We start from the raw sequence: 57,033 nt of genomic DNA on the forward strand, positions 1-57,033 counted from the left end.
AAGCATGATTTGCCAAAAGGACATTACACGATGAACTCATTTACGACCCGTCCCGAAATCCTGGGAACCTTCGGCGTCGTCGCTTCCACTCACTGGATCGCTTCGGCGGTCGGCATGAGTATTCTCGAGAAGGGTGGCAACGCTTTCGATGCCGCCGTGGCAATGGGGTTCGTTCTGCAGGTCGTGGAACCACATCTCGTCGGGCCGGGCGGCGACATGCCAGCCGTGCTCTATTCGAAGAAGAACGACAAGGTTGAAGTCATCTGCGCACAAGGGCCCGCTCCTACCGGAGCTACCATCGAGCGCTATACCTCCGAGGGGCTGAAAATGATCCCCGGCGACGGCTTGCTTGCGACAGTCATCCCGGGATCGTTCGACGGCTGGATGCTGATGCTGCGCGACTACGGCTCCATGAGCGTGCGCGATGTTCTGGAGCCGGCAATCTACTATGCCGAGCGCGGACATCCGGTGCTGCCGCGCGTGGCCGCGACAATCGAGGGGCTGGTCGATTTCTTCAAGTCCGAGTGGCCGACCTCCGCCCGCACATGGTTGCCAGGCGGTTCGGCGCCAACTCCGCATTCGAATGTGACCAACCCTGACCTTGCCGCCACATGGAAGCGCATCGTCGTAGAGGCGGAGGCAAAAAGAGGGCGCGAAGAACAGGTCGAAGCCGCACGCGACGCCTTCTACCGGGGCTTCGTGGCGGAGGCGATCGGCAACTACTTCGCGACCGCCGAGGTGATGGACGCGAGCGGCAGCCGCCATAAGGGCGCGCTGAGCGCGGATGACATGGCAGGGTGGTCGGCTACGATCGAAGCGCCCCTCACCTACGACTACCACGGCTGGACCGTGGCCAAGACGGGGCCTTGGGGCCAGGGCCCGGTCCTTTTGCAGATGCTGTCGATCCTCAAGGACATTGACATCGCGGGAATGGACCCTGTCGGGGCCGACTTCGTCCATGTCGTCACCGAGGCGATGAAACTCGCCTTCGCGGACCGCGACGTCTACTACGGCGATCCGAAATTCTCGGATGTTCCGGTGGCCCATCTGTTGTCGGATACTTATGCCGCCGCGCGTCGCAAGCTCATCACTTCGCAATCGTCACTAGAACTTCGACCAGGTCTGGTGCCGGGTTTTGAAAACCAGTTCGACCTGACAATGGCCATGTTGGGCGAGGATTCACGAACGGGCGCAGTTTATGAGCCTACCATGGCGCACCTGTCCGAAAAGCGCGGCGATACCGTCCATATCGATGTCATCGACCGCGAAGGCAACATGGTTTCGGTGACACCCTCCGGCGGATGGTTGCAATCTTCGCCAACCGTTCCCGGGCTCGGCTTCTGCCTGAATACACGCGCCCAGATGTTCTGGCTCAAACCCGGTCTGCCGACCTCACTCGTTCCCGGCAAGCGACCGCGCACCACGCTTACGCCATCCATCGCTCTTTATGATGGCCGCCCGACCCTGTCGTTCGGTACGCCCGGCGGCGACCAACAGGAACAGTGGCAGCTTTCGTTCTTCCTGCGCCATGTCCATCATGGGCTGAACCTGCAGGCGGCAATAGACCAACCCCTGTTCCACACGGCCCATTTCCCAGCCTCGTTCTATCCACGCACGCGCGAACCGGGCAGCCTGATCGCCGAGGCTTCTTTCGGTAAGGGCGTCCTCGACGAACTGAGCAGAAAGGGGCATCGCCTGACCGTTGCCGATGAATGGACCGTCGGACGCCTTACGGCTGCGAAGCGCGATGCAGACGGGTTGTTGCGTGCAGCTGCAACGCCGCGCCTGATGCAGGCGTATGCTGTAGGGAGGTAGTCGTGACCTGGTCAATCGTCGCAAGAGACCCCGAGACCGGCCATCTCGGAATTGCCGTCGCCAGTAGATTTTTTGCCGTTGGCGGGGTGGTGCCGCACATTCGCGGCAACATCGGCGCGGTAGCGACGCAGGCGTTCGTCAACCCGCTTAACGGTGTCGACGGGCTGGTGTTGCTGGCGGAGGGAAAAGCTCCGCTTGATATTGTCGCTGAACTGGCTCAACGGGATGCAGGCCGCGACCAGCGGCAGTTCCACCTTGTCGACGGACAGGGGCGCAATGCCGCTTATACCGGGTCCAAATGTATCGACTGGGCCGGGCATATTGTTGACGACAATGTTTCGCTTGCCGGTAACATGCTCGCGGGTCCACAGGTGCTGCAGGCCACGCTCGAAACCTTTCGCAAGACTGCCGCAAAATCGCTCGCAGAACGTCTCCTCGAAGCCATGCAGGCCGGCGAGGACGTTGGCGGCGACAAGCGCGGCAAGCAATCCGCGGCTTTGGTCATCTACCGGGATCAGGACTACGCCTGGATAAGCCTGCGCGCCGACGATCATAGCGATCCCCTGGCGGAACTGCGGCGTCTCTACGCCGTGGCGCAGGAACGCTATCTCTACGTGGCCGAGACCATGGCGACCCGCCAAAACCCGTCCGGCATGATCGACAGGCGCGAAATCGACCAGAAGATCGCGGCGCTTGAGGCGGAGCGGATTGCGACTGGTCGCAAATCGGTCTCGCTCGCCACCACGGCCGCAACTTGAGCGAGGCGCACACCATGGCAAAGAAATCAGTCCGGAAGGATACGCCATGAAAAACTCGGTAGACCCGCTGCTTTCCAAGCCCGCCTCAGCCGACAGAACGCCAGTGCTCTCCGTGTCCAACCTGACCACATCCTTTCTCACCGATGGCATATGGAAACCGGTGGTGAGGAACGTCTCTTTCCATGTTGAGCCTGGAGAAACTGTTGCCATCGTCGGTGAAAGCGGCTCGGGCAAAAGCGTTACGTCTCTATCGATCATGCGCCTGTTGGCCAAAGGGTCCAGCCGGATCGAAGGGCGCATTATGCTCAACGGCAAGAACGTGCTTTCGCTCGCCGAGAACGAGATGCAGCAGGTGCGCGGCAATGATGCTGCGATGATTTTTCAGGAGCCGATGACCAGCCTCAACCCGATTTTCACGATCGGGCGACAGATTTCAGAAGCGTTGACATGTCACGGCGATATCAACAAGACAGAAGCCCGAGCCGAAACCATTCGCCTGCTGGAAAAGGTTCGCATTCCGAACGCGGCCTCACGCTTCGACGACTATCCGCACCAGTTCTCGGGCGGCATGCGCCAGCGCGTCATGATCGCCATGGCGCTCGCCAGCAGGCCTAAACTACTCATAGCCGACGAACCGACGACCGCGCTCGACGTTACAATCCAGGGGCAAATCCTCGACCTGATAAAGCTGCTGCAGGAAGAAGAGGCGATGTCGGTTCTGTTTATCACCCATGACATGGGCGTGGTGGCGGAAATCGCCGACCGCACGATCGTGATGTTGAAGGGCGAAGCGATCGAGACCGGAACGACCGATGACATATTCCACAAAGGCAAGCACCCCTATACGAGGGCGCTGCTATCGGCCGTGCCTCGCCTCGGCTCAATGAAGGGACACAAATGGCCTTTGCGATTTCCTATGGTCGATCCCGTGACCGGAGCGCGTAGCGAACCAGTTGAAGTTGCCGAGACCGTCGACAGCCGCACAAAGCCGATCCTGAAAGTCGAGAACCTCACCACGCGCTTCGATATCCTTGGCGGATTGTTCGGTCGCAAGATTGGTGCGGTTCATGCCGTGGAAAACGTCTCCTTCGATCTTTTCCAGGGGGAGACGCTGGCACTGGTCGGGGAATCAGGATGCGGCAAGTCGACGACGGGCCGCTCCATAACGCGCCTGGTCGAACCGAACGCAGGCAAGGTGGATCTCGACGGCCGCGATGTTCTCCATCTGGGCACATCCGAGCTTCGCGAAATGCGGCGTGGTATCCAGATGATTTTCCAGGACCCGTTCGCCAGTCTCAATCCACGCATGACGATCGGCGCGACAATTGCCGAACCGATTGTCGAACATGCAATTGGAACGCCGGCACAGGCCCGTCAAAAAGCTGCGGACCTGCTCGAACGCGTCGGCTTGAATGCCGACATGATGACGCGCTACCCGCATGAATTTTCAGGCGGCCAACGCCAGCGCATCTGCATCGCAAGGGCATTGGCGCTCGACCCGAAAGTCATCGTCGCCGACGAGAGCGTGTCGGCGCTCGACGTATCGATCAAGGCACAGGTCTGCAATTTGCTGATGGACCTGCAACAGAACCTGCAACTGGCATTCCTGTTCATTTCCCACGACATGGCCGTCGTCGAGCGCGTCAGCCATCGCGTCGCGGTCATGTATCTGGGCGAGATCGTGGAGATCGGACCACGGGAATTGGTATTCGGCAATCCGCAACATTCCTATACCAGAAAGCTGATGGCTGCGGTTCCCGTCCCCGATCCGGCGCGGCGTGGGATCAAGCGCAATCTTGCCGTGGACGAACTGAAGAGCCCGGTGCGTCCCGTCGGCTACGTGCCGCCAACCCAGAACTATCGTGACGTTGGGTCAGGACATATTGTGCGGGTCGAGGCATGAGCAAAGGAGGCTGGACGACCGGACGCGTGCAGCAGCAAAAGGCAGACAATTTGCGATAAGCGTTTCGATGACGAGCTCTCAACTTGTTGAGCAAAATTCAATGCAGGCCCGCTTGACTGAGTTACCTCGTCGGCTAGGCTGAGGTTCAAATACCGGCCTTGGATGCCGGACGGCAATAATGCCCCGTATGCCTCGCCTACTGCGCTGGCTGCGGGGCATTGTCATTTTGGAGTATTTTTTGAAACGGCGCGTTGAAATCGGCATCCTCTATTCGCGCTCCGGCAACTACCGGCTGGTGTCGGATGCCTGCCGCACCGGTGCGCTTTCCGCAATAGACGACGTCAACGCGGACCGGGAAAACCCGGTCGAGTTTGTCGCGGTCGAGCGTGATCCGGAAGGCAATGCCGATCGCTATGCGACGGGTTGCGCCGAAATCCTGCGTGAAAGCTCGGCACGCCACGTCATCGGTTGCGTGACCTCGCTGAGCCGAAAGGAGGTCATCCCCGTACTGGAAAAGGCTGGCGGCACGCTTTGGTATGCCTGTCCCTATGAGGGGTTCGAGACGAACGATCACGTCGTCTACATGCACTCCTGCCCGAACCAGCAGCTCGTACCGCTGTTCGGCTATGTCGTGCCCCGCTTCGGCCCGAATGGGTTCCTGTTGGGATCCAACTATATCTGGGGCTGGGAAACCAATCGCGTTGCACGCGACTTGATCGCCGACGCGGGAGGCGAGGTTCGCGGCGAGCGCTATCTGCCGCTCGGCGAGAGCGACGTTTCGCGTCTCATCGAGGAGATACGCGCCACTCGTCCCGACTTCGTTCTGAATAACCTGATCGGACCCTCTTCCTATGCGTTCCTCGCCGCCTATGCCGCGCTTGGAACCGAGGATTCCCATTTCCTGCCGCAGCGATGCCCGGTCATATCCTGCAATCTTACCGAATGCGAGTTGCCGGCCATCGGCGCTGCGGGCCAAGGCCACCTATCCGCCGGCCCCTATTTCCACGATGCAGGCAAGCCCGTCTCGACAAGAACGCATATCTCATCGTTCGAGGCGTCGGCCTATGCCAGCGTCCGCATCCTTGCCGACATTCTTTCTCGCAATCCCGAAACCGGCTGGGCGGATTTGCCCGCCGCATTCTCCGGCAGGAAATTTACGACCCCGTTTGGCCAGACCGAAATCGATCCCCAGACCCAACACGCAACAATGCCGGTGGTGATCGGCCAGATCGATGGAAGCGGCTTTCGCCAGATCAGCCGGCAAGAGGCGGTTGCACCTGACCCCTATCTGTCACGTTACGACCGCAACGTCGTTTTCGGCCGGCCACGGCTCAAGGCGGTGCCATGATGACCAGGGCGAGGATTCCGAACCTTGGCGGTGCGTCGGCTTTTGTGCTGCATCGCCCGCACCCAATGCTGCAAACAATTACCCGCCAACTTTCGGCAATCGGCTTAAATGTCACCGATTGCTGGCCGGAATTGCCGGCAGCAGCACTCTCGGCGGATTTCGTGTTCTTCGATGTCGATCTGGGTTTCGACGAACAGTTTCCGTGGAAGCCCGGCGAAGCGCCCATGCCCATTGTGGCGTTGATCGGGTCGGAAGCGCCCGGCCGCATCGAATGGGCGTTGTTTTCCCATAAGGCGGATGCGCACCTGATGAAGCCGGTTGGCAATTCAGGGGTCTACACCTCGCTTCTGATCGCCCGGCAGAGCTTCGAAGCCCGAAAGCATCTGGCCAGTGAAATCGCTTCGTTGCAGGCGCGGGTTGCCGAACGCCAGACCATCGTGCGCGCCGTGGCGGCGCTGGCTGCGGGCGCTGATCATGAGCGCGGCTATGCGCAACTGCGTTCGCTGGCGATGAGTTGGCAGGTTAATCTGGAGGAAGCGGCGCGCCGCATTGTGGCAATGGCGGAAAAGGAGGGCGACGATGAGCATTCCCGCCGCGCCTGATCTGCCGGCAAAACCCTCTTTTTCAGCAAAACCGCGGCAAGGGGTCCTGCAGAAACTCGCGCGACGCCCCTTGGCCCTCATCGGCCTCGCCATCGTAGCGGTCGTAGTGCTCGGCGCGATCCTGGCGCCGTGGCTGACAAACTTCGACCCCGATCAGCAGATGTTCGACGGCCTGACGCTCACAGGCGAGCCGCTGCCGCCAAATGCCACATTCTGGTTGGGAACCGACCTGCTCGGGCGCGACCTGCTGACGCGAATTCTCTACGGCGCGCGCACTTCACTCATCATCGGCATCGTCGCCAACGGCATTGCCCTGATCATTGGGACGCTTGTCGGCGTGACGGCCGGCTACTTTCGCGGCTGGGTGGGCAGCATACTGATGCGCTTCACCGACCTGATGATGGCCTTTCCCGCACTCCTGCTAGCCATCTGCCTCGCCGCTGTGTTCCAGCCAAGCCTGTGGATCGTGGCCCTCGTCATCGCGCTGGTGAACTGGGTGCAGACTGCGCGCGTGACCTACACGCAGACGAGCTCGCTTGCAGAGCGCGAATTCATCGATGCCGAGCGCACTATCGGTGCCAGCAGCGCCCGCATCCTGTTCCGGCATATCCTTCCGCATCTGGTGCCCACAATCATTGTGTGGGGCACGCTCGGCATTTCGACGACCGTCCTGCTCGAAGCCACGTTGTCTTATCTGGGCATAGGCGTGCAGCCGCCAACGCCGTCCTGGGGCAACATAATCTTCGAGAACCAGACCTATTTCCAGGCGGCGCCCTGGCTCGTCTTCTTTCCCGGCGCGGCAATCCTCGCCCTTGCGCTAGCCTTCAACCTGATCGGCGACGCACTTCGCGATATTCTCGATCCGACGCAGCGGGGGCGGACATGATTGCCTATCTCTGCCGTCGCTTGTTCCAGTCGCTGCTCATCCTGCTCGGCATATCCATCATCACCTTTGCGCTGCTTTACCTTTTGCCGGCTGACCCGGTGCGCCAGATCGCGGGCCGTAGCGCAACACCTGCCACGGTCGAGAACATCCGCCGCCAGCTCGGCCTCGACCAGCCCTTCCTGGTTCAATATGGGCGCTATTTGTGGAACCTCGTGCAGGGGGATCTCGGCCGTTCCTACATCCAGCGCTCGGAAGTGTCTGAACTCATCGTGGCGCGCCTGCCTGCAACACTTCTCCTGATGGTCGGAGCCATCGTCTGCGAATTGCTGATCGGCCTGACCATGGGTCTTCTCGCAGCGGTGCGGCGTGGGTCGGCAACCGACCAATCGCTGATGGTGGCATCCTTTGTCGGCGTTTCAGCCCCGCAATTCGTCGTCGGGTTGTTGCTTCTTTATGTCTTCGCGGTGCGGCTGAACTGGTTCCCGATCGGCGGCTACGGCACCTTCTCGCACCTGATCCTGCCTTCGCTGACGGTCGGCATTCTTGGCGCCGGCTGGTACGCGCGCATGATGCGGTCTTCGATGATCGACGTGTTGCGCCAGGACTATATCCGCACTGCGCGAGCGAAAGGCCTGGCGCGTGCCACAGTGCTGATCCGCCACGCGCTGCCGAACGCGATCCTGCCGATCGTCGCCATGATCGGCATCGATGTCGGCATATTGATGGGAGGCATCGTCGTGGTGGAAAGCGTGTTCGGCTGGCCGGGCATTGGCCAGCTCGTCTGGCAAGCCATCCAGCGCGTCGACATTCCGATCATCATGGGCGTCACGCTGGTGTCCGCCTTCGCAATCGTGCTCGGCAATCTGCTGGCCGACATCGTCGCCCCATTCATCGATCCACGCATCAAACTCAGATAACCAGAGGGAAAGGAAAAACGCGATGAAACGCTTTTTGACAACCACAGTTGCGGTATCGGCGCTTGCGCTGATGATCGGCATGGCCTCGACCAACGTCCAGGCCGAACAACTCGATCCGAACGCGAAGCCGGGCGGCGAGATCGTCATCACCTACAAGGACGACGTGGCCACGCTCGATCCGGCCATCGGCTACGATTGGCAGAACTGGTCGATGATCAAGAGCCTTTTCGACGGCCTGATGGACTATGAAGCCGGCACCACGACCTTGCGTCCCGATCTGGCCGAGAGCTACGAAATCTCGCCGGACGGCCAGACCTTCACCTTCAAGCTGCGCAAGGGCGTCAAGTTCCACAACGGCCGCGAGATGACGGCAGAGGACGTGAAGTATTCGATCGAGCGCGTGGTGAACCCGGCGACGCAGAGCCCCGGCCAAGGCTTCTTCGGTTCGATCAAAGGTTATGAAGAGGCCGCCGCTGGCAAGGCGGACGGGCTCTCCGGCATCACCGTCGTCGATCCTTTGACCGTGAAGTTCGAGTTGACGCGTCCTGACGCGACCTTCCTGCACGTCATGGCGATCAACTTCTCGCATGTGGTGCCCAAGGAAGAAGTCGAGAAATACGGCGCCGATTTCGGCAAGCACCCGGTTGGCACCGGTGCGTTCAAACTGGCGGAATGGACGCTCGGCCAACGCGTCGTGTTCGAAAAGAACGCTGATTACTGGAACACGGGCTTGCCTTACCTCAATAAAATCACCTTCGAGATCGGCCAGGAGCCCATCGTGGCGCTGTTGCGCCTGCAAAAGGGTGAGATCGACGTCCCCGGCGACGGCATCCCGCCGGCCAAGTTCCAGGAAGTGATGAGCGATCCAGCTCAAAAGGCACGCGTCGTCGAGGGCGGTCAGCTTCACACCGGCTACGTCACGATGAACGTCAACATCCCGCCGTTCGACAACGTCAAGGTGCGCCAGGCCGTCAACATGGCGATCAACAAGGACCGCATCGTGCAGTTGATCAACAACCGCGCCGTGCCGGCCAACCAGCCGCTGCCGCCGTCGATGCCGGGCTATGCCAAGGACTACAAGGGCTATCCTTACGATGCGGCCAAGGCAAAGGAACTGCTTGCAGAAGCAGGCCATGCCGACGGGTTCGAGACCGATCTTTATGTCATGAACACCGACCCGAACCCACGTATCGCGCAAGGCATCCAGCAGGATCTCGCAGCCATCGGCATCAAGGCCAACATCCAGGCGCTGGCTCAGGCAAACGTGATTGCCGCCGGCGGTGAGAAGGAAGGCGCGCCGATGATCTGGTCGGGCGGCATGGCGTGGATTGCAGACTTCCCCGATCCGTCGAATTTCTACGGCCCGATCCTCGGCTGCGGCGGCGCAGTTCCGGGCGGCTGGAACTGGTCGTGGTACTGCAATGAGGATCTCGACAAGAAGGCTGCCGAAGCCGACTCGATCGTCGATCCGGCCAAAGCGGACGAGCGCTACAAGATGTGGAGCGACATCTACGTCAAGATCATGGAAGACGCCCCGTGGGCACCCGTCTTCAACGAGCAACGCTTCACCATGAAGTCTCCGCGCATGGGTGGTGCCGACAACCTCTACGTCGACCCGGTCCACATTCCCGTCAACTATGACCATGTGTATGTGAACGATGTGCAATAACTGCAACTACACCATCCATGGACGCAACCACCATTTCGGCTGGGACAACTCGTTTGTCCCGGCTGAGAAGGTCGCGCCCGGCTCAACCATCTTCTTCGAATGTCTCGATTCCTCCGGCGGGCAAATCTCGCCGGAGAGCACCGTCGGCGACATTGCCAAGCTCGATTTCGCCAAGGTCAATCCGGTCACGGGCCCCATCTACGTGGACGGCGCGGAACCCGGCGATGCGCTCAAGATAACCATAGAAGAGTTCAAGCCGTCGGGCTTTGGTTGGACGGCGAACATTCCAGGCTTCGGCCTTTTGGCCGATGACTTTAACGAACCGGCACTCACGATCTGGCAGTATGACGCGGTCAAGATGGGACCCGCCTTGTTCGGCAAACATGGCCGCGTGCCGTTAAAGCCGTTTGCCGGCACGATTGGTGTCGCACCCGCCGAGAAAGGATTGCACTCGGTCGTGCCGCCGCGCCGTGTCGGTGGCAATCTCGATATTCGCGACCTCTCGGCAGGCACCATCCTTTACCTGCCCGTCGAAGTGGCCGGCGCGCTGTTTTCCGTGGGCGATACCCATGCTGCCCAGGGCGATGGCGAGGTTTGCGGGACGGCAATCGAAAGTCCCATGAACGTGGTGCTGACGCTTGACCTTGTGAAGAACACCAATCTCAAGACGCCGCGCTTCACCACCTCGGGACCGGTGACACGCCATCTCGACGCCAAGGGCTATGAGGTGACGACCGGGGTTGGGCCGGACCTGATGGAAGGGGCGAAGGCCGCCGTTGCCCAAATGGTCGACCTGCTTGCCGGTCGCTACAACCTGAACGCCGTCGATGCCTACATGCTGGCTTCCGTCTGCGGCGACCTCAGGATCAGCGAGATCGTCGACCAGCCGAACTGGGTCGTATCGTTCTACTTCCCGCGCTGCGTCTTTGAATGAGCAAGGCTGTGGCAAGGCCAACGGCCGGGACGCCTGCCCCGGCCGCATCTACGACTACCGAGGCAGTGCTTGAAATCAGCGGCCTGACTGTCGCCGTTCGCGGCGAAACAGGGGAACGAGAAGTCGTCTCCGACCTTTCCTTCAAACTCCAACGCGGCGAAACGCTCTGCATCGCCGGCGAATCCGGGTCCGGCAAATCGATGACGTCGCTGGCGATCATGCGGCTCCTGCCGGAACCTGCCGCCCGCATTGCAGCCGGTTCGATCATGTTGGGCGATCTTGACCTTGCCACGCTGGACGAGCGTCGGATGAGGACGGTTCGTGGCGACCGCATCGCCATGATTTTTCAGGAACCGATGACCTCGCTCAACCCGGTGCTTTCTATCGGCAGGCAATTGGTCGAGGCGATCGAAACGCATACCGGGCTTTCCGGTAGCGACGCGCGCCAGCGTGCGATTGAGGCATTGAAGGCGGTGCGCATTTCCGAGGCGGAAGGTCGGCTCAAGCAGTTTCCGCATGAATTGTCCGGCGGCATGCGCCAACGGGTGATGATAGCGATGGCGTTGGCGCTCGAACCCGACGTCCTGATCGCCGATGAGCCGACCACCGCGCTTGATGTAACCGTCCAAGGAGAAGTGCTCGAGCTCTTGCGCGACCTCCAGCGAGAGAGAGGCACAAGCCTGATCCTGATCACCCACGACATGGGCGTCGTCGCCGAAATGGCCGACCAGGTCATCATCATGCGTCATGGCCGAATGGTGGAACAGGGCAAGGCAACCGAGATATTCGCGACTCCGAAGGCAGACTACACGCGCCAGCTTCTCGCAGCAGTGCCCCGCATCGGTGATGGCGCAGCACGGGCCGACGGTGCGCCGATAACAGCCAATCCGGCACACATTGCGCAAGTGCGCGACTTGCAGGTCCGCTTCGACCTTCATGGCGGTTTTTTTGGCGGGGTCACGCGCCGCGTTCATGCCGTGGAGGGGGTCAGCTTTTCAATCGGCCCCAATGAGACGCTCGCCCTTGTCGGCGAGTCCGGTTGCGGCAAGTCCACCACGGCCAAGGCAATAGCCGGCCTCGTCCCTTTCAGCGGCGACATCATCGTCAACGGACGCAGCTTGCCCGGAAGCTCGAGCGCCGAGCGCAAAGCGGTTCGCCGCGACGTGCAGATGATCTTCCAGGATCCATTTGCTTCCCTCGATCCACGCATGCGGGTCGGCGACCTCGTCGCCGAGCCGATGCTCATACATGGCATCGGTTCAGGCCAGGAGCGTCGGGACCAGGTGGCCTCACTGTTCGAGCGCGTCGGCCTGTCGGCGGACCAAATGGATCTCTATCCGCACGAATTTTCGGGCGGGCAACGCCAGCGCATCTGCATTGCGCGCGCACTCGCGTTGAAGCCCAAGCTGATCATTGCCGACGAGAGCGTGTCCGCGCTCGACGTTTCAGTTCAGGCGCGGGTTCTGGAGCTTTTGAAGGAACTGCAACGGGAGTTCGGTATCGCCTATCTGTTCATCTCGCATGACATGGCAGTCGTCGAGAACATCTCCGATCGGATCGCGGTGATGTATCTCGGCCAGATCCTGGAGATGGGCACGCGAGATCAGGTGTTCTCGAACCCTTCCCACCCCTACACCAGACGCCTGATCGAAGCCGTTCCGGTACCGGACCCGGCAAGGCGGCGCATCCGCTTCGAGCGTCTCGACAAGGAAATCCCGAGTTCAACCTACAAGGTCGGGGACGCGCCCCACAAGGTGGCCCTGCAGGACATCGGCAACGGGCATCTCGTCGCCATCTAACCGCGAAAAACCCTAGCGGAAATCGACGAGGCTGCCGGTCAGGTTGCTCGCGTGCTTGCCGATCATCAGAACGCTGCTGTCGGGTGCCAGAAGGGCCGTCATCGGCAATGTCGCAGCCCCGATCGGCGACGCTTGTGAACCGAACTGGCCGCTCAGGATTTCCGGCGGCACGATGCCCAAGGCAGATATCCGGTTGAACTGCGTCTGGACCTGATTCAACAACTCCAGATGAATCGGCCTCGGCAGGATGCTGTCCAGTATGATTGCCTCGAGGTCGATGACCGAGGTGATCGCGATTATCGCCTCCACCAACGCGCCAGCGCAGTCGTCCATCCATTCAGTCAGCGGCGCACGCGCCGCAGGCGGCAGCGGATCGAGTTCGCGGATACGGTTGATCTCGACCCCACGCGACCTCAGATGATTGACCAGCACGTAGATCGACGCCCGGTGCAGCAGGCTCTGGTAGCGGGCCGGCTTGGCAGCCATGGAATCGAGGCTCGACGGCGACACGGGCAAAGGACCGAGCGCTGCGCTGTTGCCATGCGGGCCCGTATGCACCTTGCCATTCTGGACCAGGCCACCGCCGATGAATGTATCGATTGAGATGTGCATGAAGTCGCGGAAGCGCGAGCCGACCCCCAAAACCAATTCCGCATGGGCCGACGATGAGGCATCGTTTTCGACAAAGACCGGGGTCTTCGGGTCGAGGTCAAAGAAATTGGTCAGGTCATAGGCTTCCCACCGGCTGCCCAGGTCGCTTGGAAAATCCAGCTCCTCGCTCCAGCCGCCTAGGAAATAGGGCGAAGCGATGCCAAGCCCGACAATGGTCGCCTCATCCAGGCGCTCAACCTGCTGCTTAAAATTGGCCAAGGCCGCATTTCCGGCTTTCAGGACCGAGGCCGGATCGGGATAGCCGTATTCGTGTTCCTCCCTTGAGCGCACATTGCCGACAAAATCGATCATCACGGCCTCAAGGGCGCGCCTGCCGATCTTGATCCCGATGCTGAACAGACGCTCGGCGTTGAGGCGGTAGAGAGTGGACGGAGAGCCCCGCTGGCCAAATCTTTTTCCAACCTGCTTTATAAAGCCAGATGCCTCCAGGCTGTCGACGATATCCGCGACAGCGGCATTGGTCAGGTTCGCGGTACGGGCCAGATCCGACTTCGAGGCTTCCCGGAGGCGTCGGATGGCATCGAGTACAAAGCGCTCGTTGTAGTGCCGAAGCTTAACGGAATTGCTGCCTTTACCAGACAAAAAGCCACTCCCCTCGGCGCTTTTCAACGCACCTGCTCACCACCGCCATCACCTATCCGCATATTATCCGGCGGGGTCAAGGGGCATGCGGCTCTGTCCCCGTCGAACCGTCCGGAGCGAATTACCCATTGCAACATCAGTTCATTTAATATAGCAAGTTAAAAAAATATATAGCACATGGGAGGATATGTGCTGGACGATCACGCCACCGTCAACCGCACCGAAAGCGATGCCGCCGTGCCGCTTGCGCTCAGGGTCGTCACCAAGGCGTTCGCAGGCACCGTCGCGCTCAAGGATGCCAGCCTCGAACTGCGCGCTGGCGAAGTACTGGCGCTTCTCGGGGAAAACGGAGCGGGCAAAAGCACCTGCGTAAAGCTTCTCGCCGGCGTCTATACGCCCACGGAAGGCAGCGTCGTCCTCGACGGACAGCCGGCGGTATTCCACTCGCCGCTCGATGCGCAGACGGCGGGCATTGCCGTCATGCACCAGCATCCGGGCCTTTTTCCTGACCTGTCGATCGCCGAGAACATCTATCTTGGCCATATGCCACGCGACGGCTTCGGCGGCATCGACCACGCGGCAATCCTGTCCGGCGCACGCAAGGTCATTGCCTTGGTCGGCCTCGATGTTCCTGTCGAGACCCGTCTCGGCACGCTCAGGACTTCCGAGCAGCAATTGGTGGAAATCGCGCGCGCGCTCTCGCTCGATGCGCGCGTCCTCATCATGGACGAGCCGACCGCCGCTTTGTCCCAGCGCGAGGTGGAGCGCCTGTTCAGCGTCGTCGGCGAACTGCGGCGGCGCGGTGTTGCGATGATGTTCGTCGGGCATCGCATGGACGAGATTTTCCGCATCGCCGACCGCATCGCCGTGCTGCGCGACGGCCGCCTCATCGACGTCAGGAAGAAGGACGAACTGACACGCGCCGCGGCAATTGCCATGATGGTTGGCCGCGAGATCAGTGATCTCTATCCCGACAGAAGCCATCAGCCGGGCGAAATCGTGTTGGAAACAAAGGCGCTTTCGCGCGCCGATGTATTCTCGGGCATCGACCTCACTTTGCGCGCCGGCGAAGTTCTCGGTCTCGGTGGCCTTGTCGGAAGCGGGCGCACCGAAATAGCCCGCGTGCTGTTCGGCATCGACAGGCCCGACAGCGGAGAAATCCTCGTCGACGGCAAACAGGTCAACTTCGCCTCGGCGCGCGACGCAATGGATGCGCGCATTGCGTATGTATCCGAAGACCGCATGGGTCAGAGCCTGGTGATGGACTTTTCCATCCTGGACAACGCCGTCCTTCCGGTTCTGGACAAGGCAGCGCCAAGCGGCCTCTACAGCACCAGGCGGGCCACCGATCTGGTTGCGGATTGGCTCAAGCGCATGAAATTGCGGTTCGCGGGTTATGACCAGCCGGTCAACCAGCTCTCTGGCGGCAATCAGCAAAAGGTGGCGCTGGCCAAATGGCTGCGCACGGAACCTCGCATCCTCATTCTCGATGAGCCAACGCAAGGCATCGACGTCGGCACCAAGGCCGAAGTCCATACGATGATCGCCGAGCTTGCGCGGCAAGGCATGGCCATCATCCTGATCTCTTCGGAAATGCCCGAACTGATCGGCATGTGCGACCGCATCGTCGTCTTGCGCGAAGGCCACAAGACGGCGGAATTCGAGCGCAAGGATGCCACCCAGGAAAAGGTTCTTGAAGCCGCTACCAAAAGCGGTGAACCAACTGCGGCGGCGGCGGTCGAGGAAACAGTTGCACAGGACGGCCAGCAGAAGCCGGGGCCGTTCCATGCGCTGAAGCGGCGCGAGCTTGGCTTGCTGGCGGCAATGCTTGCCGTCGTCATCCCGGTCGCGTTCATCAACCCCCGCATTTTCAGCGCCGCCAATATCACCGCCGTATCGATGGATGCGTCGCTTTTGGTCATCGCGGCTCTTGCGCAGATGCTGGTGCTGATTACGCGCAACATCGACCTGTCCATCGCCTCGGTCATTGGCCTGTCCGCCTATCTGGCGGCAGGCATGGTGCAGTCCTATCCCGGCCTCGACATTCTGGTGGGGCTCTCGACAGCCTGCGCAGTCGGTCTCACGGCAGGTCTCCTCAACGGCCTGGTTGTCACCAAGGGCAACATCCCGGCAATTGTCGTGACGCTTGCCTCGATGTCGATCTTTCGCGGCTTCGATTCACTTTGGGCGGCTGGCGATCAGGTCAGCGCCGACGAGGTCACCCAGTCCTGGCTGGACATGACCAACCAGCGCATCCTCGGCGTGCCCCTGATCGTATTGATCGCGATTTTCGTGGTCGCGGCAGGCTACGTCATCCTCTATCGCACCGCCTTCGGACGCGAACTGTTCGCGGCAGGCTCAAATCCGGAAGGCGCGCGCTTGATCGGCATACCGGTCGACCGGCGCATACTTGCCGCCTTCGCGTTGGCTGGCCTGCTCGGCGGCTTGTGCGGCGCGCTTTGGGCGTCACGCTACGCCACCATCGATGCCCGTGTCGCATTGGGCTTCGAACTGACCGTGATCGCGGCAGCGGTCGTCGGCGGCGTCGCCATCCGAGGTGGCGCCGGAACGCTGCTCGGCGTCGTGTTCGGCTCGCTCGCCCTTCTGGTCATCAAGAATGGGCTGACACTGGTTCGCGTCGATCCGCTCTGGCTGCAAGGCGTCTATGGCCTCGTCATTCTCGTCGCAATCGGCATCGATTCACTGATCGTACGCCGTACGCAGCAATCCGGCCGCAGGAGGCCTTGATGCGGAAATTTTTCGCCTCGATCGACTTCTGGGACATGCTGCTGGCGGCGGCATGCCTTGCCACGTTCCTTTACGCGGCCATTTTCGTCCCAAACTTCCTGTCGGGCTTCAATCTCTCGCAACTGGCCGCAAGCGCCTCTGAAAAGGCGCTGCTGATCCTGCCGATGACGCTTCTCATCATCACGCGCGAAATCGACCTGTCGATTGCGTCGGTGCTGGCGCTGACGTCGGTGATCTTCGGCCTTGCCGTCCAGGCCGGCATCCCGACACTTGCCGCGATCCCGCTGACACTGGTGTTCGGCGCGCTCCTTGGCGCGTTCAACGGCTTTCTGGTCACCGCCTTCGGCCTCCAGTCCCTCGTTGTGACCCTTGGCACGATGGCCCTCTACAGGGGCATCGGCTACATCCTGCTCGGCACCGGATCGGTCAACATACTGCCGCCCGCCATAGTCGACTTCGGCATCAACAATTTGCCGGGCACGCAAATTCCCTGGACGGTGGTGCCCTTCCTGCTGCTCGCTCCGGTCTTTGCCGTCGTCCTGCAAAAGACACCGACGGGCAAGCGCATCTACGCGCTCGGCGGCAATCCGGAAGTGGCGCGTTATTCCGGCATCGACATCAAGCGGATGGTGTTCCGGCTTTTCGTCGTGTCGGGCGTCGTCGCCGCAATTGCCGGCATCGTCTATACGGCCCGCCTCTCCAACGCCCGCGCCAACAATGCGCTCGGTATGGAACTCGATGTCATCACCATTGTGCTGCTCGGCGGCGTCAGCGTCTTCGGCGGCAAGGGTAAGCTCACCGGCGTCATGCTGGCGCTCGCCCTCATCGCCATCATCCGCAACGTGCTTGCGCTCAACCAGATCGGCGGAGACGCCCAGGGAATGGTGATCGGCCTTCTGCTGATCGGATCGCTTCTGGTCGGCAATTTTTGGCGCTCGGCCCAGGAGACACGTCAGAGATCGCGCGCAATGCGCGAAACACAAAGGGTGAGTTCGGCCCCTTGAATGAAGCCCGAATAGTATGGAGGAAAAAATGAAAGCGTTTCGACTGGCACTTCTTGCCTCGGCTGTCCTCTTGGCACCGTCCGGACTGGCGTTCAGCCAGGAATGCGCCAAGGAACCGGTAACCGTCGGCTTCTTGCCCAAGCTGGACACCGATCCCTATTTCAAGGTCGCCCAGCAGGGTGCTGAGGAAGCTGCCAAGGAGATCGGCGGCAAGGTCGTCCAGGTTGCGCCTTCGCAGGCCACTGCCGAAGCCCAGATCGAGTTCATCAACAGCCTCGTGTCGCAGCAGGTTGGCGTCATCGCCATCTCGGCCAACGACGCAAATGCGGTTGCGCCGGCGCTGAAGCGCGCTGCCCAGCAGGGCGTGCGCGTCGTGTCCTATGATTCCGACGTGGCGGCCGATGCCCGTTCGGTCTTCATCAATCAGGCCAAGGGCGACAGCCTCGCCGAAATGATGCTGGAAAGCGCCTACAACCTGATCGGTGGCGAAGGCGAGTTCGCAATCCTGTCCTCGACGCCGACGGCAACCAACCAGAATGCCTGGATCGACTTCATGAAGAAGAAGATGGAAGCCGAGCCGAAGTTCAGCAAGATGAAGCTGGTTCAGGTCGCCTATGGCGAAGAGAGCGAGCAGGTCAACCAGCAGCAGGCCCTGGCGCTGGTGCAGGCATTCCCCGATCTCAAAGCCATCATCGTTCCGGCTGGCATCGGCTTGCCGGCAGCGGCGCGCGCGCTTGAAGAAGCCGGCATGATCGGCAAGGTCAAGCTGACCGGCCTTGCACCGGCAACGCTGATCTCGAAGTACATCAAGGATGGCGCGGCCCAGGACATCTGGTGGAACGTCTCCGACCTTGGCTACCTCACCTACCAGACGGCTCAGGCACTTGCCCAGTGCAAGATCACCGGCAAGGAAGGCGAAAAGTTCCAGGCCGGTCGCCTTGGCGAATACACCATCGGCGCAAGCGGCGAGCTCGTTCTTGGCCCGGCAAAGATCGTCACGCCGGACAATCTGGCCGAGTTCAAGTTCTGATCGGACTACGACAAGAGAGGCGCCGGCATATGTCGGTGCCTCTTCATCGCGCTACTGTGCATGGGATCAGTTGACATGGAAGTTCTGCTAGCCGGCGAAACGTTTTCGGCGATGACGTCGGTTGCCACCGGCGCCGACGTCATAACCGGTGCGGCGTGGTCGAATGGGGCGCTCGCCTTCAACGCCGCACTCGCGGATGCCGGCATTACGGTCACGCAGATTGGCGGCGAACGCTGCGGTGCGGAGTTTCCCGTCGATCTGGCAAATTTGCAGCGCTATCAGGCAGTCGTCATCTCCGACGTCAGCGCGCTCACGCTGCTCGTCACACCCAACACCCGGGCCGGCCGTACCGGCGTCAATCGCCTCGAACTTCTCAAGACCTATGTCGAGAACGGTGGAGGGCTGGTGGTCGCCGGCGGCTATATGGGCTTTCAAGGCATGTTCGGCACCGCGCGTTTCTACGATACGGCGGTCGAGGATGTGCTTCCTGTCCGCTGCCTTCCCTTCAGCGATGGCCTGGAGGCTCCCGAGGGCCTAAGCGCCAGCGTTGTCCAGAAAGACCACCCCCTCCTCGACGGGATCGATGGCGCATGGCCGCCCATCCTCGGTCTCAACAAGCTTGATTTCCGGGCCGATGGTTCATCCCAGCTTGTTGCCTCCTGTTCCTACCGGGGCACGGCGTGGCCGCTTCTCGCAGCCCGCCAATACGGCAAGGGCCGAACTGTGGCATGGTCAACAGACATCGGGCCGCACTGGCTATCGCAGGAATTCGTCGCCTGGGAGGGCTATCCCAGGCTGATGGTCAACATGATCGACTGGGTGAGCGTGCGGCATGACCGCCACGCACGAGCCTAGAAATGACGTCGGTCCACACGAGATAAGGAAACCTTCATGAAATTCTTCGTCGATACCGCCGACATCAAGGAAATCCGCGAGCTGAACGAGCTTGGCCTTGTCGACGGCGTCACCACCAATCCCTCTTTGATCCTGAAGTCGGGCGGCAAGATCGATGAGGTGACCCGCCAGATCTGCGACATCGTCTCCGGTCCGGTCTCCGCCGAAGTCACCGCCACCGACTATGCCGGCATGATGGCTGAAGCCAAGGTGCTGGCCAAGATCGCCGACAATGTCGCCATCAAGGTGCCGCTCACCTTCGACGGCCTGAAGGCCTGCAAGGCGATCCGCTCGGAAGGCCGCATGGTCAACGTCACGCTGTGCTTTTCGGCCACGCAGGCGCTGCTGGCCGCCAAGGCCGGCGCCTCGTTCATCTCGCCCTTCGTCGGCCGTCTTGACGACACCGGCATCGAGGGCATGGACCTGATCTCCGAGATCCGCCAGATCTACGACAACTACGATTTCGCCACCGAGATCCTGGTCGCCTCGGTGCGCACCATCAACCATGTCAAGGATGCGGCCCTGATCGGCGCCGATGTCGCCACCGTGCCGCCGGCAACCTTGCGTGCGCTGGTCAAGCATCCGCTCACCGACAAGGGTCTCGAGACCTTCCTCGCCGACTGGGCAAAAACAGGCCAGAAAATCGGTTAGCATCTTGCAAGAGCTGAAAGAACTAGTGTCGCGTATCGTTGACCTTGGCGATCACGAAGGCCGGGCCATAATCGCGATCGCCGGCCCGCCGGGCTCCGGCAAATCGTCCCTGTCGGAAAAGGCGTGCAGCCTCTTGCCGCCGCGCAGTGCCCAAGTGGTACCCATGGATGGGTTCCACTATGACAATGCCATCCTCGACCAGCTCGGACTTCGCAATCGCAAGGGCGCACCGGAGACCTTCGACTTCGATGGCTTCGAAACAACGCTGAAACGCCTTCGCCACAACGCCGGCGGCGTGGCGGTTCCGGTATTCGATCGGCCGATTGACCTCTCGCGCGCCAGCGCCCGCCTGATCACACCCGAGACCAAATATGTCCTCGTGGAGGGAAACTATCTTTTGCTCGGCGATGGACCATGGTCCGGCCTGCGACCCTTGTTTGACCTTTCGATCTTCATCGACGTACCCCGCCCCGAACTTGAGCGGCGGCTGGTCCAGAGATGGCTTGACCTCGGCCATGCGGAAGCGGCAGCCCGCGCCTGGGTCGAAAACAGCGACATGAAGAATGTCGATCTCGTGCTCGGATCGCGCCAGCGACCGGATTTCACATGGCATTTCGAATAGACAGACTGTCCACCAGTTCGATCTGGCGCGCCCGCCCGGCCGTGGGTTAGACAGGTTCATGAAGAAAATCGGCTTCCTGTCATTCGGGCATTGGACCCCCTCGCCCCAGTCTCAGACACGGTCTGCGTCGGATGCGCTTTTGCAGTCGATCGACCTTGCGGTCGCGGCCGAACAGCTTGGCGCTGACGGAGCCTATTTCCGTGTCCATCACTTCGCCCGACAGTTGGCCTCGCCGTTTCCGCTTCTGGCGGCCGTTGGCGCGCGAACCAGCCGGATCGAGATCGGCACGGCAGTCATCGACATGCGTTACGAAAACCCGCTTTATATGGCGGAGGATGCAGGTGCGGCCGACCTCATTTCCGGCGGACGCCTGCAACTCGGCATCAGCCGCGGATCGCCCGAGCAAGTCATCGATGGATGGCGTTACTTCGGCTATGTCCCGGAGGAAAATAAGACCGACGCGGACATGGCCCGTCGCCACTCCGAAGTTCTTTTGGAAGTGTTGCGCGGCCAAGGTTTTGCGCAACCCAATCCGCGCCCGATGTTCCCCAATCCGCCCGGGTTGTTGCGGGTTGAACCGCATTCCGAAGGCCTGCGCGAGCGCATATGGTGGGGCGCCGCGACAAACGCCACCGCCGAATGGGCTGCCAAACTGGGCATGAACCTGCAAAGCTCTACCCTCAAATTCGATGAGGGCGGCCTGCCTTTCCATGTCCAGCAAGCCGAGCAGATAAGAGCGTACCGGAAAGCCTGGAAAGACGCCGGCCATACCCGAGAGCCCCGCGTCTCCGTTAGCCGCAGCATTTTCGCGCTCGTTGACGACCGCGACCGCGCCTATTTCGGCGGTAGCGAGGGCGAGGATCATTTCGGCTACATCGAAGCCAACACGCGCGCGGTGTTCGGACGCTCCTATGCGGCGGAACCGGATATCCTCATCGACGAGTTGAAAGGCGACGAAGCGATTGCCGAGGCCGATACGCTCCTGCTCACGGTCCCCAACCAGCTCGGCGTGGACTACAACGCCCACGTCATCGAGGCGATCCTTAAGCACGTCGCGCCGGCCATGGGCTGGCGCTAGTCGACTATATCCGCAAGCTGGATAACCGGCGCCCAATTGGCATCGACCCGCTTCAGGGTCGATTCCTCGTCGGCTGGGTCCGATGCCCCGCTGCAATCTCCGACCACCAGTGGAATGAAACCGAAGTCGCGCGCGGTCCTCGCCGCTTGTTCGACGCAATGATCCATGTGGTAGCCGCAGATGATCAGCGTGCGGGTGCGCCAGGTGTTGAGCGTTGCCAGAAGCGGCGAGCCGAGGAACACGTTGCCGAACGACGTGTAGACGCTGTCCAGGTCACCCTCTTCACGCACTGCCGAAATCTCGTCGATCAGCGCGCCTTCCCAGGCCTTCTGGCCAGGTGTCCAGCGGCGGTTCTGATACCAGTAGTCGTACTGCGCGGTATCGAGCGCCGTCGCCGGGTAGTGCTGGCGCAGATATTCGTAGCGCAGCCAGGCGACGGGGAAGTTCCGCCCGCGAGCGAACTGGACAAGCCGGAGGATCTTCTCCAGCGAGCCGTTTTCGGCGCGGGCGCGCCGCCACAACCCATCGCCGCTCTGGGCGCCATCCTTGTGCAAGACGCCGTTGCTGGGGTCGATCACCAGCAAGGCTGCGTCCTTCATGAAGTCGGAGAGATCAAGATCGCTCCATTGCGGATGGCGCCCCATGGCCATGGCCTACTCCCGTTCAAACGACATCACTTGAGGAAATTCGTCCACAAGCGGTCATAGAGCTTGATGACCTTCTCGTTGCACACCTTGACGAATTCCGGCTTCGGAGCGCCTTCCGGCGGGCGGTACTCATGCGCCTTGGCCAGATCGGCGTCGACGAATTTCTCGCTGCCGAGCACGCCATTGGCGTAACCGGTGAAATTGGTCATCATCGCCGCGTTTTCAGGGTCCATCAGGAAATTCATGAACAGCTTGGCGTTTTCCAGATTGGGAGCACCCTTGATGACGACAAGGTTGTCCATCCAGCCGGTGTAGCCTTCCTTCGGATAGGAATACTGGAGGTCGGCGCGGCCTTTCCTCGCCAGATAGGCCTTGCCGTTCCATATCTGCGCCAGATCGACCTCTCCGGACTCGGCGAGTTCCTTAGATTCATAGGCAAAGCTCTTCACCGAGGGCTTCAATTCGGTCAACAGCGCCTGCACCTTCTTCAAGTCGTCAGGGTTCTCATTGCAGCGCGGCAGTCCGAGATAGCGCAGGGCCGCGTTGATGACGTCATTGACGTCGCGCAGCAGGTTGATGCGTCCCTTGAGCTCATCCGGCGGATTGAACATCACACCGAGCGTGTCGACGTCGCCCTTATAAACCTTGGTGCTGACCGTAAACGAGGTGGTGCCCCACACCCACGGCACCGAATAGTGACGGCCCTGATCCCAGTAGACGTCGGCCCATTGCGGTTCGAGGTTCTTGTAGTTCTCGAACGTGTTTGGCTCGACCTTCTCAATCAGGCCTTCCTTGATGAGGATCTCCACCATGTAGTCGCCCGGCACGGCAAGATCGTAGCCGGTGATGCCGGACTTCAGCTTGGCGAGCATGGTCTCGTTGGAATCGTATGTATCGACCGTCACCTTGACGTCGTACTTGGCCTCGAATTTCTTGACCATTTCCTCCGAGATGTAGTCACCCCAGTTGAAGATGGCGAGCGACCCCTCGGCATGCGCCGCCACGGGCATCATCATGAATGCAGCGATTGCGATGGTGGATGCTGTTGATATGCGGCTCATCGAACCTTCCCCTTTTTGATGTTTATGGTTGTTCTGTGGCTGGACGAACGTGCTTGGAACCCGCCTTGGCGACGAAATAGGAAGCGGCAACCAGGACGATTGAAACAGCAAGAAGCACGGTCGAGATCGCATTGATCTCCGGCGTCACCCCTTGCTTCAATTGCGTGTAGACATAGACGGGCAGCGTGCCTGAACCCGCGCCGGCAACCATTGCCGTGATGATGAAATCATCCAGCGAGACAACGAAAGCCAGCATGGCGCCCGATATGATGCCCGGCATCAGAAGCGGCATCGTCACATGGCGGTAGGCGTCGAGCGGCGAGGCATAGAGGTCTGACGCAGCCTCCTCCAGCCGCGCGTCCATCGTCTCCAACCGGCTGCGGATCGGCAGATAGGCGAACGGAATGCAGAACACCGTGTGCGCAATGATGATGGTCAACAGCGACAGCTTCATGCCGAGCAAGGCAAAGAAGGACAGCGTTCCAACCGCGATGATGATCTCGGGCAGCATCAGCGGCAGGTTGACCAGCATGTAGAACGCCTGCGAACCGCGAAAGCGCTGTCCGCGTCCGGTCGCCAATGCCGCCGCGGTGGCAATCGCGGTGGCGACCGTCGTCGCAATCACCGCCACGACCAGCGAATTCCACGCCGCATTCTGCAGCCCGCCATTATAGGCGGCCTTGGCGTACCATTGCAGGCTGAAGCCGCCCCACACCGTGACCGCACGGTTGGCATTGAAGGAAAAGACGACGAGGACCAGCATCGGCACATAGAGGATGAACAGGCATAGCCCCGTCACCGTGCCGAAGCCGCGAAACGAAATCAGCGAACGAGGTTCCTTGCGCGCGAGAAGTGCCATCTCAGCGTCCCTCGGTTGCGTCGGGAACGCGGCTTCGGCGCGCCGCCAGCATCAGCACGACGAGGATCGCGGCGAGCAGGATGACCGCAAGTGCTGCCCCGAACGGCCAGTTGCGGCTGCTGCCGAACTGCAACTGGATCAGGTTGCCGATCAAAAGCTTGCCTCCGCCGCCCAGCATGTCCGGCACCAGGAATGTTCCGAGGCTCGGAATGAAGACAAGCAGGCTGCCGGCGACGATGCCCGGCCGGGCGTGCGGCAATATCACTTCGGTGAAGACGCGGCGTGGCGTGGCGTAAAGATCATAGGCCGCTTCGACCACGCGCCGGTCCATCCTCTCCAGGTTGGCATAGAGCGGCAGGATCATGAACGGCAGATAGCTGTAGACCAGCCCGGCGCCCATCGCGAAGTCGTTGTAGAGATAGGTCACGGGCGTTCTGTAGAGGCCGAGACCGATGGCGATCGAATTCACCAATCCGTCGTCGCGCAGGATCAGCAGCACGCAGAAAGTGCGGATCAGGAGGTTGGTCCAGAACGGCAGCGTGATCAGGAAGATCAGCAGGTTCTTCTGCCGGTCAGGCCGCGTCGCGATGAAATACGCCGTCGGAAAGCCGATGATGAGGCTGACCACGGTGGCTGAAACCGCGAGCATCACCGAGCGCAGGAAAATCTGCAGATAGGCCGTGTTGAAGGCCAGCGTTTCGTCGAAAATATCGCGCTCGAACAGGAACTGCGTGTAGGCCTCGGTCGAGAACTGCCAGACCACGCCGCCGAAGGTCGCCGGCACCAAAAACGAATAGGTGATGATGATCGCCAGCGGCAAGACCAGGAAGAAGCCGATCACCAGCACTGCCGGCAACAACAGCAGACGAGATTTTGGGAATTTTTCCCGCTTTGGTTCGGGAACCGGGATACGTTCCGGCATTGGCGCGGTTTCCAGTTTGGCGCGTGCGTAGGTCAAATTGAACGCCCCACCGTCCTGAATGCACCGTCTTCGGCGCGCACCCTGACGGCAGCGCCGACATCGAAGCGATTGTCCAAGGCGCTCGCATTCTGGATGCGGGCCCGCAAGGTTTCGCCGCCGTCGAGATCCACATAGTAGACGGTATCGGTGCCGAGATAGAGCTTGTTGGTCACCACGCCGCGCAACCGTGCCTGCGGATCGCTGGCGAGATCGTCCGGATTGCCGAGGCGCAGTTTTTCCGGTCGAACGAAGGCCAGTGCGGGATTGTCGTCATCGGCTGGCGTATCGCCAAGCGGCAGCAACGCCCCGGAACTTGTCTTGAATTCCGGCGGTTTGCCGGGCAGCCGGATGAGCTTGCCTTCGAAGACATTGGTTTCGCCAACGAACTGGGCAACGAAACGGCTGCGTGGCCGCTCGTAAATGTCATCGGGCGTACCGACCTGCTGGATGCGCCCTTCCGAGAGCACGGCGATGCGATCGCTCATGGACAGTGCTTCGCCCTGGTCGTGCGTAACGAAAATGAAGGTGATGCCGGTGTTGCGCTGGAGCAGTTTCAGTTCCACCCGCATCTCGTCGCGCAATTTGGAATCCAGCGCCGACAGAGGCTCGTCCAGCAGCAGCACACGCGGCCTTGCCGCCAGTGCGCGGGCCAGCGCCACGCGCTGTTGCTGGCCACCGGAGAGCTGGTGCGGGTAGCGGTGAGCAAGCCCTTCAAGCCGGACAAGGCGGAGCATGCGCTCGATTTCCGGCTCGATCTCCGGCGCAGGCCGCCGCAGCATCCTCAGCCCGAAGCCAACATTTTGCGCGACAGTCTGGTGCGGAAACAGGGCGTAGTGCTGGAACACCGTGTTGACCGGCCGCGCATTGGGAGGCGTTTCTTCGACGCGCTCGCCGAACAATTCAATGGTGCCGGAAGTCGGCCGTTCGAAGCCCGCAATAAGACGCAGCAGCGTGGTCTTGCCGCAACCGGAGGGGCCAAGAAGCGTGAAGAACTCGTTGTCGTTGATTGTGAGGTTGATGTCGTCCAGTACAGGGTGCGCACTGCCGCCGGCGAAAATCTTGCTGATTGATTTCAGTTCTATCGTCACGGATTTCACCTGCCCCGGAGCCGTATCAACCGCGTTCGGCGACACCGACTGCAAAAGTATATTTGTTCATGGTGTTGTCGATAGGCATAGTTTCCTTTGTTTTCGCCATTTGGAAAGAAATGCCTTCGCTTGTTTGCTTTCGGCTAGCACCTCTTCATTGGCGTCGACCGGCTCGCTATGGCCACCTCGTCGTCAGAACCTGCCGGCGCGTGTAGAAATTGACGCCATCCGGCCCGTGCACTGCCAGATCCCCGAAGATCGACTTCTTGCTGCCCCCGAAGGAATAATAGGCGACAGGCGACGGCACCGGCACGTTGATGCCCGGCATTCCGCAGTGAATGTCCCGCTCGAACTGGTGTGCAGCCTTGCCGGACGAAGTGAACAGAACGGCGCCATTGCCGAGCATGTGCTCGTTGCTCAGCTTAATGGCGCCGTTCAAAGTTTCCACCCGCATGACTGCGAGTACCGGCCCGAAAATCTCTTCTTTGTATATCGTCATGCTAGGTGTGACGTTATCGAAGATGACCGGACCGATGAGGAAACCGTTATTATTGGAAGTATTGGTGGGTCGCCCGTCGAGCCGAAGGGCGGCCCCTTCCTGCACGCCAGTCTCGATGAGGCGCAGGATTTTCTTGTACTGTTCCAGTGAATTGACCGGCGGCACGAAGCAGTCCGCCTGCGAGCCTGCCGACACTTTCAGGCGCGAAGCGGCATCGACCAATGCAGGCATTAGCTTGTCGTAAGCCTCTCCCACCGCCACCACGACCGAAATCGCCATGCAGCGCTGGCCGGCGGAATTGAAGGCGCCATTCAAGATGGCGTCCACTGTCGTCGGCATGTCGGCATCCGGCATGACGATGGCGTGGTTCTTGGCGCCACCAAGCGCCTGCACGCGTTTGCCATGCCGGCTGGCCGTCTCATAGACGGAACGCGCCACGGCGCTTGAGCCGACAAAGGAGACGGCTGCGACATCCGGGTGCGTCACCAGCGCTTCTGCAACATCGCGGCCACCATGCACGACGTTGAAGACGCCGTCAGGCAAGCCGGCTTCCGCCAGCATTTCGGCGATCATGTTGACCGCGCTTGGCGTCTTTTCGGACGGCTTCAGCACGAAGGTATTGCCGCAGACCAGCGCCAGCGGAAACATCCACATCGGGATCATTGCCGGATAATTGAACGGCGTGATGCCGGCGCATACGCCGAGCGGCCGCCTGGACGAACGGGTCGCCACACCGGTCGCGACATGGTCGGAGTTTTCGCCCTTGAGCAGGTGCGGCGCACCCATGGCGAATTCGACGACTTCCAGTCCGCGTTGTATCGAACCATAGGCATCGGAAAGCGGCTTGCCATGTTCACGCACGATGGCATGCGCCAGCCGGGTCTTGTCCCGTTCCACGATGTCACGAAAGCGCATCAGAAGGCGCGCCCGCTGGGCGGGGGCCACTTCCTTCCAACTCTCGAAGGCGTCGCTCGCGGCACTGACGGCAGCGTCGACAATCGACTGGTCAGCACAGAGCAGCCGTGCCGTTGCAGAACCGCTTGCCGGATCGATGACCACCGCCTGCCTGTCGGACCTCGCCGGCTTGCCGGCGACAACCGAAGAAATATGGGGCAGATCGACAAGGTCGTTCATGTTTCAGGATCCGTTCTTGCCCGCACCTGAACCGCTGCCGACCGAAGCCGGAACCAATTCGTGAAGGCCAGATCACGTCAATTTCTCTTGTGATGCCAGCTTCCTAGAAACATGGAACCACACATAGAAACAGTGTATGCAAACAGATGGATACAGTTTCACGAAGGCATGGGTTCACTGGGATCTTGGCGGAGAAACGTCACTGGAAAACTGAAATCGCCTGCCATTTTCGCAAAGGGAACGCCTGATGCGAGACAGCCTGTTCCATATTGACCGCAGCAGCGGGCTCACCCTTCAGATGCTCCTGCGTGAAAAACTGGTGAGCGCCATACTGGCAGGCCACCTGCCGCCGAGTTCGCGCCTGCCTTCCTCGCGGTTGATGGCAAAGCGGCTGAAAGTGTCCCTCAACACTGTGCTTTTGGCCTATCAGGCCCTGACTGAAGACGGCTACATCGTCGCGCGCGATCGATCCGGCCACTATGTTGCGCCGGACATCATGCACCGCCTGCCTCCGGAAGCCGGGACAAAGCCAGCGCAGGCAGTTCAACCGGGTAATTCCCCCGTCGACTGGGCAGCCAAGCTCGCGCTGCATCCGGCCGAACAGTCCAACATCGTCAAGCCGAAGAACTGGTATGACTATCCCTACCCGTTCATTTACGGGCAGGTCGATGCCAACCTGTTCCCGGTCAGTGTCTGGCGTGACTGCACGCGCCAGGCGATGAATCGCAAATGGCTCTACGCCTGGACAGAAGATCGCTACACCGAAGACGATCCGATGCTGGTCGAGCAGATCCGCCAGCGGGTCCTGACGCGACGGGGCATCCTGGCCAAGCCGGATGAGGTGCTGGTCACACTCGGCTCACAGAACTCGCTCTATCTCTTGGCAAGCCTTCTGGTGCGGCCCGGCACGGTGGTGGCGATGGAAGACCCCGGCTATGCTGACATCCGCAACATGTTCTCGCTGCTGTCGGCAGATGTGCGCACGGTTGCCCTCGACACCGAAGGGCTGCTGGTCGATCAACTGGGTGCCGCACAACTGGCCTTCGTCACGCCAAGCCACCAGTTTCCGACCAACGTCACCATGAGCCTCGACCGGCGGCGTGCCTTGCTCGACTGGGCAAGTTCGTCAGACGCGCTGGTCATCGAGGACGACTACGAGTTCGAGACCAACTACTACGGCAGCCCTATCCCCGCGCTGAAGTCACTCGATACCGCCGACCGCGTCCTCTACACCAGCAGCCTGTCGAAATCGCTGATGCCCGGCCTGCGCATCGGCTTCATGGTCGGCCCGCGCGAACTTATCAAGCAGGCACGCGCATTGCGCCGGTTGATCCTTCGCCATCCGCCCAGCAACAACCAGCGCGTCGCGGCACTCTTCCTCTCGCTCGGCCATCACGATGCGCTGATCGCCAAGCTGCATCACGCCTATACGCAGCGCTGGCAGACGCTTGCCGCAGCACTCGACGCCTATCTTCCAGGCTGGGCTCAGGCGCCGACCTTCGGCGGCACCTCATTTTGGGTCAAGGCGCCGCCCTCGATCGATGCGCGGCTGCTGGCGGCGCGGGCGATCGAAAGAGGCGTGGTCATCGAGACAGGCGACGTCTACTTCGCCAACCCGGAGGAAGGCCGGAACTATTTCCGCCTCAGCTTCTCCTCGATCCCCGAAGACCGCATCTGGTCGGGCATCGCAAGCCTCGCCGCAGCGGTCGCGCAGCTACAGCACGAGACTTCGGGCGCCTGAGACTTCAGTTCCCGAATACGAACTGAGCCTTGGCGGGCGACGGCGACAGCGCCCTTTGCAGCAGCATCTCGGCGTGCGAATTGCGCTCACGTGCGCTGTCGGCTCCCATTACGACGACTACAAGCCGCTTGCCGCCGGCATCATACGACGTAACGATGTTGAAGCCTGAAGCCCTGATGTAGCCGGTCTTTATTCCGTCGACGCCCGGCACGCGGCTCAGCAGTTCGTTGTGTCCACGCACAAGCTGGCCGCGGAACATGAAGTCCGTCGCCGAGAAATAGTAGTAGAACTGCGGAAAGCGGGCGCGCAGCGCAAGGCCAAGCACCGCCATATCACGCGCCGTCGTATGCTGTCCGTCATCTGGCAGGCCCGAGGCATTGCGAAAGACAGTACTGCGCATGCCGATCTGCCTGGCCTTGTTGGTCATCGCCGCAGCGAACGCATCTTCGCTGCCGCCCAGATATTCGGCAACGGCCACGGCCACATCATTGGCGGACTTGACCGCCAATGCCTTGATCGCCGTATCGACGTCGATCGTCTCGCCGGGGCGGAAGCGCAATTTGGTCGGCGGCTGAGATGCAGCGTGGGTTGAAACCGGTATCTGCGTTTCTTTCGACAGCCTTCCCGCTTCCAGCGCCTCGAACACCAGATAGAGCGTCATCATCTTGGTGAGCGAAGCCGGATAGCGCGGAGCCGTCGAATTCATCTCGAAAAGCTGCTTGCCGGTACGGGCATCGACCACGATTGCCGCATATTTCTGTGGCGCTGCCGGCACCGTCAGCACTTGTTCCGGCGTCGACGCCGTGGTGCAGCCGCCTATCAACGCCGTCAGGGCGAAGAAGACGACAATCTTTTGCAACAGGGAAAGTAGGCGAGCGCTGGACAAGACCATATCTGCGTTGACTAAGACATCGGTTCAGGAAGCGGCGCGAACCTAGCCTAACATGTTTGCCGCGTCCATTTTGATCCCCGGTTGCATGCACAACCATCGCGAATTGCTGTGGGCAACATCCGCCAACCTTTGTATTCAGGCTTTGCATTCAGGTCCGTTGATGGACTTGGGGAGGAAGCAGGGATGGATGTTGCCACCTTCGAGGCCAAAGGAATTCGTGTCTCCGTCGATCTGGTGGTTGGTCATCTGGCGGACCTTGTGATTGAAGGCGGCGACCGCGAACTAAGGCCCCTGCATCGTGCACCTTGGGCGGATGGACCGCCGGAATTGCTTCCGGCTCACCTGCCGGAGGGCGTGCGGCGTCTTTCGGGCGATTTCCTGTGCGCGCCATTTTCACGCAGCGATATCGAACAAGCACCCTTGCATGGCTGGCCGGCCAACAGTGCCTGGGACGTTGTCGAGAATGCCGCAACAGAGGGTGGCTGGCGCGTCCTGTTTCGGCTCAGGCGCAAGGTCATGGGCGCAACCGTGGATAAGATCCTGACGCTGCACGACCATCATCCCTTCCTCTACCAGGAACATGTTTTCCTTGGCGGGTCCGGAGCAATTTCCGTCGCTCATCACACAATGACGCAGATGGGTGCGGGCGGCCGGCTGGCGTTTTCACCCAAGCGGCTTGCCGTCACACCCGAACAAGCGCCCGAGCCCGATCCGGCGCGCGGCCGTTCGCTTTTGGCATATCCGGCGCGCGCCTCGAAACTCGGGCAGTTTCCAACAGCGGATGGTACGTTCACCGATCTCACCGAATACCGGGCGAACGGTCGCCATGAGGATTTCGTAACGCTGGTCGAGGCCGATCGCGACGGCCTCGGCTGGACAACAGTCGCGCGGCAAGCTGAGGACGATCTTGTGCTGGTGCTGAAGAACCCGGCGCAACTTCCCGTCACCATGCTCTGGATCAGCAATGGCGGGCGCGACTATGCGCCGTGGAATGGCCGCGACGGCGTCCTCGGCATCGAAGACGGGCGCGCAGCAATTGGCCATGCAGCGTCACTCGGCGACAACTGGCTGACCCACGAAGGCGTTTCCACCGCGTTCGAACTCGAAGGGCGTGTCTCATTTCGCCATATCATCGGCGCCTTGCCTCTGAATGGTTCTGGACTGCCTCGCCGCATCGAAACGGCAAGTGGCTGTTTGCGCATTGCGTCCGAGTCAGGCATCTCGCGGGAAGTGCCTTTCGACGAGCAATTTCTCTCGCCCGCCTGATTTGAAATCGCCGCATTCTCTTGACACTGTGCCAGCTTAAACGGGCAAGAGAGCATGTCAGAGATCGCAACCATTGCCGCTGCCATCTTCAAGCGCGCCGGAAAGGCGCAGCGATGCCTTGTTGCAATCGCCGGTCCACCCGGCGCCGGAAAGTCGACCTTGGCGATCGCATTGCGCGACCTGCTTCCCGAGGGAACGGCCGAAGTCGTACAGATGGATGGCTTTCACTATGACGACGTCATCCTCAACAAGCGCGGCCTTCGTGCCCGCAAGGGCGCGCCTGAAACCTTCGACTTTGCCGGCTTCGAACTCCTGCTCAAGCGGATCAAGGTCGGTGAACCCGATGTTGCGGTGCCCGTCTTCGACCGAAACATGGAGTTGTCGCGGGCTGCGGCCGCCGTGATTTCGTCCGACGTCAAGTTTGTGCTGATCGAGGGTAACTACCTGCTTCTCGACGAAGAGCCGTGGACGCGTCTTGGCAGCCTGTTCGACTTCTCGATCTTTGTCGATCCCGACCGCGCCGACCTCGAGCGGCGGCTCCTGTCGCGCTGGCACGAGCATGGGAAATCCGAGGACGACGCCCGCGCCTGGGTCGCCTCGAACGACATTCCCAATGTCGAGCGGGTTGTTTCGCGCCGGCGCGCGGCCGACCTCGTCATTGGCGGCCGCGGTTGAAGGCCCGAACTCTTGCCGGAACCGAGCGTCCGCTTGTTCGTTATCGCCGATAGCAACCCAATCAGGAAACGAGGGAATCGATGGCAACCAAGGCAAAGAAGGCGGCTTCCAAGCCAGCCAAGGCGACTCAGGTCAAGGCCGGGGCTGACCCCGCAGTCGCGGCACGCTCAAAGGATGCCAAGCCTGCCTTTGGCAAGGCTGCTCCAAAAAGAGTGATGCCGACAACCGCCAAGACGTCTGCGAAGGCGGCAAAGACCAAGTCGCCAAGGGGCTCGACGGCTGCTCGCGATGGCACGTCAATTGCCTCGAAAGTCGCGCGCACCGTCAAGACCACGGCAAATGTTGCTGTCGGCGCTGTCGTTGCAAGCGCCAAGGGTGCGGCGGCGCTCGCCTCTTCGGCCGTGGGGAAGTCCAGCAGCAAGGCCGGGTCTCGCGCCAAGGCCAAATAGGCAAGCGCACCTTCGTTACGGTCGTGCGGGAATGGTGACGCCCTTCTGCACGGCCGGTCGCGCCAGCCCACGCTTGAGCCATGCGGCGACGGCGGGAAAATCGTCGAAGCCGACCAGTTCACGCGCATCGTAAAAACCTATCAGGTTGCGGACCCAGCCGAGCATCGAGATGTCGGCGATGGTGTAGTCGTCGCCCATGATCCAGGTCCGGTCTTTCAGCCTGCCGTCGAGGACCCCGACAAGGCGGCGGGATTCGACGCGGTAGCGCTCCAGCGGGCGCTTGTCGGTGATTTCCCTACCCGCGAACTTATGGAAGAAGCCAAGCTGGCCAAAGATGGGCCCGATCGCCGCCATCTGGAAGAACACCCACTGGATCGTCTCGTAGCGAAGGGCCGGGTCCGCCGGAAGCAGTTTTCCGGTCTTCTCGGCAAGGTAGAGCAGGATCGCGCCGGATTCGAACAGCGCCAGCGGCTTGCCGCCCGGACCGTCAGGATCGATGATCGAGGGGATCTTGCCGTTCGGATTGAGCGACAGGAATTCCGGCGTCCACGTCTCGTCTTTGCCGATATCGATATAGTGCGCTTCGTAGGGAAGGCCGAGTTCCTCCAGGAGGATCGAAACCTTGACCCCATTCGGCGTGGGAGCCGAATAGAGCTGGATGCGGTCGGGGTGTTTTGCCGGCCAGCGCTTGTCGATAGGGAAACTAGAAAGATCAGTCATCAAGAACTCCTTGGGAGGAAAGGCAAATTTGCCGGCGCGCCACCATCAGGCAGGCGCGCGATCCATCGCCATCCATATTGGGCGAGGCATATGTTTGGCGAGATGACCAAGACTTCAAGCTCGATCAAAATGCCTTGAAGGCGAGCACCGCATTGGTTCCACCAAACGCGAAGGCATTGCTCAGGGCCGCACGCACCTTGCGCTCGCGCGCCACGTTCGGCGTGACGTCGAGGTCGCAATCCGGATCCGGCTCGCGGAAATTAACCGTCGGCGGCACCACGCTTTCGCGAATTGCGTTGACGCAGGCGATCATTTCTAGTGCACCAGATGCACCGAGGCAGTGTGCATGCATGGATTTGGTCGATGACACCGACAGATTGTAGGCGTGATCGCCGAACACGCGCTTGATCGCAACGGTTTCGATCTGGTCGTTGGCCTTCGTGCCGGTGCCGTGGGCGTTCAGGTAGTCGACGTCCTCGGCGTTTAGGCCGGCATCGGCGAGGCAGGCCCGCATCGCATTTTCCGGGCCTTCGATTGTCGGCGCGACGATATCCGACGCATCGCCGGACAGGCCCACGCCGGCGATCTCGCCGAGGATCGTCGCGCCCCGCGCCTTGGCATGCTCGAAGCTTTCCAGAACCACCATGCCCGCACCTTCGCCCAGCACCAGGCCCTGCCTGTCGGCTGAGAACGGGCGGCAGGTATCGGGCGACAGGACGCGCAACGCTTCCCAGCCCTTCAGGATGCCCCAGACCATCGGGGCGTCCGTACCGCCTGTAACCATGACATCGGCGCGCCCAAGCCTGATCTGGTCCACTGCGGCGGCAATCGCATGGTTCGATGACGCGCACGCCGATGTCACGCCGTACACGGGTCCACGCAGGCCAAGGTTCATGCTGACCTGTCCGGCGGCCGCACCCGGCATGACCTTCGGAACCGTAAAAATCCCGGCCCGGTTCTTGCCGTCGATCAAAATCGAACGGTAGTTCTCCTCGACTGTCTCCCAGCCGCAGATGCCGACGCCGACGATCGAGCCAGCGCGATAGGTATTGGCGTCGGTGATGTCCAGCCCGGATTGCTGCAAGGCCTCGCGCGCGGCAATCACCGCAAGCAGGCTGAAACGGTCCATCGCTACAAGCTGTTTGCGCTCAATGCCATGATCGGGCAGTTGCCTGATTTCGCAGCCGGTCCGCACCTTGATGTCATGAAGCGCCAGATTGCTGATGGGGCCGATCGCCGAGCGGCCCGCGCGCATTTCGGTCCATATGTCAGCGGCATTGGTGCCGAGACCGCATATTCCGCCAATGCCGGTGATGACGACGCGCGTGCGCATAGGGAGGAAAATCAGGCTTTCTTGTCGATCAGCGCGCGAACGGCTGCGACCATGTCGCCGACATTCTTCAAGTTGCTCCAGGCCTCGACCGTGTTCATCTCGATCTCGATGCCGTATTTTTCCTCGAGGTCGAAGATGATCTCGGTCAGTTCGAGCGAATGGATACCAAGAGCGGTCAGCTCGGTGTTGACGGTGATCTCATCGTCGCCAGATTCGGCATGTTCCTTGATCTTCTCGATAATTTCCGTCGCGAGCTGATCAGCCATTCGGATCCTTTTCCCTTCCCGACCTGACGCTTCAGCGCCCTTATAGCCTCGGCAAACCCAAGATTGCCCCGCTTACCGCTCCGAGAGAACCAAGAGCCTATCCTCTATAGAAACCGAAGCCTACCGAAGCAACAACCATATCAACAAAGCCCGTATTGTGCTTAAGGTTCCAAACTCCAGCGCGTTTGCGCAAAATGCAGAGTAAATCCGAGATGCTCGAGCTGCGCCCAAACTGTGAATGCTGCGACAGGAATTTGCCGCCGGAGGCCGCCGACGCCCGCATCTGCACCTTCGAATGCACCTTCTGCGTGGAGTGTGCCGAAGGCGTGCTGGGCGGCATTTGCCCCAATTGCGGCGGCAATTTTTCAGCCCGCCCGATCAGGCCCGCGGCCATGCTGGCCAAATACCCCGCGTCGACCCGGCGCGTGCTGAAGGCGGAAGGTTGCGGCCCGGTCCGCAGGGCCGGCTAACTCGCGCGGTTGTCAGCGCGCCTCCGCCTAGCCGTCGCTTCCAAATCGATCTTGCAACCGTCATCCGATATGGCAACGCCAAACTTCCCGGAAACCTCTTGCGGCGTGTAGTAGCCAAGCGACACGTCCCTCATCACGGCCTGAGGCGCGCGCTGAAAAGGATCGCCATAGCCGCCACCGCCGGGCGTCGCGACGCGGACACGGTCGCCTGCCTTGAGCGGAATGTCCTGCTCCTTTGAGAGATGCGGCGGCACATGAGCCTCACCATCACGGAATACCGTCACGGAATTGACGGCGCCGTCGGCGCCGCCGAGCACGCCTTGCGGACCGAAGCGGCCATGATCCATGACGAAGGAAGCCCTAGCCTGGCCACGTAGCAGTTCCACCTCATAGGCAAGGCCGAAGCCGCCCCGTTGCGCGCCGGCACCACCAGACCCTTCACGCAGTGCGTAGTGGCGATAGAGCACCGGAAACGCCTGCTCCATGATCTCCACCGGCGGCGACTTGGAAATGCCGATGGTCGAACAGCCATTGGTCAGGCCATCATGCCCGGCATTGCCGCCATAGCCGCCGCCGGAAATCTGGTACATGACGTAGTCGCGCCCGCGCGCCGGATCGTTGCCGCCAAGGGCAAAATTTCCGCTTGAACCAGCGGGCGCCGCCGTCACCTTGTCCGGCAGGGCCTGCACCATGGCGGCAAAGACGGCTTCGGCGATGCGTTGAGAAACTTCCGCCGCGCAGCCTGAAACCGGTCGCGGATATTTCGCATCGAGAAAGGTCCCTTCCGGCCGCTTGACGACGAGCGGTTCGAACGCGCCTGCACTGATCGGAACGTCCGGAAAAATGTGGCGCATTGCGAGGTAGACCGACGACAGGGTCGTCGCCAAAACGCTGTTCATCGGCCCCGCGCAAGGCTTGGACGAGGCAGAAAAGTCGAAGGTCAGCGTGTCGTCCAGCTTCTCGATCGCAAGTGCGATGGTGAGCGGTTCGTCCACCACGCCGTCGGAATCGACATAGGCTTTTGAGCGGTAGGTGCCATCCTCGATGGTGCGGATATTGGCGCGCATCTGGCTGGCGGCGCGTGAGCGCAGTTCAGAGATCGCCTCGACAACGGTGTCGTCGCCATAGCGGTCGAGGATTTCGAACAGCCGGTCCTGGCCCACCATCAAGGCTGCCGCTTGCGCCTTGATATCGCCGATGCGCTGGTCCGCTACCCGAATGTTCGAATAGATGATGGCGTAAATCTCTGGATCAAGCTTGCCCTTCTTGAACAGCTTCACCGGCGGCAGGCGCAGACCTTCCTGCTCGACGGCCGTGGCCGACGCCGAAAAGCCGCCCGGCACCGCGCCGCCGATATCGGGCCAATGGCCGGTGTTCGACAGCCAGCAGAAAATCGCGCCGTTGCGGTAGACCGGCATGGCGAAGCGCACGTCCATCAGGTGCGTGCCGCCGAGATAGGGATCGTTGACGATGTAGATGTCGCCGGGCTCGGGCGGCAGGCAGCGGCCATCCGCTATCATTTCGATCACGGTCCTGGTCGAATATTGCATGACGCCGACGAAGACGGGTAACCCCTGACTGCCTTGCGCAATGAGTGATCCGTCGACGGCGGAATAAATACCGTCGGAACGGTCGTTTGCCTCGGCGATGACAGGGGAAAACGCGGCGCGCGAAAAGGTCAGATCCATCTCGTCGCAAGCCTGCTGGAGAGCTGCCTGGATAACCGAAAGCGTGATCGCGTCGAGCCGTGCCATGCTCAATCTCCCGCAATCTCGATGATCAGATTGCCATCCCTGTCGGAGCGCGCGATATCTCCAGGCTCCAGCACCGTGGTCGCATCCATCTGCTCGATGATCGCAGGCCCGTTGACCACCGCATCCAGCGGCAGCTTCTCGCGCGCATAGACCGGCGTGTCATGCCATTTGCCATCGAACCAGACCGGCCGCGTCTCGAGCCGCGCATCGTCCAGCCGCGTCGCCCGTCCGGCGGGATCGATCAATCGCGACAGGTCGATATCGGGGCGCACGCCAATGACGGAGGTGTTCAGATTGACCAGATTGGCGCGGATTTCCGGCAACTCGACCTTGAAACGGGCGAAGTAGGCCGTCTCGAACAGCTGCTGCAACGTGGCGCGCGTCGGCTCTGCGGAAGGCAGCGGCACGTTGATGATATGGGTCTGGCCGACAAACTGCATATCGGCGGAGTGGACGACATGCAGCGATTGCGGCTGCACCGCTTCCTTGGCGATCAGCTTCACCCCTTCTTCGCGATGACGCTCCAGAACCTGCCGGATCAGCGTCTCATCGACCAAGGCAACCGGCTGGTTGACTGTGTTGACGAAATCATGGCGCAGGTCTGCCACTACGCAACCCAGCGCATTGGTTATGCCCGGCCGCGCCGGGACCAGAACCTTGGGCAATCCAAGCTCCCGCGCCAAGGCCGCAGCATGCAGCGGCCCGGCACCGCCGAAGGCGAACAGGGCAAAGTCACGCGGATCATGCCCTCGCGACACCGAAACCATGCGAATGGCTCCGGCCATCTTCAGATTGCCAAGCCGCAGCACCGCACCTGCCGCCTCGACGCTGTCAAGTCCGCTGGCAACTCCGATCTTCTCGGCGAAAATCGCGCGCACTGCTTCCACCGGTACCGGATTATCGACGGCCAGAAGCTTCTTCGGCGCAAGCCGCCCCAGCACCAGATTGGCGTCGGTCAATGTCGGCTCGGTTCCGCCACGGCCGTAGCAGATCGGCCCCGGATTGGCCCCGGCACTTTGTGGCCCCACTTGAATGAGACCGGCAGCATCAACGCGGGCAATCGAGCCGCCGCCTGCCCCTACCGTATGCACCGCCACCATCGGCACATGAATCGGCATTGCATATTCGATCTCGATTTCGTTCGAGACCGCCGGCTCGGCATTGCGGATCAAGGCAACGTCGGTCGATGTCCCGCCCATGTCGTAGGTGACAAGATTGCCATGGCCCGCACGCTTGCCGGTATAGGCAGCTGCGATGACACCGGAAGCCGGCCCGGACATCACGGTCTTCGCCGCCTCGCGGGTGACATAGCGGGCTGAGATCATGCCGCCATTGCCGTTCATCATCAGGAAGTCGCGGTCGTAGCCTTGCGCCGCGAGTTCGTTGCGCAATTTCGCGACGTAACGTTCCAGGATCGGCTGAACCGAAGCGTTTACGCAGGCGGTAACGCCGCGCTCGAACTCTCGGGCCTCGGAAAGCAGCGAATGGCCGGTGGTGATGTAGCCGTTCGGCCAGCTTTCGGCGGCGATTTCGGCGGCACGAAGTTCGTGCGCGGGATTGGCATAGGCATGCAGGAAATGGATGACGAGCGCTTCGCAACCGGCGGCCAGCAAGGACGCAACGGCGCGGCGGACATCATCCTCATCCAGCGGCACGCGCACTTTACCCGTCGCCTCGACACGCTCTTCCACTTCCAGCCGCAGATTGCGCGGAACGACCGGCGTAAAGGTTCCGGTCATGCCATAGGCTTGCGGGCGCGTGCGCCGGCCAAGCTCGATGATGTCGCGAAAGCCCTTCGTGGTGATCATGCCGGTCTTGGCCAGGCGGCGTTCCAAAACGGCATTGGTGGTCGTCGTCGTGCCATGGACGATCAGGTCGACTTCACGGACGGGAAAGCCGGTTGCGCCAAGGGCTGCGACGACGCCGAACGCCTGATTGTCGGTAGTCGTCGGGGTCTTGGCGATATGCACCCTTCCGCCGTTCTTTCCATCGATCAGCAGGAGGTCGGTGAAAGTGCCGCCCACATCGATGCCAGCGACGACGCTGCCCGACTGTGCCGGAACTTTCTCACGCATTGGCCAAACCCGAAATGCCCGAACTGCTTCTATGTACCAGATTGGAAAGGCGTTTTACGAGCGCATCTTGACGCAAAACTCATTTGTATACTAATAGTTTCAGGGAACAAGGTCTTACCAGACAGAACTGCACGAAGGCGCTACGGACCCAAAAAGGCACGGGCGCACAGAGAATTTCGTGCGCCGCATTTGGCAGAAGGTCGTCTTGATGAATACCGTACCTCTCCTGAATACAGCCGACGCGCGACCGCTGCAATTTCCGATTCCGGCCAATGTCTATGCCCAGAGCGTCGTCTCTGTCCGGCACTATACCGACCGGCTGTTTTCGTTCCGCATCACCCGTCCTCAGTCGCTGCGCTTCCGCTCGGGCGAGTTCGTCATGATCGGGCTTCCCAACGCCGAGAAGCCGGTGTTCCGCGCCTATTCCGTCGCCAGCCCGTCATGGGACGACGAACTGGAGTTCTTCTCGATCAAGGTTCCAGATGGTCCCTTGACCTCGGAACTGCAGAAGATCGAAATCGGCGACACCGTGCTGATGCGCCAGAAGTCCACCGGCACGCTGGTGGTCGACGCGCTGACGCCGGCAAAGCGCCTGTTCATGATCTCGACCGGCACCGGCGTTGCGCCGTTCGCGAGCCTTTTGCGCGATCCCGACACCTATGAGAAGTTCGACCAGATCGTGCTCACCCACACCTGCCGCGACAACGCCGAGCTCACCTATGGGCAGGAGCTGGTGGCATCGCTGGAAGCAGACCCATTGATCGGCGAACTGACCAGCGGACGCGTGACGCTCTACAATTCGACGACGCGCGAAGAGTCGGAGCGCATGGGCCGCATCACCAGCCTCATCGAAACCGGCAAGTTCCATTCCGACCTCGGCATCGGGCCACTGAATCCGGAAACCGACCGCATCATGATCTGCGGCTCCATGCACATGCTGCAGGACGTCAAGGCATTGGCGGAAAAGCTCGGCTTCAAGGAAGGTTCGCTCGCTCATCCGGCCGAGTTCGTCGTCGAGCGCGCGTTCGTCGGCTGAGCGAAGCGTATTATCCGTTGCGCGTTGGCAATCACAGCGCCGGACAGGCCGGCGCGTAATTCTCTTGTGATGAAAACAAGTTTCCCATAAATAAACATCGGCACGCATGGGCGCACTCTTTGCCCCCACTGCGCCGCGCTGGGCGGTTGTGTCTCATTGGCTTATCGCGGCGGACCGGGATAGGAAGCCTTACCCGCTTGGCCTCGGTTAGGTTCGCGCGGGAACGCATTCGAGGGAGGAAACATGAAACTGTTGCGATATGGCGAGACCGGGTCCGAAAAGCCGGGGCTTCTCGATGCGGACGGCACGATCCGCGATCTTTCAGGCCATGTCGCCGACATTGGCGGCAAGGCGATTGAACCGGCGTCGCTGGCAGCACTTGCCAAGCTCGATCCCAAGACGCTCCCGGCAGTCGCAGGCAGTCCGCGCATCGGGCCATGCGTTGCCAATGTCGGCAAGTTCATCTGCATCGGCCTCAATTATTCCGACCACGCAGCCGAAACCGGTTCCGCCGTTCCATCCGAACCGATCGTGTTCATGAAGGCGAATTCGGCCATCGTCGGCCCGAACGATGATGTGCTCATTCCACGCGGTTCGGAAAAGACCGACTGGGAGGTCGAACTTGCCATCGTCATCGGCAAGAGCGCCAAATACGTCTCCGAAGCCGACGCACTCGACTACGTTGCCGGCTACTGCGTCGCCCACGACGTTTCCGAGCGTGCTTTCCAGGTCGAGCGCAAGGGCCAGTGGACCAAGGGCAAGTCCTGCGACACCTTCGGTCCGATCGGACCGTGGCTGGTGACCAAGGACGAGGTTGCCAATCCGCAGGATCTCGGCATGTGGCTGAAGGTCAATGGCGAGACGATGCAGGACGGCACGACCAGGACCATGGTCTATGGCGTTTCCTACCTCGTCTCCTACCTCAGCCAGTTCATGTCGCTGCACCCCGGCGATGTCATCGCCACCGGCACACCGCCCGGCGTCGGCATGGGCAAGAAGCCGCCGCGCTATCTCAAGGCGGGTGACGTGGTCGAACTCAGCGTCCAAGGCCTCGGCACGCAGAAACAGACCTTCCGCGCAGACGCCTGAATATAAGAAAGCTACTTAACCGCCTGGCCGTCTTCGCCGAAGCGATAGGTCCTTGCCGGATCGGGCGTGGCATATAGCGTCGCGCCCGGCTCGGCATCGTAGACGCCAAAGACACGCACGGTGAGAAGCCCGGCCTTCTCGCAATCGAGATAGATGTTGGTGTCCGCGCCAAGATGCTCGGCATGGATCACCGTGCCTTTCCACGTCCCCTTCTTTGCATCGACCGAAAGGTGTTCCGGCCTGACGCCGATGGTCTTGACGCTTTCGCCAAGGCGCGCGCCGTCGATGAAGTTCATCTTCGGTGAGCCGATGAAGCCGGCAACGAACAGGTTTGCCGGCGAATTGTAGAGTTCCATCGGCGCGCCGACCTGCTCGATGCGGCCGGCGTTCAGCACCACGATCTTGTCGGCCAGCGTCATCGCCTCGACCTGGTCGTGGGTGACGTAGATCATCGTCGCCTTCAGCCGCCGATGCAGCTGCGCGATCTCGAGGCGGGTGTTGACGCGCAGCGCCGCGTCGAGGTTCGACAGCGGTTCGTCGAACAAAAACAGCTTTGGCTCGCGCACCACGGCGCGGCCGATGGCGACGCGCTGGCGCTGGCCGCCGGAAAGCTCGGCCGGACGCCGCTCGAGGTAAGGCTCCAGCGAAAGCATGGTTGAAGCGGCCGTGATGCGCTTGTCGATCTCGGCGGCTGGCGTGCCGGCCTGCTTGAGGCCAAGAGCCATATTGTTCCTCACCGTGAGGTGCGGATATAGCGCGTAGGTCTGGAACACCATGGCGATGCCGCGCTTGGCCGGCGGCGTGGAGGTGACCTCACTGCCATCGATGATGACACGCCCGGAGCTGGCATCCTCCAGCCCCGCTATGACGCGCAACAATGTCGACTTTCCGCAACCGGACGGCCCGACGAAGACCACGAACTCGCCGTCGGACACGGCAAGGTCGATGCCCTTCAGCACGTCGACCGGACCGAAGGACTTCTTCACGTTTTCGATGTTGAGAGAACCCACGGCGTTTTCCTATAGCTTGACGGCTTGACCGGTGCGCACGCTCTCATCGGCAGCGAGGCAGACGGCGAGCGATTTCACGGCATCGTCCATGTGACGGCTCAGATCGAGGTTTTCGCGGATCGCCTTCAAGACGAAGGCCTGCTCCAGATCGCACAGGTCCTGGTGACCCGGCTCACCCTGCATCGACAGCATCTCGTCGGGGCGGGCGAACTTGCCGTCGGCACCGATTCTGGCGCTGTGAAGGCGTATGGTCGATGTCTTGGTGTGGGTATCGATGTCGTCCGACTTCGCACCCTCGGCCATGACGATGGACACGCAGCCATTGGGCGAGATCACATCCTTCACGAAGAACGCGGTCTCCGAAATCATCGGCCCCCAGCCGGCCTCGTACCAGCCGACCGAGCCGTCATCGAACAGCACTTGCAGGTGGCCGTAATTGTACATGGTTGGTTCAATTTCGTCGCTGAGGCGCACACCCATGCCGCGGACCTCGACCGGTCGTGCGTCGGTGATCTGCAGCATGACGTCGAGATAGTGAACACCGCAATCGACGATCGGCGAGGTCGTCTGCATCAACTGCTTGTGCGTTTCCCAGGTAGGACCTGATGATTGCTGGTTGAGGTTCATGCGGAACACGTAAGGCCCGCCAAGTTTGCGCCCCTCGGCAATCAGCCGCATCCATGACGGGTGATGGCGCAATATGTAGCCGATCACCAGCTTGCGGTCGTTGGCCTTGGCGGCATCGACCACGCGCCGCGCATCGGCCACGGTCGTTGCCAGCGGCTTTTCCACGAAGACATGGCAACCGGCCTCGAATGCCTTCACCGCATAGTCGGCATGGCTGTCCGAATAGGTTGCGATGGAGGCAAGATCGGGCTTCTCCTCACGCAAGGCCTCGTCGAACGAACGGCGGATCTCGTGGCCCGCCAGTCCGCCCGGCAACGGCACATCGGAGCGGTTGACGAGCGCCGCGATCTCGAAGCCCGGATTGTTGTGATAGGCGAGCGCGTGGCTGCGGCCCATATTGCCGAGCCCGGCAACCACGACCCTGATCGGTTGTTCCTTGCTCACTTGACTGCTCCAGAGGTGATGCCGCGGATCAGCTGCCGCGAGAAGATGAGGTAGAGGATCAGCACCGGCAGGATGGCCAGCGACAGCGCAGCCAGCACCGCGTTCCAGTTGGTGACGTACTGGCCGATGAACATCTGTGCGCCGAGCGTGATGGTCTTCGTTCCTTCCGAAGGCGCAAGGATCAGCGGGAACCACAGGTCGTTCCAGATCGGGATCATGGTGAAGACGGCGACCGTTGCCATGGCGGGCCTCACCAGCGGCAGCACCAGCCGGAAGAAGATCGTGTATTCGGAGAGCCCGTCGATGCGTCCGGCATTCTTCAAATCGTCGGAAACCGTGCTCATGAACTCGGCCAGGATGAAAATGGCGAGCGGCAAGCCTTGAGCGGTGTAGACGAGGATGAGCGCGGTGAGCGTATTGACCAGCCCGCTTGCCACCATCAATTGCAATATGGCGACGGTGCCCAGCCGGATCGGGATCATGATGCCCAGCGCCAGATAAAGCCCCATCAGCTTGTTGCCGCGGAAGCGGTATTCCGAAAGCGCAAACGCTGCCATCGCGCCGAACAGCAATACGAAGAACAGCGAGGCGACCGTGACGATGAAGCTGTTCTGGAAATATTGCAGGAAATCGCCCTGCGCCAGCACGGTCCGGTAGCCGACAAGGTCGAACGTCTCGGTCGTCGGCGGCGCCATTGGCGTGCGGAAAATGGCATTGCGCGACTTGAACGAGTTGATGACGATGATGAACACCGGAAACAGCGCGATGATCGTGTAGGCGATCAGGATCGCATGCGCTGCCGCCGAGCGGGAAAATGAGTTGGTTGCTCTGCTCATCTCGCGTTCCCCTAGAACTGATACCGACGCAGGCGCGTCTGGATGAGGAACAGATAGATGCAGACGCCGACCAGGATGATGAGGAACATCATGGTGGCGATGGCCGCACCCATGTTGGGGTCGCCGACCTGCAACTGGAAGCCGAAAAAGGCCCGGTAGAGGAAGGTGCCCAGAATGTCGGTCGAATAGTTCGGACCGGCGAGTGCGCCCTGCGCCGAATAGATCAGGTCGAAGGCATTGAAATTGCCGACGAATGTCAGGATCGAGATGATGCCGATGGCCGGCAGGATCAGTGGCAGCTTGATCTTCCAGAACTGCGCCATGCCGGTAACGCCATCGCATTCGGCGGCCTCGATCACCTCGTCGGGGATCGACAGCATCGCGGCATAGATCAGCATCATCGGGATGCCGATGAACTGCCAGACCGAGATCAGGCCAAGCGTGGTCAGCGCATACTCTTCCTTGCCCAGCCAAGGCGTGAAAAAGCTCTTCAGGCCTATGAGGTCGAGCAGGTTGGGCGCAACGCCCCACAGCGGCGACAGGATCAGCTTCCAGGCAAAGCCGACGATGACGAAGGACAGGATGGTCGGGATGAAGATCGCCGTGCGGTAGAAAGCCGAGAAACGCAGCTTCGGGCTCGACAGAAGTGCGGCCAGCACGACGCCGATAGGATTTTGCACCAGCATATGGATGATGAAGAACCAGACATTGTTCCTCAACGCATTCCAGAAATTTGCCGACCAGTTGGGATCACCGAACAGGGTGCGGAAATTATCGAGGCCGACGAAGACCTGGCTTTGCGAGACATTGCGAAACAGCGCGAGTTGCAGCGTGCCGAACAGCGGCATGATCATGATGGCGGTGTAGACCAGCACCGCCGGCGCCAGGAAAATGGCGATGTGCCAGCGAAAGGGTCGCTTGTTTGCGGATGTCGCAGTCATGCCTTCGGCCTCCGACCGGTCTGGTCTTGCTGCAGCGCATGCGTCGGAATGATTACCCTCCCCCGTGCGGGGAGGGTCGAAGAGCAAACGCAACGCAGTGTAGTTTGCGAAACGGGGTGGGGGTCAATGCCGAAAAATTCGACCCCCACCCCGCTCACCTCGTTCGCGACCCTCCCCACAAGGGGGAGGGTAAGGCTCAGCGGTTACTTCGCCGGCTTGTACCAGCTGTCGAGACCGTCCTGCAGCTTCTTGCCGGCCACTTCCGGCGTATCGGTGCCGTTGATGACGTTGGCCGATTCAACCCAGGTTTCGTTCTCGAGGTTCGGCGTGCCGCGCGACAGGATCTGGTAGGTCGAGCGGATGGTCGACTTGCACTTGTCGCGCCAGGAAACGAATTCCTGGGCAAGCGGGTCGGCCATCTTCACCGGCGTCGAGTTCAGGCTGAAGAAGCCCGGCAGTGCATTGGCATAGATTTCCGCGAACTCGGGCGAAGCAACCCAGGACAGGAAGGTCTTGGCTGCATCCGGGTTCTTCGATGCGGCGTTGAGGCCGATGCCGATATCGGTGTGGTCGGAAATGTAGCAGGTATCGCCTGCCTTCCTCACCGGCGGCGGGAACGCACCCATCTTGAACTGCGCCTGGGTGTTGAAGACGGAGATTTCCCACGAGCCGGCCGGATAGATCGCGGCGCGACCCAGCGTGAACAGGTTCTGGCTGTCCGGGTAGGTCTGGGCTTCGAAACCGTCGCCGAGATAAGGCTTCCACTTGGCAAGCGTCGCATAGGGCTCGACCCACTGCGCGTCGGTCAGCTTCTGTTCGCCCTTGAGCAGCGCAAGGCGGCCTTCCTCGCCCTGCCAGTAATTCGGGCCGATGTTCTGGTAGCCCATGGTGGCTGCTTCCCACAGGTCCTTGGTGCCCATCGCCATCGGGATGTAGGTGCCGTCGGCCTTGATCTTGTCGAGTGCGGCAAAGAACTCTTCCTCGGTCGCCGGCGGCGTGATGCCCAGCTTGTCGAAGGCATCCTTGTTGTAGATGAAGCCATGGATGACGGACGCCATCGGCACGCAGAACGTTGCCTTGCCGTCGTCGGTCGTCCAGGCGGACTTGGCGACATCGGAGAAGTTCTCCATGCCGGGCAGGCTGGTGAGGTCGGCGAGCTTGCCCTTGGTGTAGAGGTCGAGCGAGGCGTCAAAAGGCCGGCAGGTGATGATGTCGCCAGCCGAGCCCGCATCGAGCTTGGCGTTCAGGGCGGCGTTGTATTCAGTCGGCGCGGATGGCGAAAACACCACCTTGATGCCCGGGTTCTTGGCTTCGAAGGCCGGGATCAGCTTGTCCTGCCAGATGGCGAGGTCGTCGTTGCGCCAGCTTTCGATGGTGAGCGTCGCGTCTTGTGCGAACGCGGCTCCGGCAGAGCAGAGAACGCTCGATCCAAGAAGAATTGCCGTCAAGAGTTTCGTATTCATGCTCAGTCTCCCTGTTGACCTTTGTCAGGTTCGGTTTTTGATGAGATCGGAGGTCGCCTGACCCTTGCTCCCCTCAATTGCGGAAAGGGCGGGCCGCAATTTCTGGCCCGTCCCGTCCAATAGTTTGCGCGCCGCTTCCGCGCTGGCGGCACCCGCCGCAAGCAGGATTGCCGTCTTCACCTGTCCGCCGCCGCGCTCCAGAAGCGCCTCTGCCTCATCCTTGCCGCGACCGGTAATCGCCGAGACGATGCGGCTGGCGCGGTCGCGCAGCTTCTTGTTGTCTGCGGTCAGGTTGATCATGTAGCCGTCATGGACGTGGCCGAGATGTATAGCGGCCAGCGTCGACATCATGTTGAGCGCAATCTTCTGGGCCGTGCCTGCACCCATGCGGGTCGAGCCGGCAATCACTTCCGGCGGTGTTTCGATGAGGACGGCAACGTCCGCTTTCGCAAACAGCGGCGCGTTCTTGTTGTTGGCGATTGCGATCGTTGCAGCGCCGTTGGCCTTCGCGACCTCGAGCGCCCGCACCGCATAAGGCGTCGATCCGCTGGCCGAGATGGCGATGACGCAATCGGCGGGACCTGCGCCGGCGTCTGCAACTGCTTTTTCGGCTTCGGCGGTATCGTCTTCAGGTCCGCCGGCAAGATTGTGAAGTGCCTCGTCGCCACCCGCGATCAGGATCACGATACGGTCGCGCGCAATGCCATAGGTTCCGGGAAGCTCCAGCGCATCCGCCAGCGCCATCAGGCCGGAACTGCCTGCTGCGGCGTAGATCAACCGGCCACCGCTTGCCAATCTGTCGGCTATCAGGCGTGCGGCGGAAGCAATCTGCGGAACGGAATTCTTGACCGCCATTGCCGCTTCAATCTGGGCATCGGCAAGCGCAGAAAGCACGACGTGCGGCGGCTGGATATCCAGCCCCTCGGCACTCCTGTGCAGCGCTTCCGTGCGCATTTCCGCCATCCCAATTCCTCCACTGACAAAACAATACCAAAAAAATACCACTTGTCCACACGCATTAATGATTTCTCTCACCTAAAACGTGCAGCGCGCCATAAACCCTATATTTTTCAATAGAATACGTCTTAATCTTTTCGAAACGGAAATTAAGACTTGGCTATTGGTATTTTATTGGTATCATCCAGTCAGTGGAGGCATCATCGTGAATTTCGTGCTCGGCATAGACGGCGGCGGCACCAGTTGCAGGGCAGCGCTTGCGACGGCGGATGGCGTGGTCATCGGGCGCGCCAAGAGCGGTGCCGCCAACATCCGCACCGACCTGACCGGCGCGCGCACGCACATCGTCGAGGCGGCAAGGCTGGCCATCCTCGATGCCGGCAAGGACACCGAACTCCTATCTAAGACACCTGCCGTGCTCGGCTTGGCGGGAGCCAATGTCGGCACCTACCGCCAGCAATTGCAGGCGATCCTGCCATTCAGACAAAGCCGTGTTGAAACTGACGCGGAAATCGCGCTCGAAGGCGCGATCGGCGATGGCGACGGCGCAATCGCCGTGCTCGGCACCGGCTCGGCCTATATGGCGCGCAAGGCAGGCAAATCGCGCGCCATCGGCGGCTGGGGCTTCCAGGTTGGCGACCAGGCCAGCGGCGCGCGGATCGGGCGCGACCTCCTGGAGCAGACCCTTCTCGCCCATGACGGCATTCGCGAGGCATCCCCCCTGACGCGGGAGATGCTCGCGGTGTTTCGCAGCGATCCGCAGGACGTCGTCGAGTTCACCACCAATGCCAAGCCCGGCGACTTCGGCGGCTTCGCGCCGAAGGTGTTCGAGCACGCCGCCAAGGGCGATGTCGTCGCAATCTGGATTGTCGACAAGGCAGTTGCCGACGTCGAAGCCTCGCTCGCCGTGCTGAAGCTCGAAGCCGGTGACGCCTTGTGCCTGCTCGGCGGATTGGCCGGGCTCTATGCGCCGCGCTTGTCGGCAAAATATCAGGCCCTGCTGCGATCGCCGCTCGACGATGCGCTCGGCGGGGCCGTGCGCATGGCCGCGCGCGTTTTCGCCCCCTCGACGGAGGCGGCGAATGGCTGACGTCTCCGACCAGATGTTCGGCGGACTGAAGCAGGCGGGCCAGAGCGGCCTGCCGCTCTACCTCCAGCTTCGCAAGAGCATCGAAGACGCGGTCAAGACCGGGCTGATCGGCCCCGGAGACGCCCTGCCATCCGAGCGCGATATCGCCACCAAGGCCGACATTTCGCGCGTTACCGTGCGCAAGGCGGTGCAGGACCTGGTTAAGGGCGGCATCCTCGTCCAGCGCCATGGTTCGGGCACCTTCGTCGCGCCACGCGTCGAGCGCGTCGAGCAATCGCTGTCGCGGCTCACCTCCTTTACCGAAGACATGGCGCGCAGGGGCATGGCCGTGCGCTCGGCATGGCTCGACCGTGGCGTGTTCACGCCCTCGCCGGAAGAAATCATGGCGCTTGGCCTGTCGTCCAAGGAGCTGGTTTCGCGCATAGCGCGCCTGCGCATCGCCGACGATACGCCACTTGCCATCGAGCGGGCCTCGCTGTCGTCCTCGATCCTGCCCGATCCTTCGGCAATCGATTTCTCGCTCTACGCCACGCTTGGAAAAACCGGCAACCGCCCGGTCAGGGCGGTGCAGCGGATTTCGGCAGCCAACCTCAACGAGACCGATGCAAGGCTGCTGGATGTGCAACCCGGCGTGGCGGGACTGCACATCGAGCGCATCTCCTATCTGGCAAGCGGCAAGGTGGTGGAGTTCACCCGCTCGATCTATCGCGGAGACGCCTATGATTTTGTCGCGGAGTTGCGCCTAAGCGCGCCCGGCGAAGAAACAGGAGACCGTTCGTGACGGCAACCAAGACGCATATGCGCAGCGAGATCGAGGAGATACCGCTAGCGGTCGCGCGCCTGCTCGACGGCTCGGCACCGGCGCTCATCGAAGCAGGGCGAGGCATACGCGAACTTGATCCCAACTTCATCGTCACCGTCGCGCGCGGCTCGTCCGACCATGCTGCAACATTCCTGAAATACGCCATTGAGCTGACCGCCGGACTGGCGGTGGCTTCCATAGGCCCCTCGGTGGCCTCCATCTACGGCGCCAAGCTAAGGCTGAACGGTTCTGCCTGCGTCGCCGTCTCGCAATCCGGCAAAAGCCCCGACATCGTCGCCATGGCCGAAAGCGCAAAACAGCGTGGGTCGCTGACAGTTGCGCTGACCAACACAGCGGACTCGCCGCTGGCACGCACCTGCGCCTATTCCATCGACATCCTCGCCGGACCGGAGCGCAGTGTCGCCGCCACCAAGACCTTCGTGAACTCGGCGGTTGCAGGCCTTGCGCTGATGGCGCACTGCACGAATGACGAGACGCTGCTTGCCGCCTTGCGGGAACTGCCGGCCAAGCTCGAACAGGCCATCTCTTGCGACTGGATGGCGCTTGCCGGCGCGCTTGAAGGCCAGAGGTCGCTATTCATCCTCGGCAGGGGGCCGTCCTTCGCTATTGCCAGCGAAGCGGCGCTGAAATTCAAGGAAACCTGCGCCATGCATGCGGAAGCCTACAGCACCGCCGAGGTGATGCACGGTCCGCTTGCGCTGGTGGGGCCGAAATTCCCGGTCCTGTCACTTGCCTCACGCGATGCCGCTGAAAAATCCGTCGCCGACACCGCCGACGCCCTGGCTGCAAAGGAAGCGGCGGCCTTCGCCACGACGACCCTTGTCAACCGCGCCTACCAGCTTCCCCACGTCGCCACTGGCCATCCGCTTACCGAGCCGCTGGCGCTGATCGTTTCCTTCTACGCCTTTGTCGAGGCATTCGCCCGCCACCGCGGCCTTAACCCCGATGCGCCGCCCAATCTGCACAAGGTGACCGAAACCGTATGACCGGCCGCTTCGCACTTGCAGCTACGAGGATCTTCGACGGCGACGCCTGGCATGAGGATGGGGCGCTGATCGTCGCCGATGGCATTGTCGAAGCGATTGTCCCGCGAAGCTCATTGCCCGCCGAGATGCGCGTGGTCGAAGACAAAAGCGCCATTCTCGCGCCCGGCTTCATCGACCTTCAGGTCAATGGCGGCGGCGGCGTGATGCTGAACGATCATCCCGATGTCGCCTCGATCAAGACGATCTGCGCGGCGCATGCGCCGTTTGGAACAACAGCACTTTTGCCGACGCTCATTACCGATACGCCGGACATCACCGCAGCCGCCGTCGCGGCGGGCAAGGCTGCGGCCAAGGACAAGATACCCGGCTTCCTCGGCCTGCATCTGGAAGGTCCGCATCTGTCGCTGGCGCGCAAAGGCGCGCATGACCCCAAGCTCATCCGCCCGATGACGGAAAGGGACCAGTCCGCCCTGATTGCTGCCAGGGACGGCCTGCCGGTGCTTCTGACCACCATTGCGCCTGAATCGGTGACAGCGGATCAGGTCGGCAAGCTGGTGCAAGCCGGTATCGTCGTCAGTCTCGGCCATTCCGACGCCGGCTTTGCCACGGCGCGCGCCTATGCACATGCAGGCGCTTCGGTCGTCACCCACCTTTTCAACGCGATGAGCCAGATCGGCAACCGCGAGCCGGGTCTTGCAGGTGCCGCCATCGACACAGGTCGCCTTTCCGCCGGCCTGATCGCCGACGGCATCCATGTAGATCCGGCCACGATCGGCATCGCGCTTCGGGCAAAGTCGGGGCCAAGCCACATTTTCCTCGTCACCGATGCGATGGCGACCATCGGCACCGACATGACGTCATTCACCCTCAACGGCCGCACCATCTACCGCAAGGACGGCAGCCTGCGTCTCGCCGACGGCACGCTTGCCGGCGCCGATCTCGACATGATCTCGGCGGTCCGCTTCATGCATGAGGTCATCGGGCTGGAACTCGCGGAAGCGCTGCGCATGGCCTCGACCTACCCGGCCGAAGCCGTCGGGCAATCGCACCGCATCGGTCGGCTGGCCAAGGGTCAGGCAGCGAACATCGTCGCGCTTTCGCAAAAGCTCGCCGTCGAAGCTACTTGGATCGACGGCAACAAGGTGTTCGCCAAGACCTGATTTTCGCGTGGCTTAGACCGCCGCAGCATCAGCCGCGGCGCGGATCGCGGCGATGTTCTTGCGATAGGCCTCGAAGCCGTCGCCCTTGAACACGGCAGCACCAGCCACCAGAACGTCGGCACCGGCAGCGGTCACCAGCGGCGCGGTTTCCGCCGTCACGCCGCCGTCGATCTCGATATGGATCGGCCTACCCCCGATCATCGCCTTCACGCGCTTGACCTTATCCACCATCGCCGGGATGAAGGCCTGTCCGCCGAAGCCCGGATTGACCGTCATTATCAGGATTAGGTCGAGCCGGTCGAGCACATATTCAATGGCGCTTTCAGGCGTGGCCGGATTGAGCGAGACGCCGGCCCTCTTGCCAAGGTTGCGGATGGTCTGCAGCGAGCGATCGAGATGGGGACCGGCTTCGGCATGGACGGTGATGCCGTCGCAGCCCGCTTCCGCAAACGCAGCCAGATAAGGGTCGACGGGTGCAATCATCAGGTGGCAGTCGAAATAGGCCTTGGTGCGGTTGCGGATCGCCTTGATGACCGGCGGGCCGAAGGTGATGTTGGGCACGAAGTGGCCGTCCATCACGTCAAGATGCACCCAGTCAGCGCCAGCGGCCACCACGGCCTCGACCTCGTCGCCGAGTTTGGAAAAGTCGGACGACAGCACCGACGGTGCGATCAGGGTTTTTCCGCTCATGGCTGGCCTTTCGCGATTGCTGGAGATTTTGGCGATTGCCTAAAGCCACAGACCCAACTTGTCGAGTGGATTGCTACAGGTTCCCCATGTTCAGGATTTCAACCGCTGCCCCGACAAAGCCAAAATCCTGCCGCACTCAACGCCGGTAAACGAATTTCCGGAGCGCAATGTGAAATCGGCTTTAGCGGCGTCTGTTCTGTGCCTGACCGTCAGCGGTTGCGCCAACTCGCTGGTTGCGGACCAGGACCGCAATGTCGCCTCCGCGCTGCCCTATGACAGCGTGGATTGCGCAACGCTGCTGACCGAGCGGGACCAGCTTGCCCGGCGCTACAATCTTTCCATCAACGCCAAGCCGGTTTTCGCCAAGTCCGCGATGGGCCTGGGGCCGGTAACGCCCGACATACGTTCGAACAGCCGCCGCGATGTAGAAAAGGCAAGCGGCGAGATATATGCGATGAACCGTTCGCTCTCGCGGCGCAAATGTGACGGCGCGGTTCAAACCTTGGCGGTTCAGTAGCCCGCGCTGCGGTCGACCACGTTCTGCAACGGTTCGCCGCGTTCGAAAGCCGACATCTGCCGCAACATGATCGGCACCAGATGATTGGGGTCCGATGTCGCCGCAGCATGCGGCGTCGCGAAGATCTTCGGGTGGTTCCAGATCGGGCTGGTCTTGGGCAGCGGCTCCACCTCGAACACGTCGAGGCTTGCCTCCTTCAACGTGCCATCATCCAGCGCGCGCACGATGTCGGCATCCTTCTGCAACCGTCCGCGCCCGGCATTGATCAGCACCGCGCCGCCCAAGCCATTGCGCCGGCGCAATTGCTTGAGCAAACCGTAGTTGACGATACCCTGCGTTGCCGGCGTCAGCGGCAGCAGGACCACGAGGATGTCGGTGGCGTTGAGGAACGGCACGAGACCGTTGTCGCCATTGAAGGTGGACACCCCCGGCATCTGCTGTTCCCTGCGCGACCAGCCATTGACCCGGAAGCCAAGTGAAGACAGCGCTTGGGCTGCGGCCCGGCCGAGACTGCCGAGCCCCATGATGCCGACGGAAATGTCGTTGGCCGTGCGCTGCGGCGGCTCATGCCAAATTTTCTTCTTCTGCTGGCCCTCGTACAGCATCGCCTGGCGATGGTGGTCGAGCACCCGCCAGACGACGAACTCGACCATGTGCTGGGTCAGATTTTCGGCCACCACCTTGATGATCGGAACATCCGGCACCGTCTTGTCGGCCATGATGTGATCGACGCCGGCGCCGATGGAAAAGATCGCGCGAAGATTGGGCAGCTTGGTCAAAAGATTGGGCTTCTGCTTCCACACCACCGCATAGTCGATCGACGGGTCGGCGGCTCCGTTCGGTTCCAGCACCACCTCGCGCTCGGCCGACAGAAGCTCATGCCAGCGTTGCGGATGAAAGCCGGTTACGGCGAGCAGGACACGGCCCTTGTCGAGTGTCGGCATTCTATGCCCCTTGGTTCTATTCGCTCACAACGCCGACCGGGGCCGTTTCGATCCTGAAAGCGGCCGACATCAGCGCCTTTGTATAGTCGGTTTGCGGGTTGCCGAATATCTGCTCGGAGGGGCCCGCTTCGACAATCTTGCCGTTGCGCATGACGATGACGTGGTTGGCCAGCGCGCGCACCACCTTGAGATCATGGCTGATGAACAGGTAGGCCAGATTATGCTTGGCCTGCAGGTTGCGCAAAAGGTCGACGACCTGCGCCTGCACGCTCATGTCGAGCGCCGAGGTCGGTTCATCCAGCATCACGAAGCGCGGCTTCAGAACCATGGCGCGGGCAATGGCGATGCGCTGACGCTGACCGCCGGAGAATTCGTGCGGATAGCGGAAGCGGGTGGCGGGGTCGAGCCCGACCTCGCCAAGCACCGCGACAACGCGCCGGTCACGCGCCTCCGGCGACAGTTTCGGCTCGTGAATCTTCAAGCCCTCTTCGATGATTTCCGACACCGACATGCGCGGGCTCAGCGAACCGTAAGGGTCCTGAAACACGATCTGCAGTTCATGACGAAGCGGCCGCATGTCGTTGAACGACAGCTTGTTGATGTCGCGGCCATCGAACCGGATTGTGCCGGTGGACGAGATCATGCGCGCCAAGGCAAGGCCGAGCGTGGTCTTGCCGGAACCGGACTCGCCGACGACGCCAACCGTCTGGCCTTCGCGCACCGTTATGTCGATGCCATCGACCGCCTTCACATGGTCTACCGTCTTGCGAAAGAAGCCCTGCTTGATCGGGAACCAGACCTTGACGTCGTCGCCCGCCATGACCGGCTTGGCGTCATCGTTCGCGGCCGGCGGCTTGCCCTTCGGCTCGGCGGCAAGCAGGTGGCGCGTATAAGCGTGCTGCGGGTTGTCGAAGATTTCAGCGGTCGGCCCGGTCTCGACGATCTTGCCCTTGGTCATCACGCAGACGCGGTCGGCAATCTTGCGCACGATGCCAAGATCATGGGTGATGAACAGCATCGACATGCCGTTCTTTTCCTTGAGCTTTGCCAGCAATTCGAGGATCTGCGCCTGCACGGTGACGTCGAGCGCCGTCGTCGGCTCGTCGGCAATCAGAAGCTCGGGTTCGTTGGCGAGCGACATGGCGATCATCACGCGCTGGCGTTGACCACCCGACAGTTGGTGCGGATAGGCGGACAGCCGCTTTTCCGGGTCGCGGATGCCGACTTCCTTCAACAGGTCGAGCGTGCGCTGCCGTGCCTCGCTCTGGCCCATGCCCCGGTGCAATTCCAGAACTTCGACAATCTGCTGCTCGATCGTGTGCAGCGGATTGAGCGAGGTCATCGGCTCCTGGAAGATCATGGTTATCTTGTTGCCGCGTACCTTTCGCAACGCCTTCTCATCCAGCGCCAACAGGTCCTTGCCGTCGAACTCGATCTGGCCGGATGGGTGGCTGGCCGCCGGATAGGGCAAGAGCTTCAGCACCGAGAGCGCCGAGACCGATTTTCCGGAACCGGATTCGCCCACCAATGCCACCGTTTCGCCCTTGGCGATGTCGAAGGACACGTGATCGACGGCAAGCGAGGTGCTGCCGCCTTGCGAAAAGGCGACGGACAGATCGCGGACGGACAGAAGCGGCGCGCTCATCTGAACGTCTTTCGCGGATCGAAGGCGTCGCGCGTCGCTTCACCGACGAAAATCAGCAGCGACAGCATGATCGACAGCGTGGCAAAGCCGGTGATGCCAAGCCACGGCGCGTTGAGGTTGCGCTGGCCCTGCTTCAACAGTTCGCCGAGCGATGCCGAGCCTGGCGGCAGGCCGAAGCCGAGGAAATCGAGCGAAGTCAGCGTCGAGATCGAGCCGTTGAGGATGAACGGCAGGAAGGTCAGCGTCGCCACCATGGCGTTGGGCAACAGATGGCGGAACATGATGGTGCGGTTGGGCACGCCCAGCGCGCGCGCCGCGTTGACATACTCGAAGTTGCGGGCGCGCAGGAATTCCGCCCGCACGACGCCGACAAAGGCGACCCATGAAAACAGGAGCATCAGCCCGAGCAGGATGAAGAAACCGGGCGGCAATATCGCCGCCACGATCAGCAGCAGGTAAAGCACCGGGATCGCCGACCAGATTTCGATGAAACGCTGGAAGATGAGGTCGGTCCAGCCGCCGAAATAGCCCTGCACAGCGCCTGCCGATACGCCGATGACCGCCGAGCCTATCGTCAGGATCAGGCCGAACAGCACCGAGATGCGGAAGCCATAGATGGCGCGCGCCAGCACGTCGCGGGCCTGGTCGTCGGTGCCGAGCCAGTTCCAGTTGCCGACGATGCAGTTCGGGTCGGCCTCGCCTTGCGGCAACTGGCTGCAGCGCGCCTTGACGTCATATTGCCATGACGGCTTGGCGGGTGCTGCTTCGGGCACGAAGTTGTTGACGGTGCGGTAGGAATAGCGGATCGGCGGCCAGATCATCCAGCCATTGGCGTTGATCTCGTCCTGGATGACCGGATCGCGGTAGTCGGTGACGGCATAGAAGCCGCCGAACTTTTCTTCCGGATAGTCAACCAGCACCGGGAACAGGATCTCGCCCTTGTAGGAGGCGAGGACCGGCTTGTCGTTGGCGA

Annotated in this window: 53 protein-coding genes (2 of these 53 running past the window's edge); 30 read left to right on the top strand and 23 right to left on the bottom strand. The window is 61.4% G+C overall.

The window, feature by feature from the left end:
- The 11 genes from ACODTY_RS08795 to ACODTY_RS08845 form a co-directional block, all read left to right on the top strand.
- A protein-coding gene (locus tag ACODTY_RS08795) for an ABC transporter permease (RefSeq protein ID WP_488993906.1) crosses the window boundary here: on the top strand, positions 1–8 show its final stretch. The gene continues 871 nt to the left of window position 1, outside the view; 8 of the gene's 879 nt are visible here — the last part of the coding sequence; the start codon falls outside the window, past its left edge; the stop codon is at positions 6–8.
- Between the two features lie 22 nt (positions 9–30).
- The gene (locus ACODTY_RS08800) at positions 31–1,815 is read left to right on the top strand and encodes a gamma-glutamyltransferase family protein (RefSeq protein ID WP_488993907.1); all 1,785 of its coding nucleotides are present in this window, start codon (positions 31–33) and stop codon (positions 1,813–1,815) included.
- Between the two features lie 2 nt (positions 1,816–1,817).
- Positions 1,818–2,573 carry a DUF1028 domain-containing protein gene (locus ACODTY_RS08805; RefSeq protein ID WP_488993908.1) on the top strand — a complete coding sequence of 252 codons (756 nt, stop codon included), beginning with the start codon at positions 1,818–1,820 and terminating at the stop codon, positions 2,571–2,573.
- A gap of 46 nt (positions 2,574–2,619) precedes the next feature.
- The gene (locus ACODTY_RS08810; protein ID WP_488993909.1) at positions 2,620–4,476 is read left to right on the top strand and encodes an ABC transporter ATP-binding protein; all 1,857 of its coding nucleotides are present in this window, start codon (positions 2,620–2,622) and stop codon (positions 4,474–4,476) included.
- Positions 4,477–4,714: 238 nt separating this feature from the next.
- The gene (locus ACODTY_RS08815) at positions 4,715–5,824 is read left to right on the top strand and encodes a transporter substrate-binding protein (RefSeq protein WP_488993910.1); all 1,110 of its coding nucleotides are present in this window, start codon (positions 4,715–4,717) and stop codon (positions 5,822–5,824) included.
- The gene (locus tag ACODTY_RS08820; RefSeq protein WP_488993911.1) at positions 5,821–6,426 is read left to right on the top strand and encodes an ANTAR domain-containing response regulator; all 606 of its coding nucleotides are present in this window, start codon (positions 5,821–5,823) and stop codon (positions 6,424–6,426) included. The genes ACODTY_RS08815 and ACODTY_RS08820 overlap by 4 nt, the downstream gene beginning before the upstream one ends.
- Positions 6,404–7,312, top strand: a complete 909-nt coding sequence (locus ACODTY_RS08825; RefSeq protein ID WP_488993912.1) for an ABC transporter permease — start codon at positions 6,404–6,406, stop codon at positions 7,310–7,312. The genes ACODTY_RS08820 and ACODTY_RS08825 overlap by 23 nt, the downstream gene beginning before the upstream one ends.
- Positions 7,309–8,229: an ABC transporter permease gene (locus ACODTY_RS08830; protein ID WP_488993913.1), complete on the top strand. Its 921-nt coding sequence runs from the start codon at positions 7,309–7,311 to the stop codon at positions 8,227–8,229. The genes ACODTY_RS08825 and ACODTY_RS08830 overlap by 4 nt, the downstream gene beginning before the upstream one ends.
- Before the next feature lie 70 nt (positions 8,230–8,299).
- Entirely contained in the window at positions 8,300–9,898 is a 1,599-nt protein-coding gene (locus ACODTY_RS08835) for an ABC transporter substrate-binding protein (RefSeq protein WP_488993999.1), read from the top strand.
- Positions 9,888–10,832: an acetamidase/formamidase family protein gene (locus ACODTY_RS08840; protein WP_488993914.1), complete on the top strand. Its 945-nt coding sequence runs from the start codon at positions 9,888–9,890 to the stop codon at positions 10,830–10,832. The genes ACODTY_RS08835 and ACODTY_RS08840 overlap by 11 nt, the downstream gene beginning before the upstream one ends.
- Positions 10,829–12,631 carry an ABC transporter ATP-binding protein gene (locus ACODTY_RS08845; protein WP_488993915.1) on the top strand — a complete coding sequence of 601 codons (1,803 nt, stop codon included), beginning with the start codon at positions 10,829–10,831 and terminating at the stop codon, positions 12,629–12,631. Before ACODTY_RS08840 ends, ACODTY_RS08845 begins: the two co-directional genes overlap by 4 nt.
- A 12-nt stretch (positions 12,632–12,643) precedes the next feature.
- Here ACODTY_RS08845 and ACODTY_RS08850 read toward each other — a convergent pair whose 3' ends face one another.
- Complete coding sequence (locus tag ACODTY_RS08850) at positions 12,644–13,885, bottom strand: ROK family transcriptional regulator (protein ID WP_488993916.1); 1,242 nt, start codon at positions 13,883–13,885, stop codon at positions 12,644–12,646.
- Between the two features lie 189 nt (positions 13,886–14,074).
- Between ACODTY_RS08850 and ACODTY_RS08855 the strand changes: the two genes are divergently transcribed.
- From ACODTY_RS08855 to ACODTY_RS08885, 7 genes are all read left to right on the top strand, one after another.
- Positions 14,075–16,633, top strand: a complete 2,559-nt coding sequence (locus ACODTY_RS08855; RefSeq protein ID WP_488993917.1) for an ATP-binding cassette domain-containing protein — start codon at positions 14,075–14,077, stop codon at positions 16,631–16,633.
- Positions 16,633–17,637, top strand: a complete 1,005-nt coding sequence (locus ACODTY_RS08860) for an ABC transporter permease (protein ID WP_488993918.1) — start codon at positions 16,633–16,635, stop codon at positions 17,635–17,637. The genes ACODTY_RS08855 and ACODTY_RS08860 overlap by 1 nt, the downstream gene beginning before the upstream one ends.
- 28 nt (positions 17,638–17,665) lie before the next feature.
- Complete coding sequence (locus ACODTY_RS08865; protein WP_488993919.1) at positions 17,666–18,667, top strand: rhamnose ABC transporter substrate-binding protein; 1,002 nt, start codon at positions 17,666–17,668, stop codon at positions 18,665–18,667.
- Between the two features lie 75 nt (positions 18,668–18,742).
- Positions 18,743–19,522 (top strand): glutamine amidotransferase, encoded by a 780-nt coding sequence (locus ACODTY_RS08870; RefSeq protein WP_488993920.1) that lies wholly within the window; start codon positions 18,743–18,745, stop codon positions 19,520–19,522.
- Between the two features lie 36 nt (positions 19,523–19,558).
- The gene (fsa, locus tag ACODTY_RS08875) at positions 19,559–20,212 is read left to right on the top strand and encodes a fructose-6-phosphate aldolase (RefSeq protein ID WP_488993921.1); all 654 of its coding nucleotides are present in this window, start codon (positions 19,559–19,561) and stop codon (positions 20,210–20,212) included.
- A 4-nt stretch (positions 20,213–20,216) separates the two neighbouring features.
- Entirely contained in the window at positions 20,217–20,834 is a 618-nt protein-coding gene (locus ACODTY_RS08880) for a nucleoside triphosphate hydrolase (RefSeq protein WP_488993922.1), read from the top strand.
- A 58-nt stretch (positions 20,835–20,892) separates the two neighbouring features.
- Positions 20,893–21,912: an LLM class flavin-dependent oxidoreductase gene (locus ACODTY_RS08885; protein ID WP_488993923.1), complete on the top strand. Its 1,020-nt coding sequence runs from the start codon at positions 20,893–20,895 to the stop codon at positions 21,910–21,912.
- On the opposite strand, the gene ACODTY_RS08890 is transcribed toward ACODTY_RS08885, so the two are convergent.
- From ACODTY_RS08890 to ACODTY_RS08915, 6 genes are all read right to left on the bottom strand, one after another.
- Positions 21,909–22,562: a cysteine hydrolase family protein gene (locus ACODTY_RS08890; RefSeq protein ID WP_488993924.1), complete on the bottom strand. Its 654-nt coding sequence runs from the start codon at positions 22,560–22,562 to the stop codon at positions 21,909–21,911. The two genes, ACODTY_RS08885 and ACODTY_RS08890, sit on opposite strands and share 4 nt — an antisense overlap.
- Positions 22,563–22,585: 23 nt before the next feature.
- Positions 22,586–23,620 (bottom strand): extracellular solute-binding protein, encoded by a 1,035-nt coding sequence (locus tag ACODTY_RS08895; protein WP_488993925.1) that lies wholly within the window; start codon positions 23,618–23,620, stop codon positions 22,586–22,588.
- Between the two features lie 22 nt (positions 23,621–23,642).
- Positions 23,643–24,479: an ABC transporter permease gene (locus ACODTY_RS08900; RefSeq protein ID WP_488993926.1), complete on the bottom strand. Its 837-nt coding sequence runs from the start codon at positions 24,477–24,479 to the stop codon at positions 23,643–23,645.
- A 1-nt stretch (position 24,480) separates the two neighbouring features.
- A complete protein-coding gene (locus ACODTY_RS08905; RefSeq protein ID WP_488993927.1) occupies positions 24,481–25,401 on the bottom strand; it encodes an ABC transporter permease in 921 nt (306 codons plus the stop codon).
- Between the two features lie 32 nt (positions 25,402–25,433).
- Positions 25,434–26,528 carry an ABC transporter ATP-binding protein gene (locus ACODTY_RS08910; RefSeq protein WP_488993928.1) on the bottom strand — a complete coding sequence of 365 codons (1,095 nt, stop codon included), beginning with the start codon at positions 26,526–26,528 and terminating at the stop codon, positions 25,434–25,436.
- A 175-nt stretch (positions 26,529–26,703) separates the two neighbouring features.
- Positions 26,704–28,161 carry a CoA-acylating methylmalonate-semialdehyde dehydrogenase gene (locus tag ACODTY_RS08915; protein ID WP_488993929.1) on the bottom strand — a complete coding sequence of 486 codons (1,458 nt, stop codon included), beginning with the start codon at positions 28,159–28,161 and terminating at the stop codon, positions 26,704–26,706.
- Between the two features lie 247 nt (positions 28,162–28,408).
- Between ACODTY_RS08915 and pdxR the strand changes: the two genes are divergently transcribed.
- A complete protein-coding gene (pdxR, locus tag ACODTY_RS08920; RefSeq protein ID WP_488993930.1) occupies positions 28,409–29,902 on the top strand; it encodes a MocR-like pyridoxine biosynthesis transcription factor PdxR in 1,494 nt (497 codons plus the stop codon).
- 4 nt (positions 29,903–29,906) lie between these two features.
- On the opposite strand, the gene ACODTY_RS08925 is transcribed toward pdxR, so the two are convergent.
- Positions 29,907–30,788, bottom strand: coding sequence for a D-alanyl-D-alanine carboxypeptidase family protein (locus ACODTY_RS08925; RefSeq protein WP_488993931.1), 882 nt, complete (start codon positions 30,786–30,788; stop codon positions 29,907–29,909).
- A 189-nt stretch (positions 30,789–30,977) separates the two neighbouring features.
- Here ACODTY_RS08925 and ACODTY_RS08930 point away from each other — a divergent pair, with 189 nt between their 5' ends.
- From ACODTY_RS08930 to ACODTY_RS08940, 3 genes are all read left to right on the top strand, one after another.
- Complete coding sequence (locus ACODTY_RS08930) at positions 30,978–32,060, top strand: hypothetical protein (RefSeq protein ID WP_488993932.1); 1,083 nt, start codon at positions 30,978–30,980, stop codon at positions 32,058–32,060.
- Between the two features lie 54 nt (positions 32,061–32,114).
- Positions 32,115–32,735 (top strand): nucleoside triphosphate hydrolase, encoded by a 621-nt coding sequence (locus ACODTY_RS08935; protein ID WP_488993933.1) that lies wholly within the window; start codon positions 32,115–32,117, stop codon positions 32,733–32,735.
- A gap of 80 nt (positions 32,736–32,815) precedes the next feature.
- Entirely contained in the window at positions 32,816–33,184 is a 369-nt protein-coding gene (locus ACODTY_RS08940) for a hypothetical protein (RefSeq protein ID WP_488993934.1), read from the top strand.
- A gap of 15 nt (positions 33,185–33,199) precedes the next feature.
- On the opposite strand, the gene ACODTY_RS08945 is transcribed toward ACODTY_RS08940, so the two are convergent.
- The 3 genes from ACODTY_RS08945 to ACODTY_RS08955 all read right to left on the bottom strand — a co-directional run bounded on the left by ACODTY_RS08945 (position 33,200) and on the right by ACODTY_RS08955 (position 35,503).
- A complete protein-coding gene (locus ACODTY_RS08945) occupies positions 33,200–33,904 on the bottom strand; it encodes a glutathione S-transferase N-terminal domain-containing protein (protein ID WP_488993935.1) in 705 nt (234 codons plus the stop codon).
- Between the two features lie 124 nt (positions 33,905–34,028).
- The gene (locus ACODTY_RS08950) at positions 34,029–35,237 is read right to left on the bottom strand and encodes a beta-ketoacyl-[acyl-carrier-protein] synthase family protein (RefSeq protein WP_488993936.1); all 1,209 of its coding nucleotides are present in this window, start codon (positions 35,235–35,237) and stop codon (positions 34,029–34,031) included.
- 11 nt (positions 35,238–35,248) lie between these two features.
- Entirely contained in the window at positions 35,249–35,503 is a 255-nt protein-coding gene (locus tag ACODTY_RS08955; protein WP_488993937.1) for an acyl carrier protein, read from the bottom strand.
- 212 nt (positions 35,504–35,715) lie between these two features.
- Here ACODTY_RS08955 and ACODTY_RS08960 point away from each other — a divergent pair, with 212 nt between their 5' ends.
- Positions 35,716–35,973 (top strand): DUF1272 domain-containing protein, encoded by a 258-nt coding sequence (locus ACODTY_RS08960; RefSeq protein WP_488993938.1) that lies wholly within the window; start codon positions 35,716–35,718, stop codon positions 35,971–35,973.
- Here the strand turns inward: ACODTY_RS08960 and ACODTY_RS08965 are convergent.
- On the bottom strand, positions 35,970–37,727 hold the full coding sequence (locus tag ACODTY_RS08965) for a hydantoinase B/oxoprolinase family protein (RefSeq protein ID WP_488993939.1): 1,758 nt from the start codon (positions 37,725–37,727) through the stop codon (positions 35,970–35,972). The genes ACODTY_RS08960 and ACODTY_RS08965 overlap by 4 nt on opposite strands.
- A gap of 2 nt (positions 37,728–37,729) precedes the next feature.
- The gene (locus ACODTY_RS08970) at positions 37,730–39,802 is read right to left on the bottom strand and encodes a hydantoinase/oxoprolinase family protein (protein ID WP_488993940.1); all 2,073 of its coding nucleotides are present in this window, start codon (positions 39,800–39,802) and stop codon (positions 37,730–37,732) included.
- A 208-nt stretch (positions 39,803–40,010) separates the two neighbouring features.
- Between ACODTY_RS08970 and ACODTY_RS08975 the strand changes: the two genes are divergently transcribed.
- Together ACODTY_RS08975 and ACODTY_RS08980 are read left to right on the top strand one after the other, a co-directional pair.
- Positions 40,011–40,838 carry a ferredoxin--NADP reductase gene (locus ACODTY_RS08975; protein WP_488993941.1) on the top strand — a complete coding sequence of 276 codons (828 nt, stop codon included), beginning with the start codon at positions 40,011–40,013 and terminating at the stop codon, positions 40,836–40,838.
- A gap of 243 nt (positions 40,839–41,081) precedes the next feature.
- Positions 41,082–41,927: a fumarylacetoacetate hydrolase family protein gene (locus ACODTY_RS08980; RefSeq protein ID WP_488993942.1), complete on the top strand. Its 846-nt coding sequence runs from the start codon at positions 41,082–41,084 to the stop codon at positions 41,925–41,927.
- Between the two features lie 11 nt (positions 41,928–41,938).
- Here the strand turns inward: ACODTY_RS08980 and ACODTY_RS08985 are convergent, their stop codons facing one another.
- From ACODTY_RS08985 to ACODTY_RS09010, 6 genes are all read right to left on the bottom strand, one after another.
- Entirely contained in the window at positions 41,939–42,937 is a 999-nt protein-coding gene (locus tag ACODTY_RS08985) for an ABC transporter ATP-binding protein (protein ID WP_488993943.1), read from the bottom strand.
- A gap of 9 nt (positions 42,938–42,946) precedes the next feature.
- Entirely contained in the window at positions 42,947–44,008 is a 1,062-nt protein-coding gene (locus ACODTY_RS08990; RefSeq protein ID WP_488993944.1) for a Gfo/Idh/MocA family protein, read from the bottom strand.
- Positions 44,005–44,844 (bottom strand): carbohydrate ABC transporter permease, encoded by an 840-nt coding sequence (locus ACODTY_RS08995; RefSeq protein WP_488993945.1) that lies wholly within the window; start codon positions 44,842–44,844, stop codon positions 44,005–44,007. Before ACODTY_RS08995 ends, ACODTY_RS08990 begins: the two co-directional genes overlap by 4 nt.
- Before the next feature lie 11 nt (positions 44,845–44,855).
- Positions 44,856–45,785 (bottom strand): carbohydrate ABC transporter permease, encoded by a 930-nt coding sequence (locus ACODTY_RS09000; protein ID WP_488993946.1) that lies wholly within the window; start codon positions 45,783–45,785, stop codon positions 44,856–44,858.
- Between the two features lie 203 nt (positions 45,786–45,988).
- On the bottom strand, positions 45,989–47,248 hold the full coding sequence (locus tag ACODTY_RS09005) for an ABC transporter substrate-binding protein (protein WP_488993947.1): 1,260 nt from the start codon (positions 47,246–47,248) through the stop codon (positions 45,989–45,991).
- Between the two features lie 24 nt (positions 47,249–47,272).
- The gene (locus ACODTY_RS09010; protein ID WP_488993948.1) at positions 47,273–48,211 is read right to left on the bottom strand and encodes an N-acetylmuramic acid 6-phosphate etherase; all 939 of its coding nucleotides are present in this window, start codon (positions 48,209–48,211) and stop codon (positions 47,273–47,275) included.
- Between the two features lie 199 nt (positions 48,212–48,410).
- Between ACODTY_RS09010 and ACODTY_RS09015 the strand changes: the two genes are divergently transcribed.
- The 4 genes from ACODTY_RS09015 to nagA are packed head-to-tail and all read left to right on the top strand — an operon-like array spanning position 48,411 to position 52,264.
- Complete coding sequence (locus ACODTY_RS09015) at positions 48,411–49,295, top strand: glucosamine kinase nucleotide-binding domain-containing protein (RefSeq protein ID WP_488993949.1); 885 nt, start codon at positions 48,411–48,413, stop codon at positions 49,293–49,295.
- Positions 49,288–50,076 (top strand): GntR family transcriptional regulator, encoded by a 789-nt coding sequence (locus ACODTY_RS09020; protein WP_488993950.1) that lies wholly within the window; start codon positions 49,288–49,290, stop codon positions 50,074–50,076. The genes ACODTY_RS09015 and ACODTY_RS09020 overlap by 8 nt, the downstream gene beginning before the upstream one ends.
- Before the next feature lie 17 nt (positions 50,077–50,093).
- A complete protein-coding gene (locus ACODTY_RS09025) occupies positions 50,094–51,104 on the top strand; it encodes an SIS domain-containing protein (protein WP_488994000.1) in 1,011 nt (336 codons plus the stop codon).
- A complete protein-coding gene (nagA, locus tag ACODTY_RS09030) occupies positions 51,101–52,264 on the top strand; it encodes an N-acetylglucosamine-6-phosphate deacetylase (protein WP_488993951.1) in 1,164 nt (387 codons plus the stop codon). Before ACODTY_RS09025 ends, nagA begins: the two co-directional genes overlap by 4 nt.
- A gap of 12 nt (positions 52,265–52,276) precedes the next feature.
- Here nagA and rpe read toward each other — a convergent pair whose 3' ends face one another.
- Entirely contained in the window at positions 52,277–52,954 is a 678-nt protein-coding gene (gene rpe / locus ACODTY_RS09035; RefSeq protein ID WP_488993952.1) for a ribulose-phosphate 3-epimerase, read from the bottom strand.
- Between the two features lie 169 nt (positions 52,955–53,123).
- Between rpe and ACODTY_RS09040 the strand changes: the two genes are divergently transcribed.
- Positions 53,124–53,471: a hypothetical protein gene (locus ACODTY_RS09040; protein WP_488993953.1), complete on the top strand. Its 348-nt coding sequence runs from the start codon at positions 53,124–53,126 to the stop codon at positions 53,469–53,471.
- On the opposite strand, the gene ACODTY_RS09045 is transcribed toward ACODTY_RS09040, so the two are convergent.
- The 3 genes in view from ACODTY_RS09045 to ACODTY_RS09055 are tightly spaced (at most 16 nt apart) and all read right to left on the bottom strand, a layout consistent with a single transcriptional unit that may run on beyond the window.
- The gene (locus tag ACODTY_RS09045; protein WP_488993954.1) at positions 53,465–54,415 is read right to left on the bottom strand and encodes a 2-hydroxyacid dehydrogenase; all 951 of its coding nucleotides are present in this window, start codon (positions 54,413–54,415) and stop codon (positions 53,465–53,467) included. The genes ACODTY_RS09040 and ACODTY_RS09045 overlap by 7 nt on opposite strands.
- A gap of 16 nt (positions 54,416–54,431) precedes the next feature.
- Positions 54,432–56,060, bottom strand: a complete 1,629-nt coding sequence (locus tag ACODTY_RS09050; protein WP_488993955.1) for an ABC transporter ATP-binding protein — start codon at positions 56,058–56,060, stop codon at positions 54,432–54,434.
- Positions 56,057–57,033, bottom strand: partial view of an ABC transporter permease gene (locus ACODTY_RS09055; protein WP_488993956.1) — the 3' portion only. Its footprint extends 178 nt past the window's final position; the window shows 977 of its 1,155 coding nt (coding positions 179–1,155); the start codon falls outside the window, past its right edge; the stop codon is at positions 56,057–56,059. The genes ACODTY_RS09050 and ACODTY_RS09055 overlap by 4 nt, the downstream gene beginning before the upstream one ends.

The sequence above is a fragment of the Mesorhizobium sp. FG116 genome (assembly GCF_057809835.1).

Excerpts from the sequence above, each read along its gene's own strand:
- ACODTY_RS08800 (WP_488993907.1), top strand. The coding sequence starts at position 31 with ATGAACTCATTTACGACCCGTCCCGAAATCCTGGGAACCTTCGGCGTC.
- ACODTY_RS08810 (WP_488993909.1), top strand. The coding sequence starts at position 2,620 with ATGAAAAACTCGGTAGACCCGCTGCTTTCCAAGCCCGCCTCAGCCGAC.
- ACODTY_RS08820 (WP_488993911.1), top strand. The coding sequence starts at position 5,821 with ATGATGACCAGGGCGAGGATTCCGAACCTTGGCGGTGCGTCGGCTTTT.
- ACODTY_RS08825 (WP_488993912.1), top strand. The coding sequence starts at position 6,404 with ATGAGCATTCCCGCCGCGCCTGATCTGCCGGCAAAACCCTCTTTTTCA.
- ACODTY_RS08830 (WP_488993913.1), top strand. The coding sequence starts at position 7,309 with ATGATTGCCTATCTCTGCCGTCGCTTGTTCCAGTCGCTGCTCATCCTG.
- ACODTY_RS08835 (WP_488993999.1), top strand. The coding sequence starts at position 8,300 with ATGATCGGCATGGCCTCGACCAACGTCCAGGCCGAACAACTCGATCCG.
- ACODTY_RS08840 (WP_488993914.1), top strand. The coding sequence starts at position 9,888 with ATGTGCAATAACTGCAACTACACCATCCATGGACGCAACCACCATTTC.
- ACODTY_RS08845 (WP_488993915.1), top strand. The coding sequence starts at position 10,829 with ATGAGCAAGGCTGTGGCAAGGCCAACGGCCGGGACGCCTGCCCCGGCC.
- ACODTY_RS08860 (WP_488993918.1), top strand. The coding sequence starts at position 16,633 with ATGCGGAAATTTTTCGCCTCGATCGACTTCTGGGACATGCTGCTGGCG.
- ACODTY_RS08865 (WP_488993919.1), top strand. The coding sequence starts at position 17,666 with ATGAAAGCGTTTCGACTGGCACTTCTTGCCTCGGCTGTCCTCTTGGCA.
- ACODTY_RS08870 (WP_488993920.1), top strand. The coding sequence starts at position 18,743 with ATGGAAGTTCTGCTAGCCGGCGAAACGTTTTCGGCGATGACGTCGGTT.
- fsa (WP_488993921.1), top strand. The coding sequence starts at position 19,559 with ATGAAATTCTTCGTCGATACCGCCGACATCAAGGAAATCCGCGAGCTG.
- ACODTY_RS08885 (WP_488993923.1), top strand. The coding sequence starts at position 20,893 with ATGAAGAAAATCGGCTTCCTGTCATTCGGGCATTGGACCCCCTCGCCC.
- ACODTY_RS08890 (WP_488993924.1), bottom strand. The coding sequence starts at position 22,562 with ATGGCCATGGGGCGCCATCCGCAATGGAGCGATCTTGATCTCTCCGAC.
- ACODTY_RS08895 (WP_488993925.1), bottom strand. The coding sequence starts at position 23,620 with ATGAGCCGCATATCAACAGCATCCACCATCGCAATCGCTGCATTCATG.
- ACODTY_RS08900 (WP_488993926.1), bottom strand. The coding sequence starts at position 24,479 with ATGGCACTTCTCGCGCGCAAGGAACCTCGTTCGCTGATTTCGTTTCGC.
- ACODTY_RS08905 (WP_488993927.1), bottom strand. The coding sequence starts at position 25,401 with ATGCCGGAACGTATCCCGGTTCCCGAACCAAAGCGGGAAAAATTCCCA.
- ACODTY_RS08915 (WP_488993929.1), bottom strand. The coding sequence starts at position 28,161 with ATGAACGACCTTGTCGATCTGCCCCATATTTCTTCGGTTGTCGCCGGC.
- pdxR (WP_488993930.1), top strand. The coding sequence starts at position 28,409 with ATGCGAGACAGCCTGTTCCATATTGACCGCAGCAGCGGGCTCACCCTT.
- ACODTY_RS08930 (WP_488993932.1), top strand. The coding sequence starts at position 30,978 with ATGGATGTTGCCACCTTCGAGGCCAAAGGAATTCGTGTCTCCGTCGAT.
- ACODTY_RS08935 (WP_488993933.1), top strand. The coding sequence starts at position 32,115 with ATGTCAGAGATCGCAACCATTGCCGCTGCCATCTTCAAGCGCGCCGGA.
- ACODTY_RS08940 (WP_488993934.1), top strand. The coding sequence starts at position 32,816 with ATGGCAACCAAGGCAAAGAAGGCGGCTTCCAAGCCAGCCAAGGCGACT.
- ACODTY_RS08945 (WP_488993935.1), bottom strand. The coding sequence starts at position 33,904 with ATGACTGATCTTTCTAGTTTCCCTATCGACAAGCGCTGGCCGGCAAAA.
- ACODTY_RS08950 (WP_488993936.1), bottom strand. The coding sequence starts at position 35,237 with ATGCGCACGCGCGTCGTCATCACCGGCATTGGCGGAATATGCGGTCTC.
- ACODTY_RS08955 (WP_488993937.1), bottom strand. The coding sequence starts at position 35,503 with ATGGCTGATCAGCTCGCGACGGAAATTATCGAGAAGATCAAGGAACAT.
- ACODTY_RS08960 (WP_488993938.1), top strand. The coding sequence starts at position 35,716 with ATGCTCGAGCTGCGCCCAAACTGTGAATGCTGCGACAGGAATTTGCCG.
- ACODTY_RS08965 (WP_488993939.1), bottom strand. The coding sequence starts at position 37,727 with ATGGCACGGCTCGACGCGATCACGCTTTCGGTTATCCAGGCAGCTCTC.
- ACODTY_RS08970 (WP_488993940.1), bottom strand. The coding sequence starts at position 39,802 with ATGCGTGAGAAAGTTCCGGCACAGTCGGGCAGCGTCGTCGCTGGCATC.
- ACODTY_RS08975 (WP_488993941.1), top strand. The coding sequence starts at position 40,011 with ATGAATACCGTACCTCTCCTGAATACAGCCGACGCGCGACCGCTGCAA.
- ACODTY_RS08980 (WP_488993942.1), top strand. The coding sequence starts at position 41,082 with ATGAAACTGTTGCGATATGGCGAGACCGGGTCCGAAAAGCCGGGGCTT.
- ACODTY_RS08995 (WP_488993945.1), bottom strand. The coding sequence starts at position 44,844 with ATGAGCAGAGCAACCAACTCATTTTCCCGCTCGGCGGCAGCGCATGCG.
- ACODTY_RS09000 (WP_488993946.1), bottom strand. The coding sequence starts at position 45,785 with ATGACTGCGACATCCGCAAACAAGCGACCCTTTCGCTGGCACATCGCC.
- ACODTY_RS09005 (WP_488993947.1), bottom strand. The coding sequence starts at position 47,248 with ATGAATACGAAACTCTTGACGGCAATTCTTCTTGGATCGAGCGTTCTC.
- ACODTY_RS09010 (WP_488993948.1), bottom strand. The coding sequence starts at position 48,211 with ATGGCGGAAATGCGCACGGAAGCGCTGCACAGGAGTGCCGAGGGGCTG.
- ACODTY_RS09020 (WP_488993950.1), top strand. The coding sequence starts at position 49,288 with ATGGCTGACGTCTCCGACCAGATGTTCGGCGGACTGAAGCAGGCGGGC.
- ACODTY_RS09025 (WP_488994000.1), top strand. The coding sequence starts at position 50,094 with ATGCGCAGCGAGATCGAGGAGATACCGCTAGCGGTCGCGCGCCTGCTC.
- nagA (WP_488993951.1), top strand. The coding sequence starts at position 51,101 with ATGACCGGCCGCTTCGCACTTGCAGCTACGAGGATCTTCGACGGCGAC.
- rpe (WP_488993952.1), bottom strand. The coding sequence starts at position 52,954 with ATGAGCGGAAAAACCCTGATCGCACCGTCGGTGCTGTCGTCCGACTTT.
- ACODTY_RS09045 (WP_488993954.1), bottom strand. The coding sequence starts at position 54,415 with ATGCCGACACTCGACAAGGGCCGTGTCCTGCTCGCCGTAACCGGCTTT.
- ACODTY_RS09050 (WP_488993955.1), bottom strand. The coding sequence starts at position 56,060 with ATGAGCGCGCCGCTTCTGTCCGTCCGCGATCTGTCCGTCGCCTTTTCG.